This is a genomic window from Bradyrhizobium sp. WSM2254 (assembly GCF_000472645.1).
Classification (GTDB): domain Bacteria; phylum Pseudomonadota; class Alphaproteobacteria; order Rhizobiales; family Xanthobacteraceae; genus Bradyrhizobium; species Bradyrhizobium niftali.
Window position 1 is genome coordinate 1 of sequence record NZ_AXAB01000022.1, and the last position, 55,087, is coordinate 55,087.

General features: G+C 65.8%; 55 protein-coding genes (1 of these 55 cut by a window edge). 21 read left to right on the forward strand and 34 right to left on the reverse strand.

Annotated elements, in window-relative coordinates; genetic code table 11:
• The 4 genes from A3M7_RS50270 to A3M7_RS0116335 form a co-directional block, all read right to left on the reverse strand.
• The coding region (locus A3M7_RS50270; protein ID WP_210164297.1) for a hypothetical protein at positions 1–304 on the reverse strand (304 nt) is incomplete at its 3' end.
• Positions 292–1,161: an SUMF1/EgtB/PvdO family nonheme iron enzyme gene (locus A3M7_RS0116325; RefSeq protein WP_027544888.1), complete on the reverse strand. Its 870-nt coding sequence runs from the start codon at positions 1,159–1,161 to the stop codon at positions 292–294. The genes A3M7_RS0116325 and A3M7_RS50270, both read right to left, overlap by 13 nt.
• A 53-nt stretch (positions 1,162–1,214) precedes the next feature.
• The gene (gene nirK, locus A3M7_RS0116330; RefSeq protein WP_027544889.1) at positions 1,215–2,309 is read right to left on the reverse strand and encodes a copper-containing nitrite reductase; all 1,095 of its coding nucleotides are present in this window, start codon (positions 2,307–2,309) and stop codon (positions 1,215–1,217) included.
• Positions 2,310–2,552: 243 nt separating this feature from the next.
• Positions 2,553–2,759 carry a hypothetical protein gene (locus A3M7_RS0116335; RefSeq protein WP_027544890.1) on the reverse strand — a complete coding sequence of 69 codons (207 nt, stop codon included), beginning with the start codon at positions 2,757–2,759 and terminating at the stop codon, positions 2,553–2,555.
• 160 nt (positions 2,760–2,919) lie between these two features.
• Here A3M7_RS0116335 and hemN point away from each other — a divergent pair, with 160 nt between their 5' ends.
• Positions 2,920–4,272 (forward strand): oxygen-independent coproporphyrinogen III oxidase, encoded by a 1,353-nt coding sequence (gene hemN, locus A3M7_RS0116340; protein WP_027544891.1) that lies wholly within the window; start codon positions 2,920–2,922, stop codon positions 4,270–4,272.
• A gap of 256 nt (positions 4,273–4,528) precedes the next feature.
• Positions 4,529–4,726: a DUF1858 domain-containing protein gene (locus tag A3M7_RS0116345; protein WP_027544892.1), complete on the forward strand. Its 198-nt coding sequence runs from the start codon at positions 4,529–4,531 to the stop codon at positions 4,724–4,726.
• 336 nt (positions 4,727–5,062) lie between these two features.
• On the opposite strand, the gene A3M7_RS0116350 is transcribed toward A3M7_RS0116345, so the two are convergent.
• Positions 5,063–5,773: a Crp/Fnr family transcriptional regulator gene (locus tag A3M7_RS0116350; RefSeq protein WP_027544893.1), complete on the reverse strand. Its 711-nt coding sequence runs from the start codon at positions 5,771–5,773 to the stop codon at positions 5,063–5,065.
• Positions 5,774–5,902: 129 nt separating this feature from the next.
• Here A3M7_RS0116350 and A3M7_RS0116355 point away from each other — a divergent pair, with 129 nt between their 5' ends.
• A complete protein-coding gene (locus A3M7_RS0116355; RefSeq protein WP_027544894.1) occupies positions 5,903–7,114 on the forward strand; it encodes an NnrS family protein in 1,212 nt (403 codons plus the stop codon).
• Between the two features lie 2 nt (positions 7,115–7,116).
• Here A3M7_RS0116355 and A3M7_RS0116360 read toward each other — a convergent pair whose 3' ends face one another.
• Positions 7,117–8,154 (reverse strand): AraC family transcriptional regulator, encoded by a 1,038-nt coding sequence (locus tag A3M7_RS0116360; RefSeq protein WP_027544895.1) that lies wholly within the window; start codon positions 8,152–8,154, stop codon positions 7,117–7,119.
• Between the two features lie 198 nt (positions 8,155–8,352).
• Between A3M7_RS0116360 and A3M7_RS0116365 the strand changes: the two genes are divergently transcribed.
• Positions 8,353–8,973, forward strand: coding sequence for a response regulator transcription factor (locus tag A3M7_RS0116365; RefSeq protein WP_027544896.1), 621 nt, complete (start codon positions 8,353–8,355; stop codon positions 8,971–8,973).
• A gap of 195 nt (positions 8,974–9,168) precedes the next feature.
• On the forward strand, positions 9,169–10,845 hold the full coding sequence (locus A3M7_RS0116370) for a mucoidy inhibitor MuiA family protein (RefSeq protein ID WP_027544897.1): 1,677 nt from the start codon (positions 9,169–9,171) through the stop codon (positions 10,843–10,845).
• Between the two features lie 52 nt (positions 10,846–10,897).
• Here the strand turns inward: A3M7_RS0116370 and A3M7_RS0116375 are convergent, their stop codons facing one another.
• The 4 genes from A3M7_RS0116375 to A3M7_RS50500 are packed head-to-tail and all read right to left on the reverse strand — an operon-like array spanning position 10,898 to position 13,958.
• A complete protein-coding gene (locus A3M7_RS0116375) occupies positions 10,898–11,701 on the reverse strand; it encodes a heme ABC transporter ATP-binding protein (RefSeq protein ID WP_027544898.1) in 804 nt (267 codons plus the stop codon).
• Positions 11,698–12,795: an iron ABC transporter permease gene (locus A3M7_RS0116380; RefSeq protein ID WP_027544899.1), complete on the reverse strand. Its 1,098-nt coding sequence runs from the start codon at positions 12,793–12,795 to the stop codon at positions 11,698–11,700. The genes A3M7_RS0116375 and A3M7_RS0116380 overlap by 4 nt, the downstream gene beginning before the upstream one ends.
• Complete coding sequence (locus A3M7_RS0116385; protein WP_027544900.1) at positions 12,792–13,745, reverse strand: hemin ABC transporter substrate-binding protein; 954 nt, start codon at positions 13,743–13,745, stop codon at positions 12,792–12,794. Before A3M7_RS0116385 ends, A3M7_RS0116380 begins: the two co-directional genes overlap by 4 nt.
• 6 nt (positions 13,746–13,751) lie before the next feature.
• A complete protein-coding gene (locus A3M7_RS50500; RefSeq protein ID WP_027544901.1) occupies positions 13,752–13,958 on the reverse strand; it encodes a hemin uptake protein HemP in 207 nt (68 codons plus the stop codon).
• Positions 13,959–14,219: 261 nt separating this feature from the next.
• On the opposite strand from A3M7_RS50500, the gene A3M7_RS0116395 reads away from it, so the two are divergent.
• The 6 genes from A3M7_RS0116395 (at position 14,220) to A3M7_RS0116420 (ending at position 19,628) form a co-directional block, all read left to right on the forward strand.
• The gene (locus A3M7_RS0116395; protein ID WP_027544902.1) at positions 14,220–16,568 is read left to right on the forward strand and encodes a TonB-dependent hemoglobin/transferrin/lactoferrin family receptor; all 2,349 of its coding nucleotides are present in this window, start codon (positions 14,220–14,222) and stop codon (positions 16,566–16,568) included.
• A 99-nt stretch (positions 16,569–16,667) separates the two neighbouring features.
• Positions 16,668–17,000: an antibiotic biosynthesis monooxygenase gene (locus A3M7_RS0116400; RefSeq protein ID WP_027544903.1), complete on the forward strand. Its 333-nt coding sequence runs from the start codon at positions 16,668–16,670 to the stop codon at positions 16,998–17,000.
• Between the two features lie 28 nt (positions 17,001–17,028).
• The gene (gene hutX, locus A3M7_RS0116405) at positions 17,029–17,544 is read left to right on the forward strand and encodes a heme utilization cystosolic carrier protein HutX (RefSeq protein WP_027544904.1); all 516 of its coding nucleotides are present in this window, start codon (positions 17,029–17,031) and stop codon (positions 17,542–17,544) included.
• A gap of 27 nt (positions 17,545–17,571) precedes the next feature.
• Positions 17,572–18,348: a tonB-system energizer ExbB gene (exbB, locus tag A3M7_RS0116410; RefSeq protein WP_027544905.1), complete on the forward strand. Its 777-nt coding sequence runs from the start codon at positions 17,572–17,574 to the stop codon at positions 18,346–18,348.
• A 3-nt stretch (positions 18,349–18,351) separates the two neighbouring features.
• On the forward strand, positions 18,352–18,798 hold the full coding sequence (gene exbD / locus A3M7_RS0116415; RefSeq protein WP_027544906.1) for a TonB system transport protein ExbD: 447 nt from the start codon (positions 18,352–18,354) through the stop codon (positions 18,796–18,798).
• Positions 18,798–19,628, forward strand: coding sequence for an energy transducer TonB (locus A3M7_RS0116420; protein ID WP_027544907.1), 831 nt, complete (start codon positions 18,798–18,800; stop codon positions 19,626–19,628). The genes exbD and A3M7_RS0116420 overlap by 1 nt, the downstream gene beginning before the upstream one ends.
• Before the next feature lie 178 nt (positions 19,629–19,806).
• On the opposite strand, the gene A3M7_RS0116425 is transcribed toward A3M7_RS0116420, so the two are convergent.
• The 5 genes from A3M7_RS0116425 to A3M7_RS0116445 form a co-directional block, all read right to left on the reverse strand.
• Positions 19,807–21,162, reverse strand: coding sequence for an esterase-like activity of phytase family protein (locus A3M7_RS0116425; RefSeq protein WP_027544908.1), 1,356 nt, complete (start codon positions 21,160–21,162; stop codon positions 19,807–19,809).
• A 243-nt stretch (positions 21,163–21,405) separates the two neighbouring features.
• Positions 21,406–22,302 carry a carbohydrate ABC transporter permease gene (locus A3M7_RS0116430; protein WP_027544909.1) on the reverse strand — a complete coding sequence of 299 codons (897 nt, stop codon included), beginning with the start codon at positions 22,300–22,302 and terminating at the stop codon, positions 21,406–21,408.
• Positions 22,295–23,251, reverse strand: coding sequence for a carbohydrate ABC transporter permease (locus A3M7_RS0116435; protein WP_027544910.1), 957 nt, complete (start codon positions 23,249–23,251; stop codon positions 22,295–22,297). Before A3M7_RS0116435 ends, A3M7_RS0116430 begins: the two co-directional genes overlap by 8 nt.
• Before the next feature lie 166 nt (positions 23,252–23,417).
• Positions 23,418–24,761, reverse strand: a complete 1,344-nt coding sequence (locus A3M7_RS0116440) for an ABC transporter substrate-binding protein (RefSeq protein WP_027544911.1) — start codon at positions 24,759–24,761, stop codon at positions 23,418–23,420.
• 87 nt (positions 24,762–24,848) lie between these two features.
• On the reverse strand, positions 24,849–25,892 hold the full coding sequence (locus tag A3M7_RS0116445; RefSeq protein ID WP_027544912.1) for a C-terminal binding protein: 1,044 nt from the start codon (positions 25,890–25,892) through the stop codon (positions 24,849–24,851).
• A gap of 253 nt (positions 25,893–26,145) precedes the next feature.
• On the opposite strand from A3M7_RS0116445, the gene A3M7_RS0116450 reads away from it, so the two are divergent.
• Entirely contained in the window at positions 26,146–27,831 is a 1,686-nt protein-coding gene (locus tag A3M7_RS0116450) for a methyl-accepting chemotaxis protein (protein WP_027544913.1), read from the forward strand.
• Between the two features lie 148 nt (positions 27,832–27,979).
• On the opposite strand, the gene A3M7_RS0116455 is transcribed toward A3M7_RS0116450, so the two are convergent.
• The 3 genes from A3M7_RS0116455 to A3M7_RS0116465 form a co-directional block, all read right to left on the reverse strand.
• Positions 27,980–28,957, reverse strand: a complete 978-nt coding sequence (locus A3M7_RS0116455; protein WP_027544914.1) for a tripartite tricarboxylate transporter substrate binding protein — start codon at positions 28,955–28,957, stop codon at positions 27,980–27,982.
• 124 nt (positions 28,958–29,081) lie between these two features.
• Positions 29,082–30,017 (reverse strand): DMT family transporter, encoded by a 936-nt coding sequence (locus tag A3M7_RS0116460; protein WP_027544915.1) that lies wholly within the window; start codon positions 30,015–30,017, stop codon positions 29,082–29,084.
• A 173-nt stretch (positions 30,018–30,190) separates the two neighbouring features.
• On the reverse strand, positions 30,191–30,823 hold the full coding sequence (locus tag A3M7_RS0116465; protein WP_027544916.1) for a TetR/AcrR family transcriptional regulator: 633 nt from the start codon (positions 30,821–30,823) through the stop codon (positions 30,191–30,193).
• Positions 30,824–30,895: 72 nt separating this feature from the next.
• Here A3M7_RS0116465 and A3M7_RS0116470 point away from each other — a divergent pair, with 72 nt between their 5' ends.
• On the forward strand, positions 30,896–31,300 hold the full coding sequence (locus tag A3M7_RS0116470; protein WP_027544917.1) for a hypothetical protein: 405 nt from the start codon (positions 30,896–30,898) through the stop codon (positions 31,298–31,300).
• Positions 31,301–31,332: 32 nt separating this feature from the next.
• Positions 31,333–31,737, forward strand: coding sequence for a VOC family protein (locus A3M7_RS0116475; protein ID WP_027544918.1), 405 nt, complete (start codon positions 31,333–31,335; stop codon positions 31,735–31,737).
• A 35-nt stretch (positions 31,738–31,772) separates the two neighbouring features.
• Here the strand turns inward: A3M7_RS0116475 and A3M7_RS0116480 are convergent, their stop codons facing one another.
• The 3 genes from A3M7_RS0116480 to mgtA all read right to left on the reverse strand — a co-directional run bounded on the left by A3M7_RS0116480 (position 31,773) and on the right by mgtA (position 37,087).
• Positions 31,773–32,705 (reverse strand): DMT family transporter, encoded by a 933-nt coding sequence (locus tag A3M7_RS0116480; protein WP_027544919.1) that lies wholly within the window; start codon positions 32,703–32,705, stop codon positions 31,773–31,775.
• A gap of 153 nt (positions 32,706–32,858) precedes the next feature.
• Entirely contained in the window at positions 32,859–34,421 is a 1,563-nt protein-coding gene (locus tag A3M7_RS0116485; protein WP_027544920.1) for an NAD(P)/FAD-dependent oxidoreductase, read from the reverse strand.
• A 167-nt stretch (positions 34,422–34,588) separates the two neighbouring features.
• Complete coding sequence (gene mgtA / locus A3M7_RS0116490; protein ID WP_027544921.1) at positions 34,589–37,087, reverse strand: magnesium-translocating P-type ATPase; 2,499 nt, start codon at positions 37,085–37,087, stop codon at positions 34,589–34,591.
• A gap of 360 nt (positions 37,088–37,447) precedes the next feature.
• Here mgtA and A3M7_RS0116495 point away from each other — a divergent pair, with 360 nt between their 5' ends.
• Positions 37,448–38,740: an adenylosuccinate synthase gene (locus tag A3M7_RS0116495; RefSeq protein WP_027544922.1), complete on the forward strand. Its 1,293-nt coding sequence runs from the start codon at positions 37,448–37,450 to the stop codon at positions 38,738–38,740.
• A 37-nt stretch (positions 38,741–38,777) separates the two neighbouring features.
• Positions 38,778–40,394 (forward strand): hypothetical protein, encoded by a 1,617-nt coding sequence (locus A3M7_RS0116500; RefSeq protein WP_027544923.1) that lies wholly within the window; start codon positions 38,778–38,780, stop codon positions 40,392–40,394.
• A gap of 181 nt (positions 40,395–40,575) precedes the next feature.
• Here A3M7_RS0116500 and A3M7_RS0116505 read toward each other — a convergent pair whose 3' ends face one another.
• The 3 genes from A3M7_RS0116505 to A3M7_RS0116515 all read right to left on the reverse strand — a co-directional run bounded on the left by A3M7_RS0116505 (position 40,576) and on the right by A3M7_RS0116515 (position 41,610).
• Entirely contained in the window at positions 40,576–40,851 is a 276-nt protein-coding gene (locus A3M7_RS0116505) for a hypothetical protein (RefSeq protein ID WP_371090192.1), read from the reverse strand.
• 256 nt (positions 40,852–41,107) lie between these two features.
• Positions 41,108–41,332, reverse strand: coding sequence for a hypothetical protein (locus A3M7_RS0116510; protein WP_027544925.1), 225 nt, complete (start codon positions 41,330–41,332; stop codon positions 41,108–41,110).
• Positions 41,333–41,370: 38 nt separating this feature from the next.
• On the reverse strand, positions 41,371–41,610 hold the full coding sequence (locus A3M7_RS0116515) for a hypothetical protein (RefSeq protein ID WP_027544926.1): 240 nt from the start codon (positions 41,608–41,610) through the stop codon (positions 41,371–41,373).
• Between the two features lie 145 nt (positions 41,611–41,755).
• Between A3M7_RS0116515 and A3M7_RS0116520 the strand changes: the two genes are divergently transcribed.
• Together A3M7_RS0116520 and A3M7_RS0116525 are read left to right on the forward strand one after the other, a co-directional pair.
• On the forward strand, positions 41,756–42,181 hold the full coding sequence (locus tag A3M7_RS0116520) for a DUF5413 family protein (protein WP_027544927.1): 426 nt from the start codon (positions 41,756–41,758) through the stop codon (positions 42,179–42,181).
• Positions 42,182–42,242: 61 nt separating this feature from the next.
• Entirely contained in the window at positions 42,243–42,800 is a 558-nt protein-coding gene (locus A3M7_RS0116525; protein WP_027544928.1) for a DUF4112 domain-containing protein, read from the forward strand.
• 256 nt (positions 42,801–43,056) lie between these two features.
• On the opposite strand, the gene A3M7_RS0116530 is transcribed toward A3M7_RS0116525, so the two are convergent.
• The 4 genes from A3M7_RS0116530 to msrA all read right to left on the reverse strand — a co-directional run bounded on the left by A3M7_RS0116530 (position 43,057) and on the right by msrA (position 44,989).
• Positions 43,057–43,350 carry a hypothetical protein gene (locus A3M7_RS0116530; protein ID WP_027544929.1) on the reverse strand — a complete coding sequence of 98 codons (294 nt, stop codon included), beginning with the start codon at positions 43,348–43,350 and terminating at the stop codon, positions 43,057–43,059.
• A gap of 212 nt (positions 43,351–43,562) precedes the next feature.
• Positions 43,563–43,727 carry a DUF3309 family protein gene (locus A3M7_RS46615; protein ID WP_177234419.1) on the reverse strand — a complete coding sequence of 55 codons (165 nt, stop codon included), beginning with the start codon at positions 43,725–43,727 and terminating at the stop codon, positions 43,563–43,565.
• Positions 43,728–43,835: 108 nt separating this feature from the next.
• The gene (msrB, locus tag A3M7_RS0116540) at positions 43,836–44,255 is read right to left on the reverse strand and encodes a peptide-methionine (R)-S-oxide reductase MsrB (protein ID WP_027544930.1); all 420 of its coding nucleotides are present in this window, start codon (positions 44,253–44,255) and stop codon (positions 43,836–43,838) included.
• 29 nt (positions 44,256–44,284) lie between these two features.
• The gene (msrA, locus tag A3M7_RS0116545) at positions 44,285–44,989 is read right to left on the reverse strand and encodes a peptide-methionine (S)-S-oxide reductase MsrA (RefSeq protein ID WP_027544931.1); all 705 of its coding nucleotides are present in this window, start codon (positions 44,987–44,989) and stop codon (positions 44,285–44,287) included.
• Positions 44,990–45,236: 247 nt separating this feature from the next.
• On the opposite strand from msrA, the gene A3M7_RS0116550 reads away from it, so the two are divergent.
• Positions 45,237–46,922 carry a caspase family protein gene (locus A3M7_RS0116550; protein WP_027544932.1) on the forward strand — a complete coding sequence of 562 codons (1,686 nt, stop codon included), beginning with the start codon at positions 45,237–45,239 and terminating at the stop codon, positions 46,920–46,922.
• Positions 46,923–47,224: 302 nt separating this feature from the next.
• On the opposite strand, the gene A3M7_RS0116555 is transcribed toward A3M7_RS0116550, so the two are convergent.
• The 6 genes from A3M7_RS0116555 to napE all read right to left on the reverse strand — a co-directional run bounded on the left by A3M7_RS0116555 (position 47,225) and on the right by napE (position 52,725).
• Entirely contained in the window at positions 47,225–48,340 is a 1,116-nt protein-coding gene (locus A3M7_RS0116555) for an ATP-dependent RecD-like DNA helicase (protein WP_027544933.1), read from the reverse strand.
• A gap of 211 nt (positions 48,341–48,551) precedes the next feature.
• Complete coding sequence (locus A3M7_RS0116560) at positions 48,552–49,205, reverse strand: NapC/NirT family cytochrome c (RefSeq protein WP_027544934.1); 654 nt, start codon at positions 49,203–49,205, stop codon at positions 48,552–48,554.
• Complete coding sequence (locus A3M7_RS0116565; RefSeq protein WP_027544935.1) at positions 49,202–49,672, reverse strand: nitrate reductase cytochrome c-type subunit; 471 nt, start codon at positions 49,670–49,672, stop codon at positions 49,202–49,204. Before A3M7_RS0116565 ends, A3M7_RS0116560 begins: the two co-directional genes overlap by 4 nt.
• Positions 49,669–52,182, reverse strand: coding sequence for a nitrate reductase catalytic subunit NapA (napA, locus tag A3M7_RS0116570; RefSeq protein WP_027544936.1), 2,514 nt, complete (start codon positions 52,180–52,182; stop codon positions 49,669–49,671). Before napA ends, A3M7_RS0116565 begins: the two co-directional genes overlap by 4 nt.
• A gap of 17 nt (positions 52,183–52,199) precedes the next feature.
• Positions 52,200–52,514: a chaperone NapD gene (locus A3M7_RS0116575; RefSeq protein WP_027544937.1), complete on the reverse strand. Its 315-nt coding sequence runs from the start codon at positions 52,512–52,514 to the stop codon at positions 52,200–52,202.
• A gap of 25 nt (positions 52,515–52,539) precedes the next feature.
• Positions 52,540–52,725, reverse strand: a complete 186-nt coding sequence (gene napE / locus A3M7_RS0116580; protein ID WP_025575544.1) for a periplasmic nitrate reductase, NapE protein — start codon at positions 52,723–52,725, stop codon at positions 52,540–52,542.
• 220 nt (positions 52,726–52,945) lie between these two features.
• On the opposite strand from napE, the gene A3M7_RS0116585 reads away from it, so the two are divergent.
• The gene (locus A3M7_RS0116585; RefSeq protein WP_027544938.1) at positions 52,946–54,064 is read left to right on the forward strand and encodes a helix-turn-helix domain-containing protein; all 1,119 of its coding nucleotides are present in this window, start codon (positions 52,946–52,948) and stop codon (positions 54,062–54,064) included.
• An 89-nt stretch (positions 54,065–54,153) separates the two neighbouring features.
• A protein-coding gene (locus A3M7_RS0116590; RefSeq protein ID WP_027544939.1) for an acyltransferase family protein crosses the window boundary here: on the forward strand, positions 54,154–55,087 show its 5' portion. 305 nt of this gene lie beyond the right edge of the window; 934 of the gene's 1,239 nt are visible here — the first part of the coding sequence; it begins with the start codon at positions 54,154–54,156; its stop codon lies beyond the right edge, outside the window.

Here is a 55,087-nt window from a genome sequence, read left to right on the forward strand (position 1 = left end):
GAAGACCTTCTTCTGCGACCCCCACGCGCCGTGGCAAAAGGGCGGCATCGAGAACGCCATCGGCCGCTTGCGCCGCTTCATCCCCCGAAAGACCGACCTCGAAAAGCTCCCAACCAAGCGCTTCCGCCAGTCCGTTGCCACCTACAACAACACCCCGCGCAAATGCCTTGACTTCAGAACCCCGGCAGAGGCCTTCTCCTCTCAACTGTTGCACTTCGAGTGTGAATCCACCTCCTGGCCTTCGCCAGGACGACGTTGGGAGAGGTATGAGCGTGCTGCCACTACCATCGGTCAAGATCCCCATGTCTTGCTCCACCGCGCCGACACGCTCGCGACCCACGACGGCTCCTCGCGCACCAGGCGGAAGCCGAGATTGGCGGGCGGCACGCCTTGCGCGCAACCGCCGGCGCGGGCGTCGCGGATGAAATCGGTGACATAGGCGCGGTGGACGCCCTCGGCGATACGCACGCCGCAATTCACGGTCGGTTTGCCGGCACTGCCGGCCTCGTCGGTCCGCGAGCGCACGAAACAGGTCGAGGTCCACTCCCAGACGTTGCCGGCGAGATCTTCGATGCCGTGCTCGTTCGCGCCGAACTTGCCGAACGGATAGGCCGTCGTGTCGGAGAGGTCGCGTTCGGATTCCCGCTCATAGCGGCTGATCCAGCGCTTCGAGGGATCGTCCGCGTCCACCGGCGCGCCATCATCCTTGAATCGCGAGCCCGCCGCAAACGCCCATTCCGCGTCGCTCGGCAGGCGCCACGTCTTGCCGGTCTTGTGCGAGAGCCAGCCCGCATAGGCCTGCGCATCGTGCCAGCTCACCTGCACCGCGGGGCGATCGGCGGCGATCGCCACGTCGCGATCGAGCGCACGGCAGGCGCCGTCCTGCACACAAAGCTGGTAGTCGGATGACGAGACCTGATGCCGCATGACGTGCAGCGGCCTGGTGAACCGCATCGCGCGCAGCGGCGCTTCGGCCTGCTGCCCGCCACGCGTGAAATCGCCGGCCTCGCGGTAGGACAGGCTGCCCGGCGCGATCTTGACGATCGCAGGCTCCGCCGTGCCGCGGACCGCCATGTCCGAGACCAGCGGCGCCACCGCGATCGGCCCTGCCAGCCCGGCCGCACAAGCCAAGACCAGTTTCAGCTTGAATGCGATCAGCATGATCGTCCCCCGAAAGGAAGAAGGGGCCGGTGATCACCGGCCCCTTGTCGCGTCTAGTTGGTGTTGGCCGGTAACTCCGCAGGCGCCTTCACCTGGGTCATCAGATCGTCGTTCCACTTGCCTTCGACCTTGAAGTGCGCGGTGGCGCCGAGGTCGGCGGCCTCGATCAGATTGTGCGTGACATAGGCGTAGATGCCGGGCTGCATGAACTTGTACAGCGCCGCTCCCGCCGAGCCGCCGCGAATGAACCATGTCTCCAGGCCGACCTCGGGTGCATTGCCGAATTTGCCGGTCTCCCAGACATAGTCGCCATGCCCGCCGATCAGATGCGGACGGCTGTCGCGATTGGCCTGCGAGTGCACGATCAGCACGTTCTCGCCGACATTGGCGGTGAGCGCATTCTTGCCGGTGAGTGCGCCGACCTTGCCGTTGAACACGACATGGGAGGGGATCAGCTTCTTCATCACCTCTTCGGTGTCGGTGAAGGCTTCGCCCGGCGAGTCATAGGACTTGAAATTGCCCTTCTCGTCGCGCGGCACATACATGTCCTGCTCGCCGATATAGTAGACCTTGTCGTATTTCAGTGCGTGGCCCTTGCCGTCGTTCAGTCCATCGCGCGGCAGCACCATCACGGCACCGTTCATGCCTGAGACGACGTGCCAGGGGATCATCGGGCCGCCGGGCGCGCAGTGATAGACGAACACGCCGGTCTTGGTCGCCTTCCAGCGCAGCACGACCTGCTCGCCGGGATTGATCAGGGTGAGCGCGCCGCCGCCGAGCGCGCCGGTCGCGGAGTGGAAGTCGATGTTGTGCGGCATGGTGTTGGTCGCGGGATTGACCAGTGTCGTTTCGACGTAGTCGCCCTCATGCACGACCATCAGCGGGCCCGGCATCGAGCCGTTGAAGGTCATTGCCTGGAAGGTGGTGCCCTTCTCGTCGATGACGACCTTCTTCTCCTCGATCGTCAGCTTGAACTCCACGATCTTCGGGCCCTGCCTGGTCGCCTGCTCGTGCGCATGCACGAACGGCGGAGCGACCAGCTCGACCTTTTGACGCGGCAGTTTGAGATCCTCGGCAGCCAGGGCGGGGGTCGCCAGCATCAGGGCGGTCGCGGCGGCGCTGATCAATGCGGCTCTGCGGGTGAACATCGTAAAGCATCCTTCATCTGAAAGGGTTTTGATGACGGATGCAGTGTGCGCCTGTTACGGCAAGAGTGTTTGCGCTGCGACAAGCTTTTGCCGGATTCGCCTCCGTGAAATTCCCTAGGAGGTATGCTGAAGGCATCGACGATGTGAGCGGCACGACGGCACATGGCACGGCATCGGTTGCGCCAGCGGCAACTCGTTCGCATGTTCAGTTGCGGTTGATCGTAAACGTATGGATGCGCCGAACTAGAGCAACTGTATCGCGATCCAGACAGTGCCCCAGACCGCGAGCGACAGCGCAGCAAAGACGGTGGCCATGATCGTCAGCACGCGCACGAGATGGCCCGCGCCGACCGGGGGCGCGGAGGGGACGGGACGAAAATCGTCGAAGCGCGGAATATGGCCGCGAACGCCGGTGAACCAGAGAACGAGATCGAGCGCGAACGACGCCATGGCCTATCTCCAGGGAGCAATGATTAAGCGTCATCATCGTCCCAATCCGGCGCTCGGACTTTGAGCGAGCGCAAGGTCGCCGGCCCCGAAAACGGGTAATTCAATGCCATCCGGGACTTGCCGCGGCCATGCGCGGCTGAGATTTACGAATGGGTAAGATATGAGAGCTGATCTCGCAGCGAGCTACGGCGAAGAGAGATTGCCGCGCTACACGAGTTATCCGACCGCGCCGCACTTCTCGCCCGTCATCGGCGCCGACACCTACGCCCGGTGGCTGTCCGAGCTTCCTGCCGCGGCCAGCGCGTCGCTCTATCTGCATGTACCGTTCTGCCGCGAGATGTGCTGGTATTGCGGCTGCCATACCCAGATCGTCCGGCGTGACGAGCTGATCGCGGCCTATCAGCGGACGCTGCGCAGCGAGATCGCGCAGGTCGCCGAGACCATCGGCCGCCGCATCAAGGTCGAGCATATCCATTTCGGCGGCGGCACGCCGACGATCATGGCGCCGGAGGCTTTCGTCGAGTTGATGGCGGCGATGCGCCAGGCGTTCTTCGTGCTGCCTTCGGCCGAGATCGCGGTCGAGATCGATCCCCGCACGCTGACCGTCGACATGGTCGAGGCCATGCGGCTGTCCGGCGTCAATCGTGCCAGTCTCGGGGTGCAGAGTTTCGATCCCATCGTACAGCGTGCGATCAACCGCGTGCAGAGCTTCGAGCAGACGGCTGATGTCGTCGCCATGCTCCGGCGTGCCGGCATCGCGGGAATCAATTTCGACCTGATCTACGGGCTGCCGCATCAGACCGTCGCCTCGTGCCTGGACACGGTGCGGCGCAGCCTCTCGCTCGCGCCCGACCGCTTCTCGGTGTTCGGCTACGCTCACGTGCCTGATTTCAAGAAGCACCAGCGCATGATCAGCCAGGGCGCGCTGCCCGACGGCCTGGCGCGTCACGACCAGGCCTGTGCGATCGCGAATGCGCTGAAGGAGGCCGGTTACGTGCAGATCGGGCTCGATCATTTCGCCCGACCCGGCGATTCCATGGCCGTGGCCTTCGAGGAGCGGACGCTGCGGCGCAATTTCCAGGGCTATACCACCGACAAAGGCGAAGTCCTGCTCGGTTTCGGCGCGAGCGCCATCGGGCATCTGCCGCAGGGTTACGTCCAGAACGAGGTGCAGATCGGCGCCTATGCGCAGAGCGTCGGTGCCGGCCGCCTCGCCACCGCGAAGGGCTATGGACTCACCGGCGACGACCGGCTGCGCGCCGACATCATCGAGCGCATCATGTGCGAGTTCGGCGCCGATCTCGGCGACATCTGCGCGCGCCATGGAGCAGAGGCCGAGACGATGCTCAAATCGGCGTCGCGTCTGAAGCCGCTGATCTCGGACGGCGTCGTGAGGGTTGACGGCGACCGGCTCGCGGTCGCGACCGACTCGCGCTTTCTGGTCCGCAGCGTCGCCGCCGCGTTCGACGCGCATCTGGACCCGGGTAAGCAGCTGCACAGCCGGGCGGTGTAACTGCGTCATTCCGGGGCGCGCCACCCGAACTCGGGTTTACCCGAGTTCGGCATATTTCAAGATCCAAGTCGGCAATAGCCGACTTGGATGGCGCGAACCCGGAATCCATTTCACCGCACAGGTTGCTGCCCGATGGATTCCGGGTTCGCGCTGCGCGCGCCCCGGAATGACGATCTGAGAGACCTTGCGCCAGCTTGCGCTCCAACAAAGAAACCGCCGCCCGCTCCGCTATCGTCGTTTCGGAACGGAGTTGTCCATGCCCTTTCGATCCGACGATCTGGTCGATGACATCATGCGTATGGCGCCGCACACGATCCGCGTGTTTCTCGCCTTCAGGATGGCCTGTGTCGGCTGTCCGATCGCAACCTTCCACACGGTGGACGACGCCTGCCGCGAGCATGGCATCGATCGTGAAAAATTCCTCGCCGCGCTGTGCGACTGCGTGCCGGCGTGAGACGGTCTGGAATTCGCGCGGGCCGCGTGCGGATTCCCGGGTGAGGGAGCGCTTTCGCCGTAAGCGGGAGCGGCTCTCACCCCAATCTTCCGGGAGCAGGGTTGTCGCAAAGGCTTTGGGTAGGCCTGGGCGCGCGCCTCGTCCTTCGAGACGACCGCTTCGCGGTCTCCTCAGGATGAGGCTAATCGGCTTCGGTGCCTCTTGAAACTGCTGCCGCGCACTCCGTCCTCATCCTGAGGAGCCCGCCCAAAGCGGGCGTCGCGAAGGATGGGCTGCGAGCAAAATGCTTTCACATGTGATAGCCCGACGATCTCAGGAAACGTCCTGGCGCCGCTCTCACGCCGCGCCGCTGTCGGGGCTCCGTTCCGCCAGCACGACGATCCCATGCGGATCGCGCAGGATGATGCGCTGACGGCCGCTCTCGACGAGGCCTTGGCTCTCCCAGGCGCTCAGGATACGGCTCACGGTGTGCAGCGTGGTGCCGGTCATCTGCGCGATGTCCTGGCGGCTGATCGGGAAGTCGATCTCGATGCCGTGGTCGAGCTTCTTGCCGGATTGCTTGGCGAGGCGCAGCAGCGCATGTGCGATGCGCTGCTCGACCTGCTGGGTCGACATTTCCAGGATGCGGGTGTGGCTCTCCTGGAGCCGCGTGCCGACGGTCTGGAGCGTGTTGGCGGCCAGCGCCGGAAACCGCTCGACCAGCCGCGGCCAGGCCGAATTCGGCCAGATCAGCACCACGCTGTCGTCGACGGCCATCGCAGTCGCCGGGTAGCGCGCGGCTCCGATCGCCATCGCGAGCCCGAACGTCTCGCCGGGCGCGACGTAGCGCACCACGATCTGCTCGCCGGTCGGCGTGGTCTTGGCGGCGCGGATATGTCCGTGCAGCAGCAGGAAGAAGGACTGCGCGTCCGCGCCCTGCTCGAAGATGGCGCTGTTCTTGGGATAGCGCGCCGAGCGGGCCTCGCGCAGGATCTCATCCAGCGCTTCCGGCGTGACCCCGGCAAACAGCGGCAAATGCGCAACCAGCGATGTGTCGACCTTGGCCATTCTGCCTCCTTGGCGCTCGGAAGTGTGATGGCACCTGCAATCGTCCTGGTGTTTGCGATAGCGCAAAACCGGCCGGTCGGGACGGCAGTATTTTTCCAGGCAACGGTCTGAATTTACAGGAGTTGCCCCATGGCTGGCGCCCGATCCCGCAATTTTGCGGGCTGGCCGCTGTTCGCGAACAGCTTTCGGCCCTTTTTCCTGCTCGCGGCCGTCCAGGCAGGGCTGTCGATTCTGGCCTGGCTGCCGATGTTCTACGGCGAATTGTCGGTGACCTCAGCCTTCGCGCCGCGCGATTGGCACGTCCACGAGATGCTCTATGGCTTCCTGCCGGCCGTGATCACCGGCTTCCTGTTCACGGCGATCCCGAACTGGACCGGGCGGCTGCCGATTCAGGGCACCTCCCTGGGCGCGTTGCTGGTGGTGTGGCTGGCCGGCCGCGTGGCGGTGACGCTGTCCGTCGAGGTCGGCTGGGCGTTCGCACTTGTCGTCGATGCTGCGTTCCTGGCGCTGGTCGTCGCCGCCGCGACGCGCGAGATCATCGCGGGCGGCAATTGGCGCAACTTGCCCGTCGTGATCCTGGTGCTCGTGCTGCTCGCAGGCAATGTCGGCTTTCATCTCGAGGCGCATCACGCGGGCGCGGCCGATGTCAGCATCCGCGTCGGCATCGGCGTGGTCGTGCTGCTGATCGCGCTGATCGGCGGCCGCATCATTCCGAGCTTCACCCGCAACTGGTTGGTCAAGTTCAATCCCGGCCGCCTGCCGGTGCCGTTCGGCCGCTTCGACGGAGCGGTGATCGGATTGAGCGCGTTGGCGCTGATCTCGTGGATCGTGGCGCCGTTGAACGTGATCACTGGTGCCGTGATGGCGCTCGTTGGCGTGCTGCATCTGGTGCGGCTTGCGCGCTGGGCCGGCGACCGCACCTCGCGCGAACGGCTGCTCCTGATCCTGCATGTCGGTTATGTCTTCGTGCCGCTCGGCTTCCTCCTGCATGCCCTGGCCGTGTTCGGCGCGTTGCCGCCGAGTGCGGGGATTCATGCCTGGATGGCGGGCGCGGCCGGAACCATGACGCTCGCGGTGATGACCCGCGCGAGCCTCGGCCACACCGGGCAGGCGCTGACGGCTTCGCCGGCGACGCAAGGTATCTATGTCGCGATCGTCGCCGCGGCGCTGGCGCGGGTTGCTGCCGTGGTGTGGCCTGCGCATGGCGATGCGCTGCTGCACATTGCCGCCTGCGGCTGGGTCGTCGCCTTCCTCGGCTTTGCGATTGCGTTCGGCCCGCTGCTCGCCGGCAGTAATCGGCGCGCGCTTGCCATCATGGGCGTGCCCGCTCCGGCACGATAGAGTCAGGCCGCAGATGCCGAAGGCACGTTGGCGGGCTTGGCTAACGGCCGCACGCCCTTGCGCCATGCGGTGATGGTGCAGCCGAAGCGGCCGCGGAACCAGCGAGCCATGGCGCTTTGCGCGGAGAAGCCGAGCTGTGCCGCGATATCGGCCAGCGGCCGGCCGGGGTCGTCGATCAATTCGACGACGAGATCGGCGCGCTGCGCATCGAGGATGGCCGAGAAGCTGGTGCCTGACGCGGCGAGGTGACGGTGGACGGTGCGGCGGGTGCAGGCGAGATGCTCGGCCACGCGCTCGACCGTGCAGTCGCCGCTGGCGAGCAGGAGGCGCACGACCTCGTCGACCTTCTCCTCCCAGCTCGCCGGCCGGGTCTCGATCGCCTCGATCCGCTTGCGCAGATAGCTCGCGATCAGCGGATGCGCGCTCGGGATCCGGCGCTCCATGTCGTGCACCGACAGCAGGATCGCGTCGTCCTCGGCGTTGAACGTCACGTGGCAGCCGAAGAAGTCGCGGTAGCGCTTGCGGTCGCGCGGCGGCGGATAATGCAGATGCACTTCCTGCGGCCGCCAATCGCTGCCGAACAGCGACTGGATGATGCGGTGGACGCTGCCGAGCGCCATGTCGATCGACTGCCGCGGCGCGCTCGGCTGCCGGCCGCGCAGATGCAGCGCGACGGTTACGGTCTGCTTGTTGCGCGCAACGTCGAGCCGCATGCCGTCATGATGGACATGGATGAAACGCGAAAACGCTTCGATCGCTTCGCCGACGGTCGCCTGTTCGCGCACGATCAGGCCGACCGCGCCGAAATTGGTCAGGCCGCCGCGTTCGGCGAGGCGCAAGCCGAAATCTTCGGCGCCGGACATCTTCGCCGATAGTTCGAGCAGGCGGCGCAGGCCTGTCACGGCAATGGGGGTATCCGGCTTGTCGAGGCAGGCCAGCGGCAGCCTGACCTTGCGCATCATCTGTTTGGGGTCGAGCCCGACCGACCGGGCGACCTCCGGATAGTAGCTCAAGCCTGCGCTGCGAATGAGGTCGGTCATGCAAACCGTTCGTGCCAGCCATTCCCGCAGATGTCCCGAAATGTAAAGTTTCTGTCCCGATCCGTCAAATCCGGGAACGGGATGGAACATACATAAGGAAAACCGAAGCACGGGCGTGAATGCCGTGCTCATGACGCCGGGCGCGACGAGGCCCCGCCGTTTCGGATCATTTGACCAAGACATTGCTGGATCGGGATTATGCCGGGGAACATGCTTTCCAAGCGTGAGGTATTCGTCATCGACACCGATGCCGCCTCCCGCGAACAATTGTCCACCGCGCTCCAACAGAGCGCCTATGACGTGATCTGCTTCGCCGACGGTGCGTCCCTGCTCTCGGAAGCGAGGGCGCGGATGCCGGCCTGTGTGCTGCTGGAGATGCCGCCGGATCGCTCCGCCCTCGACGTGCTCAAGCGGCTGCGCGAGGAGAATTGCATGGCGCCGGTTCTTGTGACTTCGGCGAATGGCAGCATCGCCATGGCGGTTGACGCGATCAAGAGCGGCGCGGCCGACTTCATCGAAAAGCCGTTCCGGACCCATGACATCGTGGACCGGATCGATGCCGCCATCGACGAGTTCGGGCAACCCAACTCGAACCGCCAGCGCTGGTTGCCCGGCTGCGAGCCCCTGACGGCGCGCGAGGGCGACGTGCTCGAGCATCTCGCCGCCGGCCTGACCAACAAGGAGATCGCCCGGCGCATGCATCTGAGCGCTCGGACGGTCGAGGGCTACCGTGCCGGCATTCTGAAGAAGGCCGGCGCCAAGAACGTGACCGATCTGCTCCGCCGCATCTTTGGTCAGGGCTCGCCCACCCAAGTCTGAGGACTTGTCTAAGGACTTTGGGTTAACGGCTCCGCCGCGGCGTGCGACGCGTTCCGCGGCCTTGGTGCCGCCGCAGCGGCGCCCAACGGAAACCCCAATCGAACCAGTTCCTTCCCTGCCGCGTCCAACCATGTTGGCGAGGCATTTGATCGCGCGTCCGGCTGGCGGCGCGGCGATATCGGCAGGAGGGACTTCATGCGCATCACCGCAAAATGTTTGGCGACGACGTGCCTGGTTCTGGTGACCACGGCATTCGCGCTGCCGTCATGGGCCGCCGATGTGGACGCCACATCGGCCATCGATACCGTCACCGTCTATCCCGACGGCGCCACCGTCACCCGCGTCATTGCGCTGGATCTCGCCTCCGGCGACAGCACGCTGGTCGCCAGGGACTTTCCGCTCTCGCTCGATCCGTCCTCCCTCCGCGTCGAGGGCGAGGCGGGCGCCAAGCTCACCATCGGCACGATTGACGCGCGGCCGCCGCGCGCGGCGCCGCCGGTCAACCTGCCGGAACTCGACAAGCGCATCGAGGCACTGAAGGATCAGCGCGCCGATCTGCAAGGTGCAATCGATTCAGCCGCTGCGCGGCGCAAATTCGCGCAGCACTTTGCGGAGGCCTCACCCGCCGGGCTTGGCGAGAAGGGCGAGGCGCGGCCGATCACCGAATGGCGCGCGGCCTTTGCTGCGGTTGCCGAGGAGATCGCGACCGCCGACACTGCGATCCGCGATGCCACGCGAAAGCAGCGCGAGATCGATCGCCAGATCGGGCAGCTCGAAGCCGAGCGCTCCGCCAAGCCCCCGAGCAAGTTCGAGGTGCGGATCGACGTCGCCTCCGCGGCGGCGACGAAGGCGACGCTGCGGGTGACCTATGCGGTGCGCAATGCGCGATGGATGCCGCTCTATGACGCCCGGCTCGACACCGGCGCGAAGGACCGCAAGCCGCAGCTCGAACTCGTCCGCCGCGCCGAGGTCACGCAATCGACCGGCGAGGACTGGTCGAACGTCACGCTCGGCGTCTCCACGGTCCGCATCGGCCGCGGCGGCAGCGCGCCGGAGCTGAATTCGCTGGTTGTGAGGTATCCGCAACTGCCGAAGCCGCTGGCATTGGGCACGGCGTCGGACATGGCGATGCCCGCGCCGCCGATGACGCGGCAGGCGCAATCTCCGGCGATGGCGAAAGCGGCCGAGCCCGAACCGCGTGAGCGCGCGGACGAGCAGCAGGCCAACGCCGAGATCGGCGATTTCCAGGCCGTGTATCAGATCAGCGGCCGCGTCAGTCTCGGCGCCAATGAGGGCGCCAAGAGCCTGCTCATCTCCTCCATGACGGTGACGCCTGACCTCGCCATCCGCGCCGCCCCGGTCGTGGATCCCACCGCTTACCTCGAGGCGTCATTCAGGCTTGCCGAGGATACCACTCTGCTGCCCGGCAAGGTCGCGATCTTCCGCGACGGCACGTTCGTCGGCCGCAGCAAATTCTCGACCGCCGCGCGGAACGACGCGATCCGGCTCGGCTTCGGCGCCGACGACAGGATCAAGATCGAGCGCACCGTCATCAGGCAGAACGAAGGCACGGCTGGCGTGATCACGTCCTCCAAGACCGACGTGCGTTCGTTCCGCACCGTTGTTCGCAACGGTCACGACTTCCCGATCCGCATCGCGATCGAGGATCAGCTTCCGGTCAGCGAGAACGAGGATATCGGCGTCGAGATGCTGTCCTCGACCACGCCGCCCACGACCACCAATCTGCGCGACAAGCGCGGCGTGCTGGAATGGGCGTTCGACGCAAAACCCGGCGAGATCAAGGAGATCAAGTTCGCCTGGCGCATCCGCTGGCCCAAGGACAAGGCCATCGTCATGACGCCGGCGGGCTAGGCACGCCGCGTCTATCTAACCTCTCCCCGCAAGCGGGGCGAGGGGTATACCTTCACCGTGGCAGCGCCGCCGCCGCCCGCATCGATTGCGGCAGCACGTAAGGCACGCCGTCGGCCTGGTGGACGACGGCGTCGATCTCGAAGATGTCGCGGATGGTCTCGTGCGTGACGACATCGGCGCGCGGGCCGTCGGCGGCGAGCTTGCCGCCGTTCAGCACGACCAGCCGGTCGGCGAAGCGGATCGCAAGGTTGAGGTCGTGCAGGATCGCGATCACGGCGGTGCCACCAGCCGCGCGGCGGCGGGCAGCCTCGACGAGGTCGATCTGGTGGCGCAGGTCCAGGCTCGAGGTCGGCTCGTCCAGCAGCAGAAGTCCAGGTCCATGCTCGGCCTCGCCGCAGGCGAGCTGCACCAGCACGCGGGCGAAATGCGCGCGCTGCTGCTCGCCGCCGGATAATGTAGGCAGTTGCCGCTCGCGAAAATGCGCAAGGCCGACCTCGTCGAGCGCAGCATCGACGAGCGCGCCTGCCTCGCGCGGACTGCGATCGCCCGCGCCCATCAGCACGATCTCCTCGACGGTGAAGGGGAAGGTGACGTTGATGTGCTGGGACAGCATCGCGCGTCGCGCGGCGAGCTCGCGCGGCGTGAAGCTGTGGATGTCGCGCTGCTTGAGGCGTACCTCGCCCTCGCTCGGACGGAGATCGCCGGACAGCAGCCGCAGCAGCGTCGACTTGCCGGCACCGTTCGGACCGATGATGGCGACCATCTCGCCAGCCGTAACCGTCAGGCCGACGCCATCGAGCAGCCTCGCGCGGCCGGCGCGCTTGCTTAAGTGTCGCGCCTCGATCACCGCGCTCATAGCGAGGCGAGCCCGCGCTGTCGCAGCAGGATTCCCAGGAAGACCGGCGCGCCGACGGCCGCGGTCAAGATGCCGATCGGCATCTCCGCCGGCGCCACGATGGTGCGCGCCAGCGTGTCGGCGCCGACCATCAGGATGGCGCCGAGCAGCACCGAAGCCGGCAGCAGCAGGCGATGCGCCGGTCCAATGACGAGGCGGAGGAGATGCGGCACGACGATGCCGACGAAGCCGATGACGCCGCTGATCGACACCGCAACCCCGGTCATGGCGGAAACCATGACGATCGAGATCCGCTTGAGGCGCTCGACGTCGACACCGCCGTGAAAGGCGTCGGCCTCGCCAAGTACCAGCAGATCGAGGCCGCGTGCGATGAAGGCGCAGGCGGCAAGCCCGATGACGAGGATCGGCGCGAGCACCGCGGCCTTGGTCCAGGTCGCGCCGCTCATCGAGCCGAGTAGCCAAAATGTAATGTCGCGAAGCTGGCGGTCGTCGGCGATGAACACCAGAAGCCCGATACCGGCATTGGTGATGGCGGTGATGGCGACGCCGGCGAGCAGGAAGATCGCGATCGAGGTCCGCCCCGAGCGGCTGGAGATGCCGTAGAGGATCGCGGTCGTTGCCAGCGAGCCTGCGAAGGCGGCGAGCGGCAACAGCTCGGTCTGGAGGAAGCGCAACGTCTCGCCGAAACGCGAGTCCGTGAAGACGATCGCGCTCGCAGCGGCCAGCGCACCGCCGCTGGAGACGCCGACCAGGGCGGGATCGGCGAGAGGATTGCGGAACAGTCCCTGCATGATCGCGCCGGCCGCGGCGAGCAGGCCGCCGACCATCGCGGTTGCCGCAATCCGGGGAATGCGGATCGACCACAGCACGAGCTGGTCGCGCGCCGTCATCGCATCGGCTGTCGTGGTGCCGGCAAAGCCGAGCGCGGCAGGCAGCCGGGAGAGCGGAATGCCGGCTGCGCCCACGGTCAGTGCGACGACCGCGGTGGCCGCGAGCACCGCGAGCAGAAGAGGAATCGCGAACGATGCGGATCGCCGTCTCGCACCAGCGTGTCGCTGCGGGCGTCGCGCCTCGGTCTCGATCGCCACGCTCATTGCCGGCAATTCGCCGCCGACAGAGCCGACGGGAATGCGCCACCCTGGTCGGCCAATGCCGGATAGAGTTTTACGGAGAGATCGCGCGCCGCCGCCGCCGTGCGCGGCCCGAAGCCGAGCAGATAGAGTCCGTCCATGGTGATGAAGCTCTTGTTGGCCGCGACCGGCGTCAGCGCAAAGCCGGGATGGGCATAGACCGCGTCGGCCTGGAGCGACTCCTTGCCGCGCTCGATCGACAGCACGAATTCGGGCCTGGCCGCCACGATCGCCTCGTCGCCGATGATCTTGTAGCCGTCATAATCGTCGACCGCATTGGCGGCGCCGGCGAGCTGGATGATCTCGTCGGCTGCGGTCTTGTGGCCGGCGACCATGGCACGCCCGTTCTGCAGCGACATCACGAACATCACGCGCACCGGCTTTTTCACCTTGGCGCGCAGCGCGCGGAGCTGGGCGAGATCGGCGCCGACCGCGGCGCTGAGGCATTCGGCGCGTGCATCGACGCCCATGGCGTGGCCGACCAGCCTGATCTTCTCGATCAGCCCGTCCTCGGAAAAGGTCTCGGGCACCAGCACCAGCGGCACCTTCGCCGTCTCGAGGAGGTCCATGGTCTCGCGCGGGCCCGACCCCTGGATCGCGAGGATCAGCGTGGGATTAAGACCAAGCACGCCCTCGGCCGAGATCTGGCGCATGTAGCCGACGTTGGGTTTGTCGTGCAGCGCCGCCGCCGGATAAAGGCTCGTGGTATCCACGCCGACCAGCCGGCCCTCGAGCCCGAGCGCGTAGAGGATTTCGGTGATGGCGCCGCCGATCGAGACCGTGCGTGCGACGTCGGCAACGGTGACATCGCGATTGCGGGCGTCATGCACGGTGATGCCGGCGGCGCGCGCGGTGGACGCGAGTGCGATCGTGCCGGTGAACAGGAGCGTTGTGAGGGTGCGGCAAAATGTCATTGCAGGCTACTTCGTCAGGATCAGCTTGTTCTGCGAGGTCAAACGCAGGCGATAGGCGTCCTCGCCATGCGCGATGATGATCTCGCGCTCGTGCGCAAAGAGCTCACGGCTGTCGATCCGGCTCCCTCGCATGGTGAGGGTTCTCGTTGTTGCGGAAGGGGTTTCCGCCGGCCCTGCCGCGCCGCTGCCGCTGTCTCCGGACATTGCTGACATTTTTGGTGTGATGCGCCTTCGAAATTTCAGATGCTGCCTGTTTGTATAGGCGGCATCTGGCGCATTCCAACGGCGGCATTTTTACAATCGATATAAACTGCAACCTGATGTCATTGACCGTCAGAGTGTTGCCACGTTACCAATCATGACAGCAGGCAACATGCCTGCGTCTTGAAAAATCAGCCAGCCAGTCGCCGCGTCGTGCGGCGCACGCCAGCCAAACGACTCCAAAACTAAAGTGAAGTGCAGGCTGGGGCTGATATGGCTGACGGGGCTAGGTATTCGCGCGCCCTGATTTTGGGCGCGTCGGTGGTTTCAATCGCGGCATTGGTGACGGAGAGCAGTCTCGCGCAGACCGCATCGCCGCAGGCCGAACATGCGTCGTCGCCGGAACGGCCGAAGCAGGCCAAGCGCAAGCAGGTCAGGCCGACGGCTGCGCAGCAGGCTGCGCCCGACGTCTTGAACGCCCGTGCGCAGGCGGGCAGCGCCGCGCCGGTGCAGGTGCTCGACACCATCACGGTCGCGGCGACGAAGACCAAGGAGCGCGCGATCGATGCGCTCGCGCCCGTCAGCTCGATTTCGTTCGACCAGATCCAGGGTCTTCAGCCGAACCGGCTGTCGGATGTCTTCTATGCCGTGCCCGGCGTGTCGTTCCAGGAGCGCGGCGACGATCCCGCGACCGTCATCAACATCCGCGGCATGCAGGACTTCGGCCGCGTCGCGGTCGTCGTCGACGGCGCGCGGCAGAACTATCAGCGCACCGGCCACAATGCCAACGGCTCCTTCTTCCTCGATCCCGAATTGATCGGCGGGATCGACGTCGTGCGGGGACCGACCGCCAACATCTACGGCTCCGGCGCGATCGGCGGCCTGGTCTCGTTCCGCACCAAGGACATCAACGACGTGCTGCGTCCCGGCGAGCGCTGGGGTGTCGATCTCTCCGGATCGTATGGCTCCAACAACAATCGCGGCCTCGGCTCGGTATTCGGCGGCGTGCGCGCCACGCCCGACGTCGATATCTTCGGCGGCGCGGTCTACCGTACGCAGGGCAATTACAAGGACGGCAACGGCACCGAGATCGGCAACACCGGCAACCAGGTCGAGGCCGGGCTGATGAAGCTCACGGTGCGGCCGGCCCTTGGTCACGAGGTCAAGTTCGGCGCCGTGTTCCAGGATTATCAATACGACATTGGCCAGTTCAATCGCGGTCCGACGACCAACCAGGCATTGATTGCGCTCAATCGCGGATCCTCGGTCTACGCATCCGATGCCAAGAACTATACCGGGACCATCACCTGGAACTATGCGTTGCCGAGCGACAATCTGTTCGACTGGCACATGTCGGTCTACGGCAATCGCACCGACAACGACCAGACCAAGACCTACCACTACGGCACGACACCGTCGGCCTTTTGCAACGGCGGCCTCGGCAACAACGTCTCGGGCTGCGTCGGCGACAAGCGCGGCTACGTCCTCAACACGTATGGCATCGACGCCAACAACACCACGCGCTTCAACGTCGGCGACTGGCGCAATGCGCTCACCTGGGGCGTCGACGCGTTCCAGGATGACGTGATCACGACCGACAGCCGCGGCAATTCCAACATCACCACGCCGAGCGGCATCCGCACCGTGTCGGGTGGCTTCCTTCAGTTGAAGCAGAACTACAGCACGTGGTTCGAGGCGGTGAGCGCGATCCGCTATGACCGTTACGACCTGGACTCGGGCAACACGCATGCCGGTGGTGACCGCTTCTCGCCGAAGATCACCCTTGGCGTCACGCCGGTCGCGGGCTTCCAGCCTTATGTGAGCTATGCTGAAGGCTACCGTGCGCCCTCGATCACGGAGACCGTCATTTCCGGCGCGCATGCAACTGGCGGCGGACCGGTTTTCTTCCCTTGCCCTGATGGAACCAGCGGCCTGTTCTGCTTCCTGCCCAACCCGAACCTTCGCCCCGAGGTCGGCAAGAACAAGGAGGTCGGCTTCAACCTGAAATATGACAACATCTTCAGCGCGTCCGACTCGTTCCGCGGCAAGATCAACCTGTTCCGCAACGACGTCTCCGACTACATCGACCTCGTTGCCTCGACGCCGGTGGCGACGCCGTTCGGCATGGCGAGCCAGTACTACCAGTATCAAAACATCGCGCAGGCCCGCATCCAGGGCTTCGAGGCGGAGACGATGTACGATGCGGGCGACTGGTTCATCGGTGTCGCCGGCCACTACATCCAGGGCAAGAACGTCGCGACCAATATCGGGCTCGCGACCATCACCCCGCGCAAGGTGGTCACGACCGGCGGTGTCCGCCTGCTCGATCGCACGCTGATCCTGACGGCGCAGTGGGCCTCGTACGGTCCCAACAACGACGTGCCCGCCGGCTATCTGCCGGCGACCGGGTACGAGCTGGTCAACCTGTACCTGACCTACAACGCGACCAGGGACATCGTGTTCTCGGCCTCGATCGACAACCTCTTGAACCAGTACTACCGGCCTTACGCCATTCCCGGCAGCTCGACCGACGGCACCACGCAGAACGACGTGCTGTGGTCGAGCCCGGGACCGGGCCGGGTCTACAAGGCCGGCATGAAGATCCACTTTGGAGGTGCGTAAGCCGACAGGCGTCGCAACGTCAGCAATCTCCGCCGGGCCGCGCTGATGCTCCAGCGCGGTTTCGGCGCGTTTTCATCTTGATCAGAAGGAGAGACTCTCATGTTTATCGCAATGAATCGTTTCCAGGTGAAGAAGGGCGCGGAAACGGCGTTCGAAACGGTCTGGGCTACGCGCGAATCCTATCTCGGCAGCATGCTGGGCTTCGTCGAGTTTCATCTCTTGAAGGGCCCCGAGGCCGAGGACCACACGCTCTATTCGTCGCACACCACCTGGGTCGACAAGGCGGCGTTCGAGGCCTGGACGCGCTCCGAGGAATTCCGCCGCGCCCATGCCCGCGCCGACAACCGGACCGGCGAGAGCCTCTATCTCGGCCATCCCAAGTTCGAGGGCTTCGAGGTGATCCAGAGCGAGCGCAAGGCCGCGGCCGCCTGAGGTGGCGACGCAGGAGAAGGAGCTGGACATGCTGAGCACCGATCTCGCCGATCTCAGGGCGCATATGGCCGACAATCCCGGCGCGGTGATCGAGGACGTCGCGCGGGAGCGCAAGGTCACCCCGCGTGCGGTGATCGAGGCGCTGCCCTCGTCGATGGTGCGCATGGGAGGCGGCGAGCATTTTGCCGCCGCCATGCAGGACGTCGCACAATGGGGCGAGGTCACGCTGATTGTGCACACGGATGACGCGATCTTCGAATTCACTGGCTCAATTCCCGCGGGCGAGATCGGCCGCGGTTATTTCAACCTGATGCAGCCGAAGGGCCTGCATGGCCATCTCCGCCACGAGCGCTGCGCAGGCGTCGCCTTCGTCGAGCGCCCCTTCATGGGCAAGAATTCGGCCTTCGTTGCCTTCGTCAATGCCGACGGCGGCATCATGTTCAAGGTCTTCGTCGGCCGCGACGAGACCCGGGCGCTGCGTGGAGACCAGCTGGCGCGGTTCCGCCAGCTTGCGGACCGGATCGCGGCGCCGCCCGCGGCATAGCTTCCCTCTGTCTGTCGGGAGATCAGGATGCAAGGCAATTCCAGGCTTCGGCACGTGATCGTAGCAATCGCGCTGGCGCTCGCGCCGGCTCCGGCCTTCGCGATCGACGAAGCGCTGTTGCCGCGCAATTTGTCGCCCTGGGGCATGTTCGTCAGCGCCGATATCGTGGTGAAGGCGGTGATGATCGGGCTGGCCGTCGCCTCGCTGGTGACGTGGACGGTGTGGCTCGCCAAGACCGTCGAGCTGCGCCGCAAGAGCGCGCTCGCCGTGCAGCGGACGCGCGCGCTCGAGGGCAAGATGAAGCTGGCGGAGGCGGCGGAGCGGACCTCCGACGCGCATGATGCGGTCGCCCAGCTCATGCAGTCCTGCGCGAAGGAGGCGGAGCTCTCCGGCGGCATTGTCGATGACGGTCTGCAGGAGCGCGTGGCGTTGCGGCTGGAGCGTGTCGAGGCGGCGATGTCCAGGCAGATCGCGCGCGGCACCGGCGTGCTCGCGACCATCGGCGCCACCGCGCCGTTCGTCGGCCTGTTCGGCACGGTCTGGGGCATCATGAACGCCTTCATCGGCATCTCCGAGAGCCACACCACCAGCCTTGCGGTGGTCGCGCCCGGCATTGCCGAAGCGCTGCTTGCCACCGCGCTCGGCCTCGTTGCCGCGATTCCGGCGGTCGTGATCTACAATCATCTCGTCCGCGGCATCGCCAATTACCGCGCGCTGCTTGGGGACGCCTCGGCACAGCTCATGCTGCTGGTGAGCCGGCAGCGCGACCACAGAGAGTTCCGCCTGTCGCGGGCGGCGGAGTAGGCCATGGCCGCAAAGCTCGGCGCAGGTTCGGGATCGCCGCTCAAGCGCGGTGACCCCAGTGATCTCGACCTCACCCATGAGATCAATGTCACGCCGTTCATCGACGTGATGCTGGTGCTGCTGATCATCTTCATGGTGGCCGCCCCGCTCGCCACCGTCGACATCGGCGTCGAGCTGCCGGCGACCGCGGCCGAGCCGGCGCCGCGGCCGGACAAGCCGGTCTTCGTCACCGTGAAGCCGGACCTGTCGATTGCCGTCGGCGAAGACGTCGTGGCTCGGGAGGCGCTCACCTCGTCGCTCGACACCGCCACCAGGGGGCGCAAGGACGAGCGTATTTACCTGCGCGCCGACAAGGCGGTTTCCTACGGCGATCTGATGGACGTGATGAACACCCTGCGCAACGCCGGGTATCTCAAGGTCGCCCTCGTCGGCCTCGACGGACGCAGTTGATGGCCGCGAACGCCTTTGCCCTGCACGAGCCGCTCGGCGAGCGCGAGGGTGCACGCTGGGGCGTCTCGGCCGCGGTGATCGTGGCGTTGCATCTTGCCGCTGCGCTGCTTGCGATGAGCTGGCTCAGGTCGCAGCCGGAGCAGGGCGTCACGCTTCCGGCGATCATGATCGACATGGCGCCGGTGACCTCGGCACCGCAATCAATGCCGGACGACGTCGCGCCCGGGCCGGTGATGCAGGAGGCCGACGCTTCGCCGCCGGAGCCCGCGCAGCGGCAGATGATCGAGGAAACCATCGCGCCGACGCCCCCGCAGGACAAGCCGGACGTCGTGGCACCGCCTGAGCGGAAGCTGGAGCCGACACCAGCCAGGCCCGAACCCGCGAAGATCGTGCCGGTCGAAAAGCCTGCGCCTGACAAGCCGAAGATCGTTCGCCGCGAGGCAAAGAAGCCGTCGGACGCGACGCCCGCGCCGCGCACAAGCGCGCCGCCGCGCGCCGAGCGCGAGGCGCCGATGGCGTCTGCGATGAGCGCGGGCGCGGTGGCCTCGGCGATCGCGTCCTACAATCAACGCGTCCGCGCCCATCTGATGCGCTTCCACCAATATCCGTCCGCAGGCGGGGGGCAGCGCGGCGTTGCCAGGCTGAACTTCACCCTCAGCCGCAGCGGGCAGGTCACGTCCAGCCGTCTCGGCGGCTCCTCCGGCGTCGCCGCCTTCGACGCCCAGGCCATGTCGATGATCCGCCAGGCCTCGCCGTTTCCGCCGATTCCCGACGAGATCAAGAACGGCGCGATGAGCTTTTCGATCCCGGTGGAGTTTACGGTGAGGTAGTCGGGCTCTTCGCCTCTCCCCGCGCGCGGGGAGAGGCCGACGCGCGCCGAGCGATGCGAAGCATCGTCCGACGCGCGGCGGGTGAGGGGGGCTCTCCGCGAGTCCGTCTGTCACCGTCCCTGCGGAGACTCCCCCTCACCCCGACCCTCTCCCCGCAAGCGGGGAGAGGGAGAGAACCCTACTTCGCCTTCAGGAAATCCGCGACTTCGAGCAGCATGAACTCGTCGTCGTCGGCCTTGTTGGGATCGCGGCTGGACGAGAACGGCAGGTTGTTGTCGTTGCCGACGATGATGTGGGTGTCGTCGACGCGATCGACGTTCTCGATGGTGAAGAACGGGAAAGTGTAGACGCCGTCATTGAGCGGCTTCTTCGCCTTCTTGTCGGGATCCCGGATCTTCATCAGGTCGATATAGCCGATCTTGCGCACGGGCTTGCCGACATTGGCGTCCGAGAGCTCGATCTTGTAGACGCGCTTGAACTTGGCGAGATCGGGGAAGCAGTTGTCGCCGCGCTGGCCTTGCGGGCAGGCCTTGTCGGCCGTGCCTTCGCCGTTGTCGCGCTCGATGACGAGGCCGGCCGTGGGATCGATCATGTTGAAATCGCCGATGGCATTGCCGTTCTGCTCGAACACGTATTGCCAGTAGCGGCCGGTGAACTTTTCAGCGGCGACGTCGAACTCGAGGATGCGGGAGGCTTCCTTGCCGTCGACCTTCTCCCAGTCCTTCTTCTCGGAGTCCCACAGCGGGCCCTCGAGCAGGCCGTAGAGGAACTTGCCGTCCTTGGACGAGGCAAAGCCCTCAAAGCCCTTGGAGCGGCGGAGGTTGACGTTGGTGTAGGTCGCGCCCGGCGCGCCCGGTGTCGCCACCGCCCAATGATCGGGCGAGCGCACCGGCTTGCCGTCGGCAACCGTCTCGAACACGCCCAGGATCTTGCCTGATTTGTCGGCCTTCAGGATGTAAGGGCCGAACTCGTCGCCGATCCAGAACGTGTCGCCGATGATCTGGAACCCTTCGGTGTCGAAGTCGGAGCCGGTGAGGTAGCGCTTCTGGGTATCCTCGTGCACGATGCGGAACGGCACCTTCTTGTCGGGATCGTGCAGGAAGACCGTCTCCTGCCGCTCGATCTTGCCGCTCGCCCAATCCATCTTGTAGCGATTGAGATACAGCATCGAGTCCGGCGAGTTGGCGCGCGCGCCCATGCCGTTGTCGGTGATGACCCAGAAGGTGCCGTCGGGCATGGTCTTGATGCCGGAATGGCCCTGGAGCGGCTGGCCCTTGAACGGCAGCGACACGCCGGTCGCCCGCTCAGCGGACTTGCCCATCACGGTGCCGAGCGCGTCGACGCGCTTGCCGGTGGTGTACTTTCCGGACGTCTTGAGATCGGCGGGCGCATCCGCCGGCGCGTCGATGAACGACTCGGCCGGCATCACCACGTGGCCGGCGAGCTTCGCCGGGAATTCGCCTTCGCTCTGCGCGAGCGCCGTGCTGGCGGTGAGAATGATCGTTGCGACGGTGCTGAGAAAAATCGCGCGCATGTGCGTCTCCTGTTGGCGGACGCACGCGTTATGCGGATCGCTTGTTGCAGTTTTGTGAAACCGGGCCAAACGCCGCAGGCATCGTCGCCTCTCCCCGCTTGCGGGGAGAGGCCGGAATTTGCGCTAGCAAATTCCGGGTGAGGGGGCCTCTCCGCGTGTCGGTCTCTCACTGTCTGCGCGGACAGAGCCCCTCACCCCGCCCTCTCCCCGTAAGAACGGGGAGAGGGGGACGAGAGAGCGGGATTACTCCTTTACCGCGCCGGTCAGCGAGGACACGTAATAATCCACGAACAGCGAGTAGAAGACCGCAACCGGGAGCGAGCCGAGCAGCGAGCCCGCCATCAGCGCGCCCCACTGGTAGACGTCGCCGGTGACGAGCTCGGTCAGGATCGCGACCGGCACGGTCTTGTTGGCGCCGCTCTGGATGAAGGCGAGCGCGTAGATGAACTCGTTCCAGGACAGCGTGAACGAGAAGATGCCGGCCGAGATCAGGCCGGGCACCGCGAGCGGCAGCGTGATCCGGCGCAGGATCTGGAGCCGCGTCGCGCCGTCGACCAGCGCGCATTCCTCGAGCTCGTAGGGGATCGACTTGAAATAGCCGATCAGGAGCCAGGTGCAGAACGGCACCAGGAAGGTCGGGTAGACCAGGATCAGCGCTATCGGTGAGTCGAACAGGCCGAACTGCACCACCACGGTGGCGAGCGGGATGAACAGGATCGAGGGCGGCACGAGGTAGGCGAGATAGATGCCGAGGCCCACATAGGGACTGCCGCGGAAGCGCAGCCGCTCGATCGCATAGGCGGCAAGCGTGCTCGCGACCAGCGACAGCGTGGTCGAGCCGATCGCGACCAGCATCGTCGTCCACAGCCAGCGCGGATAGGCGGTGTCGAACAGCAGATGCTTGATGTGCGCCAGCGTCGGCGAGGAGATCCAGAACGGATTGTGCGCCTTGTAGTTCATCAGCTCGGCGTTCGGCTTGAACGAGGTGATCGCCATCCAGTAGAACGGAAACAGCAGGATCAGCACGAAGCAGCCGAGCGGCAGGTAGATCATCATCAGCCGCCGCAGCCCGGAATCCCAGGCCATGGTGTCGGGCGCCGCCTTCGCGTCGGCAGTGGCTTGCGCGACGGTATCAGTCATTGCTCTCTCCCTGCTGCCATTTGCGGCGCGCCAGGCCGAAATAGGAGAACAGTGTCGCGAACACCAGGAACGGGATCATCGACACCGCGATCGCGGCGCCTTCGCCGAGCTCGCCGCCGGCAATGCCGCGCTGGAAGGCCAGCGTTGCCAGCAAATGGGTCGAGTTGCCGGGGCCGCCCCGGGTGATGGCGTAGACCAGCTGGAAGTCGGTGAAGGTGAAGATGATCGAGAACGTCATCACGATGGCGAGGATCGGCATCATCATCGGGAAGGTGATGTAGCGGAAGCGCTGCCAGGCGCTGGCGCCGTCGAGCATCGCGGCCTCGTACAGCGAGGGCGAGATGGTCTGCAGGCCCGCCAGCAGCGAGATCGCGACGAAGGGAATGCCGCGCCAGATATTGGCGGCGATCAGCGAGAAACGCGCCGGCCAGGGCGAGCCGAGGAAGTCGACATTGCTCGACCGCCAGTGCAGCACATCGACCAGCAGATAGGAGATGATCGAGAATTGCGGATCGTAGATCCACCAGAACGCGAGCGCCGAGAGCACCGTCGGCACGATCCAGGGCAGGAGGATGATCGCACGCAGCAGGCTCTTGAACGGAAAATGGTTGTTGAGCAGCAGCGCCAGCCAGAAGCCGAGCGCGAACTTCCCGAACGTCGCTATGCCCGTGTAGACCACGCTGTAGAACACCGCGTTCCACCACAGCGGGTCGGTGAGCAGATACTGGAAGTTCTCAAGGCCGACGAAGACGCCTTTGCGGCCGATCGTGGTGTCGGTGAAGGCGAGCCAGATGCCGAGGCCGAGTGGATAGGTCAGGAACACCGCGAGCAGCCCGATTGCGGGCGCAAGGCACATCACGATCAGGAACGGCTTGTAGTCGAACAGGCGGACCAGCCAGCTTGGCTGCCGGTGGGCGAGGGCGAGAGGGGGAAGTGTGGTCACGGACATCGTGTCGTCGTCCTGTCGTTGAAGGTCACCCCGCCGTCATTGCGAGGAGCTCGCGACAAAATTGCGTAGCAATTTTGCGCTGTAGCGACGAGCAATCCAGACTGCCTCCGCGGACACGCTCTGGATTGCTTCGCTTCGCTCGCAATGACGGCCGCACCGCCGGCCGTTATTTCTGCCGCCGGAAGTACCGCTTGCAGCGCTGTTCGGCTTCCGCGGCCGCGGCCTCCGGCGTGGCAGCGCCGGTCGCGACGGACGCGCACATCTGAATCAGCACGTAGTCGGCGCTGACGGCGCCGGTCGCTGTCGAGATCGGGCCCCTGTAGCCGTCATAATAGGTGCTGTTCATGGTGTCCTTGAACAGCTTCACCTTGGGGTCCTGCGACCACACGGCGGCATCGGCATAGGCGGCCAGCGGCTGGGACCAATAGCCGGAATTGGCGTTGAGCCACGGCTCGTACTGGTCCTTTTCCAGCATGTATTGCAGGAAGGCCTTTGCGGCGTTGGGATACTGGCTGTGCTTGAACACCATGGCGTTCAGGGTCAGGCCCGCCATCGGCGAGATCTTGGCCACGCCCTTCGGCAGCAACTGATGCTCGCTGTCGTCGGCGATCGCCTTGGTCGCGGGATCGTTCTTCAGCGAGAAGTATAGCGAGACGCCGTTTGCGGTCAGCGCGATCTCCTGCGAGGAGTAGGCGCGGTTGTTGCTGACGTCGTTCCACGAAGTCGTGCCGGCAATGAAGGTCGGGTAGAGCTGCTTGACCCAGTTCAGTGCGGCGATCGTCTCCTTGCTGTTGATGATGACGTTGCCCTCTTCGTCGAGCAGGGCGGCGTTGTGTGACCACAGTGCCCAGTTCGCAAAACCGTTGCCGTCGCCCTTGGCGTTGCCGAGCGCGAAACCGGCCGGCTTGCCGGCCTTCTGCAGCTTCTGGCAGAGGTCGACGATTCCGGCGTGGTCTTCCGGCACCTTGTCGAAGCCGACCGATTGCAGGATCGACTTGCGGTAGATCAGGGGACCTGCGGTGGCGCCGAACGGCAGTCCGATCCAGGCGTCGCTCTTGTTCCTCTTGCCGTAGCGCTGCGCCAGCGGCAGCCAGCCGCCGTAACGCTTGCCGACATAGTCGGCGACGTCGGTCAGCTCGATCAGCTTGTCGATATAGATGTGCGGTGCATCGGAGAAGCCGATGATGATGTCGGGACCGGCGCCGGAATTGGCTGTTACCGCGGTCTGCTGGTTGATGTCCTCCCAGCCGACGAAGTCGACCTTGACCTCGACCCCGGTCTCCTTGGTGAATTTGGCCGCGTTGGCGCGGAACACGTCCTCGTCGGCTTGTACGAACCGCACCGGCCGCAGCATGCGCAGGGTTGCGCCCTTTTCGATCGGCAGTTTCGGTGCGGGGACGTCTGCGGCCTTGATTGCGGATTGAGCGTGCGCTGCAACACCGGTTGCCGCGAGCGTCGCAGCGGACAGGCCCAGCACCAAGGCATCACGACGCGTGATGTCGTTCCTCATCAGTTCCTCCCTATGATGTCTCCCTTCCCGGCGTTGATCGCCGGTGAAGGGCCGTTCCGGTTTCCGGCGCGTTTTGCGGCCGGCCGCCTAGCTGTTCGGCCCGCGATCCATGCTGACGGGCTGCCAGCGGCGGAGCGCGGTGTTCTGCAGCACCGACGGATTGACGCAGCTTACCGGCCACATGCCCTGAAGCACCAGTGACAATTCGTAGCCCACGCGGCGCTTGCGTGCCTCGTCGAACCGTGCCGAGGCCGAGGCGACATGCGCGGTCAGGGTCACGTTCTCCATGCTGAGGATGGGATTGTTGTGCGAGGGCGGCTCCTTCTCCAGCACGTCGAGGGCGGCGTGCGCGATCCAGCCCTCTTGCAGCGCCTTGATCAGGCTCTCCTCGTCCACCGTGGCGCCGCGGCCGGTGTTGATGAAGATCGAGCCCTTCTTCATCTGCCGGAAGTGCTTCTCGGTCAGCATGTGATGCACCTCAGGCCGCGCGGGCGCGTGCATCGATACGAAGTCGGATTGCGACAGCACCTCGCTCAGCGTCGCGGGGATGACGCCGTGGTCGTACATCAGCGTTTCCTGGATGAAGGGATCGTAGGCCATCATGCGCAGGCCGAACGGCGCGGCCCGCTTCGCAACTGCACGCGCGACGCGTCCGAACGAGATGAAGCCGAGCGTCTGGCCCATCAGCCGCGGGATCTTCAGCAGCGCCGGCCGGCCCTCGGCCCAGCGTCCGTCGCGCACCATCCGGTCCTGCTCGACCAGGCGGCGGAAGCCCGCAAGCAGCAGCATCATGGCGTGGTCGGCGACCTCCTCGATGAAGGTGTCGGGGATGTTGGTGACCGGAATGCCGCGTGCGGTGGCGGCCTTCACGTCGACACTGTCCACGCCGACCGAGCCGAGCGTGATGACCTTGCAGCTCTCCAGCGCGTCGATGATCGACTTGGTGATCGGGATGCCCTTGGCGTAGATGGCGTCGGCGTTTTTCGCGGCGGCGATGAACTCAGCCTCGTTGGCCGGGGCTTCGACGATCTCGGCGTCGATCGGATCGAGCGCCTCGCGCTCGTAGGAATAATCGCTGCCCGCGACCGTGAAGCTCGCGCCCTTCGGCGTCACCACCCTGTATTTCGGCATTTCCTGCTCCCGATTTGTTCTGTCGGTTCTTGTTGTGGCCCGGCCTTCGCGGCGGGCCTTTGCGTCTTTTACGCGAAATCGGGGTGCATGCGTACAATCGCCGGTTGCTCGCTTGACCATTATTCGCAGCTTTTCGCGGCGTCGTCAGGGCTTCTACGGAGGCACGTAAGTAACTTGCTAAGGGGTCACACACTAAAAGTTGATTCAAATAAAAAGGTCTGTGCGCGAGTCCGCGCCACCCGAGGAGCCCATCGTGAAGTTGAGCAATCTGAAGATCGCCCCCAAGCTTGGCATCCTTGTCGGTGTGACCCTGTTCGGCCTGTGCATCTCCGGAGTTCTCGCCGGATATCTGATGAAGCGCGAGATGGTGAATGCACGCATCGACCAGACCAAGGCGATCGTGGAGATGGCCCGCAACTATGCGGCTGCCTTGATGAAGCGCGTCAGCGCCGGCGAGATGACCAAGGATGCCGCGCTCGCGGATCTGCGCCGCTACGGCAACTCCATGACGTATGACAAGAACTCCGGCTATCTATTCGGCACCACCTATGACGGCATCACGCAGCTTGCGCCGGATCCGAAGGTGATCGGCCAGAACCGCATGGACGTGGAGACGAACGGGCGCAAGCTGTCCCGCGAGATCATGGACGGGGTCAAGGCCAGCGGCGAAATCCTGCTGTTCTATGAATACATGAAGCCCGGCCAGGAGAAGCCGATCCGCAAGCTCGGCTACGCGGTCGCCGTCCCCGGCTTCGACATGTATCTCGGCACCGGCGCCTATCTCGAGGATATCGACGCCAAGATGGGGCCGATCTACTGGCTGCTCGGCCTCGCCATGCTCGGCATCGTCATCGTCGCCGGCAGCGTCGCCTGGCTGATCGGCCGCAGCATCAGCCGTCCGCTGGCGCTGCTCGGCGCCCGCATGAAGGATCTCGCCGACGGCAAGCTCGAGGGCGACATTCCCGGCTTCGGCCGCGGCGACGAGGTCGGCGCGATGGCCGCGACCGTTCAGATCTTCAAGGACAATGCGGTCCGTATTCGCGACCTCGAAAAGACCGAGGCGGACGCCAAGGAACGCGCCGCGGCGGATCGTCGCAGTGCGATGGAAGAGATCGCCAAGGACTTCGAGCGCAGCGTCAACGGCATCGTCCGCTCGGTCTCCTCGGCCGCGGCCGGCATGCAGAGCACGGCGCAGTCGATGACGGCGACCGCGAGCGACGCCTCCTCGCGCGCAGCGACCGTCGGCGCGGCCTCGCAGAAGGCCTCGGGCAATGTCGGCACGGTTGCCGCCGCCGCCGAAGAGCTGTCGAGCTCGGTTGCGGAAATCTCCCGCCAGGTGACGCGTTCGACCGAAGTGGCGAGCCGCGCGGTCAACGACGCCGAGCGCACCAACGCCACGGTGCAGGGGCTCTCCACCGGCGCGGAGAAGATCGGCGAGGTGGTCAAGCTCATTCATTCGATCGCGGCGCAGACCAATTTGCTCGCGCTCAACGCCACCATCGAGGCGGCGCGCGCCGGCGAGTCCGGCCGCGGCTTCGCCGTCGTCGCCTCCGAGGTCAAGGCGCTCGCCAACCAGACCGCGAAGGCCACCGAGGAAATCTCCGCCCAGGTCGCGGCGATGCAGACCTCGACCAGCGATGCGGTCGCGGCGATCGGCGGCATCACCCAGACCATCGCCGAGATGAGCGAGATCACGGCGGGCATTTCCGCCTCGATCGAGCAGCAGGGCGAGGCGACCCGCGAGATCGCCCGCAACATCCAGTCGGTTGCGGCCGGCTCGAGCGAGATCAACGCCAATATCGGCAGCGTCACCTCGGCCGCGGAAGCGACCGGCACCGCGGCCACCGACGTGCTCACCAACGCCCGCGAGCTGGACAGCCAGTCCGGCGCGCTGCGCAGCGCGGTGGACGGCTTCCTCGCCAAGGTGCGCGCGGCGTAAGTTTTGCTGTCATGCCCCGCGAAGGCGGGGCATCCAGTACGCCGCGGCCTCTCGGTTCGAGCCTCGCTGTCTCTGGAATACTGGATCGTCCGCCCCAGTGCGCAATTGCGCACAAGGCGGACGATGACAGCATCGCCGGGGTGTCCCCCTACTGCTTCTCGATCTTCGCGTTCGTGATCAGCTTCTCCCACAGCACCAGCTGCTCGTTCACGAAGGTGCCGAGCTGTTCCGGCGTGCCTGAGAAGGCATCCATGCCGAGGGTGGCGAGTTGCGCCTTGATCTCCGGCTTCTCGACGATCTTCCTGATCTCGGCGTTGAGCCGCGTCACGATCTCCTTCGGCATGCCGGCTGGACCGAAATAGCCCTGCCAGGAGGAGATGTCGAAGTCCGGCACGCCGGCCTCCTGCATCGAGGGCAGGTTCGGCACCAGCGGAGAGCGGTCCTTGGTGGTGACGGCGAGCGCGCGCAGCGCGTTGCCGTTGACGTGCGGCAGGCCGGTCAGGATGTCCACGAACATCATCGAGACGCGGCCGCCCATGACGTCGTTGAGCGCCGGCGGCGAGCTCTTGTAAGGCACGTGCAGCAGGTCGAGCCCGGCATTGTGCGCGAACGTCGCACCCGACACGATCGCCGAGGACGAGCCCGAGGCGTAGCTCAGCTTGCCGGGATTGGCCTTGCCATAGGCGACCAGCTCGCCGACGGTCTTGGCCGGCACCTCGGGGTGAACGACCAGCATGAAGGGCAAATCGCCGGTGCGCGCGATCGGGGTGAAATCCTTGACCGGATCGTAAGTCAGGCTCTTGAGCAGGTAGGGATTGGCCGAATGCGTGGTGTTGGTCGTCACCAGCAGCGTGTAGCCGTCGGGTGCGGCGCGCGCGACAAAGGTCGCGGCGATCATGCCGTTGGCGCCCGCCTTGTTCTCGATCACGATGCCGACGCCGAGTGCCTGCGACAAATGCTGCGAGATCAGCCGCGTCGTGGTGTCGGTGCCGCTGCCGGCCGCAAACGGCAGCACCAGCGTGATGTTGCGGCTGGGGTAGTTGTCGGCCTGTGCGGCGGTCGAGGCGGCAAGGCAGAGCGCGGCCGTGCCGATGGTGCGCAGGTTTCGCATCAGCGCTGAAAGCATGTCTGGTCGTTCCCTCTTTTTCGTTGGCGGGGAACCTAGCTTCTCTTTGCTGGAATCGGAAGGCGGGAGTTTGCCGCCAGGTCTCGCGTCCGGGACACGAGAGGGGAGCGACCGCGGCGCGGAATTACTTCACCGCCGGGCCCTTGCGCGAGGCGATGACGACGCCGGCGAGCACCAGCGCGTAGCCGATCAGGTGAAACGGCTGGAGCTTTTCGCCGAGCAGCAGGATCGCCATCGCCGAGCCGAACACCGGCACCAGATGGAAGAACGGCGCGGCCCGGTTCGGCCCGATCAGCGCCACGCCGCGGTTGAAGAAGAGATAGGCGAGCGTCGAGGGGAAGATCAGGATGTAGCCGAGCGTCGCCAGCGTCACCCCGTCGAATTGCATGACGTTGCCGCGCCAGGCCTCCCAGACGGCGGTGGGCAGCAGCATGACCGCGCCACAGCAGGTGGTGAAGGACAGGAAGGAGAGCTGATGAACCTTCGGCCGGCGCGGGATGAAGGCGGAGTAGAGTCCGAATGCCACCAGCGAGGACGCGAACATGATGTCGCCCCTGTTGAAGCTGATGCTTGCCAGCGCCGCGAGATCGCCGCGCAGGATGATGGTCAGTACGCCGAGAAGCGAGATCGCGATGCCGGCGAGCTGGGCACCGGTCAGCCGCACGCCGAACAGCGCCAGCGACCACAGCGCCACGAACAGCGGCCCGGCCGACTGGATCAGCAGCGCGTTCAGCGCCTCCGTGTATTGCATCGCCCAGTACGAGATCGCGTTGTTGAAGGCGAAGCCGACCAGCGACAGGAACAGCATCAGGGGCAGGCTCTTGCGCAGAGCCGGCCAGTCGCGCTTCAGATGTGGCCAGGCGAACGGCAGCAGGATGAGGAACACGCCGAACCAGCGGATCGTGGTCATCGTCAGCGGCGGCACGTGCGCGCCGACATGGCGCGCGAGCACGATGTTGGCCGCCCAGAACAGCGAGCTCAGGCTGAGCAGCAGATAGGGCTGGTTGTTGAGCCAACTGGCCGGATTCGAGGCTGGTGGCGCTGGCGAAGCGATAGTCATTGGGGTCGGATGCAACTTGCGCCGGATTGCCGTCGTGACACAAGTCACGCGACCGCAATGCTACAATGCAGGCATGACCTGAGGAGGTGCCTCTGGCGGTCAATATGTTGAACATCGCTGCGCCCGGCGCGTGATCGCCGCGGCGAGGCGGAAGGACGAGGAGCCGCCGCGGCCTACGTCTTCCGCCCGGCGCGCGCAACCGGCATCGACGCGTCGACAGCGGCGTGGCAGGCCGTCTGCAACAGGCGGCAGACCTCCTCCGTCGACCGCTGCGGGCTCAGCGTTGCGAAGGTCGGATAGCTCGTCAGGACGAAGATCAGGTCGACGGCATCCTGCACGGCCCGCTTTGCGGCACGGCTCTCCGTGATGCGTGTCACCAGTCCCGTCACAAGCTCACGCCGCCGCTCGTTGCGCGCGACCAGCGCATTGCCGAATTCGGGATCGGTTGCGATCGCCTGGTTGAGGCCGCCGATCGCGGGGTCGTGCGCCCAGAAGGTGCAGAAGATCGCGACGACGCGATCGAGCGCGGCGCGGGGGTCCGGCAGCGCCATCGCGTCGGCCAGCTCGAACAGGCCGCCCTGCCGCGCGATGTCGTCGAACACGGCCTCCAGCAGTCCGCGTCGCGATCCGAACTGGTTGTAGACGGTCAGCCGCGTGACGCCGGCCGCCTTCGCCACCACGTCAAGCGAGAAGTTCGCGATGCTCGCATCCTTGCGCAGCAGGCGCGCGCCGGCCGCGATGATGCGTTCGCGCGTCTCCGCGGCCGCGGAGGCGCGGACCGAGCTCACATAGCTGCGTTTCGGCATCGCTCTGCCATCGTCTTGACGCATTGATTATACATGATGTATATCCAATTTAGAAGCCGGCTGGAGCTTGCCATGCAGACTGCCCTCGTGATCGCACTGTCGCTTCATGTGTTGTCGTCCGTGTTCTGGGCCGGATCAAGCTTTGCGCTGGCGCGAACCGGAGCAGCCGGAGGTGAGCAGCTCGTCGGTCCGCAGCTCGGCGCGGCGACGATTGCGATCCTCACCGGCGGCTATCTCGGGCATCTCGCTCATTCCGGCAGTTTTGGCGCCGCCGAGCAAGTGCTCGCGCTTGGTGCGGTTTGCGCGCTGATCGCAGTCGGCGTTCAGGCCGCGACCGGCCCCCGTGCGCTGCTGAGCTTGCGCCGTGGCACGAGCGAGGCCGGGGATGTGCGCTCACGCATCGCGGCCGCCCAGCGCGTGGCCGCCGCTCTGCTCGCCATCACCGCCCTGTGCATGGGCGCGGCGCGCTACATCTAGCGCGGCATCCCGCCGCTGAAGAAGGAAAAGCAATGTCCAGGATGATTCTTTTGAACCTGCCCGTGCGCGATCTCGCCGCATCGACGGCGTTCTATGTCGCGCTCGGCGGTACGGTGAACCCTCAGTTTTCGGGCGAGAATTCGACCTCGCTCATGGTCACGGACGCGATCGGCGTGATGCTGCTGACCCACGACCATTATCGCCAATTCACCAAACGCCCGATTGGTGACCCGCGCCGCGACAGTCAGGTCTTGATCGCCCTCACGGTCGATGACCGCGACGCCGTCGATGCAACGCTGACTCGCGCGGTGGCGGCGGGTGGTCGCGCCGATCCCAACCCGGCACAGGATCTCGGCTTCATGTACAACCGCCACATTGAAGATCCGGACGGCTATGTCTGGGAAATCGTATGGATGAACCCATCAGCGAGCACCTGACCGCAGAAGGCTGCGCGGCGAGCTGACAAGGGGGGCTAGCTCGCCTGCTTCCTTGACGCCGCGAATACGCCCGACAGCACCAGGGCAAAACCGATGAAGTGGAACGCCTGCGGGCGTTCGCCGAGGAAGACCATCGCCATGATCGAGCCGAACACCGGCACGACGTGGAAGAACGGCGCGGCGCGATTGGCGCCGATCAGGCGCACGCCGCGATTGAAGCAGAGATAGGCGAGCGTCGAGGGGAATACCGCGACATAGAACAGCGTCAGCAGGTTCGGCCCGTCGAGCTTCATCACCGGCCGCGCGGACAATTCCCAGATCTCCAGCGGAATGAGGCAGGCGGCGCCGGCACCGAAGGTGAAGGCGAGGAACGACAGGCCGTGCATCGCCGGCCGCTTCAGGCTCAGCACCGAATAGAGCGCGAAGATCAGCAGCGCGAGCAGGAAGATGAGGTCGCCCTTGTTGAACTCGATGTTCGACAGCGTGGTGAAATCGCCATGCAGCAGGATCGTCAGCACGCCGCACATCGACAGCAGTACGCCGAAGGCCTGTGCCGCGGTGAGTCGGATGCCGAGGATCGCCAGCGACCACAGCGCCACGAGCAGCGGCGCGGACGACTGGAGCAGCAGCGTGTTGAGCGCCTGGGTATGCTCCAGCGCCCAGTATTGCAGCGTGTTGAAGGCGCCGATGCCGGTGATCGAGAGCGTGACCATCAGGCCGAGCTTGCTGCGGATCGCGGGCCAGTCCTGCGCGAGATGTTTCCAGGCGAATGGCAGCACGAGGAGGAACGCGAAGAGCCAGCGCAGGAACGACAGCGTGACCGGCGGGATGTGGCCGGCGGCAAGCCGCCCGACAATGGCGTTGCCGGCCCAGCACAGCGCAGTGATGCTGAGCAGCAGGTAGGGCTGGTTGGCGATCCAGTTTTGGCCGGGCGTCGCGGCGCTCGTGGTCTGGTCGGTGGCGGACATTGTGATTGTTATGGCCCCGCGTCATGCGCCGAGGCCCCGGCCCGGCGGCACCCGGGCCGGTTCGGAACCCGGCCCGTTCAGAGACACGGAAACCGGTCCGACATCAATGGCGCAGATGCATCGCCATCATGCGCCACGCGGAACGGCGGAACTTCAGGAGGCCGCCTTTGCGCCGCTTGGCCCCGCATTGGCGAGCATCGCTGCCCGTGCGGCCCAACCTCCGCCGAGAATCGCGCCGGTAAAGCCGCCGCCGCCCGTGAACGCCGAGGCGAGATAGAGGCCGTCGATGGCGGTCGTCGGCACTGGCTTGAATCCGCGCGTCTGCGGTGCGAAGCCGTAGATCGCGCCGCCGGGCGTGTTGAGGTAGTGCGCGAAGGTTTCGGACGTCGACATCTCGCGCTGCACGACCGCGTCGGCGATTCCGGGATAATTCCGGTCGAGATCGGCAATGACGAGGTCCATCCAGCGCTCCTTGCGGCAGCGCTTTGCTTCGGCGGACAGACCGGTCCAGTTCGCGAGCCGGTCGACGCCGACGAGCGCGGCGAGATAGGGCGGTCTCTCGTTCAGGCCCGTATCGATCCGATCGTAGGCGACGAAGCCGTAGGGGGGAAGACGTGCCGGCGAATCCTCGCCCGGCAGTGCGCCGGCCTCGCGGAAACCGGAGAGTTTCGTCAACCACCCCGGCAGCACGCTGGTCGAATAGTGCCTGACGCCGAAATCGCCGGACGGCCGGCTGAGACCGATCGCGATGCTCCAAAGTGAGATCGATGGTTGCCGGTCCTCGTAGCGCGACAGGAACGCGGTGCGCTTGTCCTGCGGCAGCATCGAGCCCAGCACGGAGGGCGCCGCGTTGCCGAGCAGAATCGGCGCCAGCTCCACGCGCACGTCGTCGGCTCCCGTCGCGCGATGACGCACGCCGCGGGCGCGGGTGCCGTCGACCAGAATGGCCTCGACCTCGCGCCCCGCCTCCACCGCACCGCCGGCGTCGCGAATGATCGCGATCAGGCGATTGCTGAGCGCCTGCGATCCGCCGCGGACATAGTGTCCGCCGCCGACGAGATAGGAGGCCTGCGGAATCGCAAACTGGATGAAAGGCATCGTGTCGGGATCGTCGGTGTAGTAGCCGAGGTTGGATGCAAGCGCGAGCTTGATCGGCTCGCTGTCACCGAACAGGCGGGTGAGCACTTCGCTCAAGGTCGCGTGCCGGTCGCGGATCAGCGGCCACAGGCGCCACGGCAATGTCGGCGCGTTCCAGAGCCACCAGTCGCGGTCGTCCTGATGCTCGCTCATCAGCGCGACCGCCTGCCGGACTGCCTTGATGCGCTCGAAATATTGGGCGATGCCCTTGGCATGCGCCGGAAACTGCGCCTTCGCCGCGGTCGAGGCAGCTTCGAGGCCGTGCGGCATCATGAAGGGGTGCTCGAATAGTGGGCTTCGCACCTCGTGCAGCACGCCGACATCCACGAAGGGCAGATCGCGATCGATGCCGAGCGCGCGCAGGATCGGAAGCTTGGGATCGGAGGCGTCCAGGCCGTCGATCTCGTGCAGCGAGGCCTCGATCGCGAGCTGGCCGTGACGATAGACCGTGGCCGCTCCCCCGAAATTCTGGTTGCGCTCGAGCACCAGAACCTTGTGGCCTGCGCGGGCGAGCAGGGCCGCCGCGGTCAGGCCGCCGAGCCCCGATCCGATGGTGATGGCGTCAAAGCTGCGTGACATCTCGGGTGACCTCGCCGCAACATGGCGGCAGACACCTGGTCCGCCTCCGTGGCTCCCGGTTCCATACTAGGAGCGCGTAGCGGGGGGCGCGATTGACCTGCGTCAATTGCTGTCGGTGGAAATTTGTGCGGGTCCGAACCGATCTGAAATATCGCGGTCACAAATCTCTATCGCTTGCGTTTGCTGCGGATCGCGTAGGGCTTCAGCAACTCGGCGCAGGCGAGATAGACGACGACGAGCAGTGCAATGCCGGCCATCATTAACGGCGGCGGCGCGACAAAGCCGAACCAGGTGCCGACCGGCGTGAACGGCACGACCATCGCGACCAGCAAGGCGATCAGCGACGAGGCTGACAACACTGGATCGGGCCAGTTGCGCCACGGTCGGCCGTTGGTGCGGATGACGAAGATCACCAGGATCTGCGTCGCCATGGATTCGATGAACCAGGCGGTGCGGAATTCGCCGGGCGATGCGTGAAACAGCATGATGAGGGCGCCGAAGGTCAGGAAGTCGAACACCGAGGACAGCGGTCCCATGATCGCGGCGAAGCGCGCGAGCCTCGTCATGCTCCAGACCTGCGGCTGCGCGGTGGCCGCGCGCGAGACCCGGTCGAAGGGAATGCCCAGCTCGGAGAGATCGTAGAGCAGGTTGTTGAGCAGGATCTGCGTCGGCAGCATCGGCAGGAACGGCAGCACCATCGAGGCGATCGCCATGGACAGCATGTTGCCGAAATTCGAGCTCGCGCCCATGCGGACATATTTCATGATGTTGGCGAAGGTGCGCCGTCCTTCCTCGACGCCGTCGGCGACGACCTCGAGATCCGAAGCGAGCAGGATCATGTCGGCGGCGGCCTGCGCCACGCCGGTCGCGCCGTCGACCGACAATCCGACGTCGGCAACCTTCAGGGCCGGTGCGTCGTTGATGCCGTCGCCGAGGAATCCGACCACTTCGCCGCCCGCCTGAAGCGCCTTCACGATGCGCGACTTCTGGTCCGGCGCGAGGCGGCCGAACGCGTCGGTGGAACGCACCTGCACGGCGAGCGCTTCGTCGCTGAGCTGTGCAATGTCGGCCCCCGACAGCACGCGCGCGGGATTGAGCCCGACCAGGCTCGCGAGCCGCTTCACCACCACGGGGTCGTCGCCCGAGAGGATCTTCAGGCCCACGCCGCTCGCCGCGAGCCGCGCGATTGCGGCTGTGGCCGTCGGCTTCGGCGGATCGGCGAAAGCGCAGAAGCCCTCGAAGGCGAGATCGGTCTCGTCCTCCGTCTCGACCTCGCGCACCACGCCGCTCCACGCCCGCGAGGCGATCGCCACGGTGCGCAGGCCCTCGCTCGCGAGCTCGCGCACGCGCGCCGTCGCAGCAGTGCGCGCGCTCTCGTCCATCGTGCACAATGCGAGCACGGCTTCCGGCGCGCCCTTGACGATCAGCAGCGTGCCTTCGGGGCCGGTCGCAAGCACCGATCCCAGCCGGCGCGAGAAGTCGAAGGCCTGCCGCCCGGCCAGGGTCCAGCCCTGCGCGGCGTCCGGTCGGCCGGCGACGAGGGCGGCATCGAGGGTGCCGCGGTCGCCGCCGAGCGATGCCGCGATGGCGCCGAGCTGCGCGGCGCGGGCATTGTCCTTGCCCTCGGCGTCGAGGCTTCTGGCGAGCGTGATCTCGGCCGAGGTCAGCGTGCCCGTCTTGTCCGTGCAGAGGACCGTCATGGCACCGAGATCGTGGATCGCTGCCAGCCGCTTCACGATCACCTTGCGGCCGGCCATCCGCAGCGCGCCGCGCGACAGCGTCACAGTGGTGATCATCGGCAGCAGCTCCGGCGTCAGCCCGACTGCGAGCGCGACCGCGAACAGCAGCGAATCGAGCACCTCGCGGCCGAATACGACGCGGACGGTGAGCACGACCAGCACCAGCGCGAGCGTGGCCCGCGCGATCACGAGGCCGAACTCGCGCAAATCGCGCTCGAAGGGGGAGGGCGCCTGCGTCTCGGCGAGCGCGGAGGCCGCCGCGCCGAACACGGTGTCGCGGCCGGTCCTGACGACGAGCGCGATCGCCTCGCCCGTCTGCGCCACGGCGCCGCGGAACAGGGCATTCGATGTGTCGTCGGGGTCGGTCGCGGCGCCGGCGCGCTTCTGCACCGGATAGGGCTCGCCGGTGAGCGCGGCTTCTCCGGCCGTGAAGGCGGTGCTCTCCAGGATCAACGCATCCGCCGGGATGATGTCGCCGGCGCGGACGCGCAGGAGGTCGCCCGGAACGACGTGGTCGACGTCGATCTCGCGGAAGGCGCCGTCACGCCTGACCTCGGCCTTGAGCGCCACCGAACGGCGGAGGATCTCGGCGGCGCGGACCGCGTGGCCCTCCTGGATGGTGTCGAGCCCGATCGAGAGCGCGAGAATCAAGACAATGATGAGCCCGCCGATGTCGTCGCCGGTCAGCATCGAGACGATGCCGGCGACCAGCAGGATCAGCGACAGCGGCTCCAGCAGCCGGCGCAGGATCGCACGCGCGGCCCCCTCGATGCGCGGCGGCGCGTCGCTGTTCGGCCCGAAACGGCCGAGCCGTGCGGCGGCCTCGGTCGCGGTCAGGCCCTGCAAGGAGCAGCCGAGCTCGGTGCTGAGCGCATCCGTCGGCAGGCGCCAGAACTGGTTCGCCTGGCTGTTCGGTGGCTTGGTCACGGCGTATCCGACATGAAGGCTTCCAGGCCCGGGAAGGGTAAGCTGGGGAGGTGACAGCCATCCCTTGGCGCAATCGCGGGCCGGAACGGTTGATGCGTGTCAATTCCGCTGCCGCCGGGCCGCCAACCTTTCAGGATTTTAAGGGGATATCAAAGGCTTGGGGTGCCTTCCCGACCCCGAAAAAGCCCGGTTCTTGCTTGCCTAGAGAGGCTGCTTCCTTTATCCGGTTGGCTGCCTTGCGTGCGAGCGGCCTTGGGCCGCAGAGAGGGCTTGGCGCAGGCATGATCCCGGAAAAGTGGGCACCGGTTTTCCGCGAGGATCATGCCTCCTAGAGACAGATTGAATAGGGATTACCCGCGAATGGCCAATGTTGTCGTCGTCGGCGCCCAGTGGGGCGACGAAGGGAAGGGCAAGATCGTCGACTGGTTGTCGGAGCAGGCGGACATCGTCGTCCGTTTCCAGGGCGGCCATAACGCCGGCCACACGCTGGTGATCAACGGCAAGACCTACAAGCTCGCGCTGCTGCCCTCGGGCGTGCTGCGTGAGCACAAGCTGTCGGTGATCGGCAACGGCGTGGTGTTCGATCCCGCCGCCTTCCTCGACGAGGTCACCAAGCTGCGCGCGCAGGGCGTTGCCGTCTCCCCGGAAAATCTGCGCGTCGCCGAGAACGTCACCCTGATCCTGCCGCTGCACCGTGAGCTCGATGCCTTGCGCGAGTCCTCCAACGCGGCGACCGCGATCGGCACCACCCGCCGCGGCATTGGACCTGCCTACGAGGACAAGGTCGGCCGCCGCGCCATCCGCCTGATGGACCTCGCCGACCTCGACACGCTGCCGCACAAGATCGACCGGCTGCTGGCTCACCACAACGCCTTGCGCCGCGGCCTCAATCTGCCGGAGTTCGACGGCAAGGATATCCTGAAGGAATTGACCGCGCTGGCGCCGCAGCTGCTGCCCTATGCCGAGACGGTGTGGCGGCTGCTCGACATCAAGCGGCGCGAAGGCAAGCGCATGCTGTTCGAGGGCGCACAAGGCGCGCTGCTCGACGTCGACCACGGCACCTATCCCTACGTCACCTCGTCCAACACGGTGGCGGCGCAGGCCGCGACCGGCTCGGGCCTCGGCCCCGGCGCGGTCGGCTACGTGCTCGGCCTGTGCAAGGCCTATACGACCCGCGTCGGCCAGGGCCCGTTCCCGACCGAGCAGGACAACGCGATCGGCCGCAAGATCGGCGAGCGCGGCCGCGAGTTCGGCACCAATACCGGGCGGCCCCGCCGCTGCGGCTGGTTCGACGCCGTGCTGGTCCGCCAGGCGGTCCGCACCTGCGGCATCAACGGTCTCGCGCTGACCAAGCTCGACATCCTCGACGGCTTCGATTCGATCGAGGTCTGCACCGGCTACAAGCTCGACGGCAAGGAGATCGACCACTTCCCGGCCGGCGAAGGCGCCCAGGCCCGGGTCGAGCCGATCTACGAGACCATCGAGGGCTGGAAGGAGCCGACCGCCAGTGCGCGGTCCTGGGCCGACCTGCCGGCCCAGGCCATCAAATATGTCCGCCGGATCGAGGAATTGGTGGGGTGCCCCGTCGCGCTGCTTTCCACCAGCCCCGAACGCGAAGATACTATCCTGGTACAAAATCCGTTTGAGGCTTAACGATCTCTTACCGGGAGGCGCGTATAGTTGAGTAGAAATGGCTGATTACTATCCGCTGATCGCCCGCGCTATTGCCGCCCTGGACCCCAACGCTCCCGGCGAAAGCCGTCGCGCGCTCTATGAGCGGGCGCGCACGGCGCTGATCGCACAGCTCCGCAGCGTGCAGCCGCCGCTCTCCGAATCCGAGATCACCCGCGAACGGCTGTCGCTGGAAGAAGCCGTCCGCAAGGTCGAATCGGAGGCCGCCCAGCGTGCCCGCGAGGCCTCGCGCCCCGGTGGCGGCACCCGCAGCAGCGGCAGCGGCGATGCCTTCCGCCGGGCCAGCACCCGTGCCACCGAGGGCAACCCGGCCGCAGCCCCGCCGGCTGCTCCGCCGCGCACCCGTCCGGCGCCGACGCCGCCGCGCGCCGACCGCCCATCCTTCAACGTCGATGACCAGGGTGACGCCCAGCGTCCGCCGCGCGCGCCCCGTTTCGACGCGCCGCGCCAGCCGGGTCCGCCGGCGATGCCGGAGCCGCCGGCCCCTCCACCTGCCGGACGCGATCGCCCGGGTGGGCGCCGCCCGCCGGACATCGGACCTCCGCCGCCGCTGCCGCCCGCACCGGGCGTACGCGGCTTCCGCGACATCACCGCCGACGTCAACGATCTCGGCGGCGCCGCCGCGCAGGCCAATCGCGCCGCGCGCCGCACCTACGCCAACGTGCCCTCGCCCTCGCCGGAATTCGACCGGCTGGAGCCGAGCCTGGAGAACCGCGCCGGCGAGGGCGATGCGCCCTATTCCTATGACGAGTCGATCGAGGAGGCCGAGCGCTATGCGCCGCGGGCCGCGTCGACGCGCCCGCACATCCCCGTCCTCGACCGCGACACCAAGAAGCCCAAGCGCGCCCGCTCCGTCTTCCCGTTCAAGAGTGCGATCGCCGTCGGCATCGTGCTGATCCTGGTTGGCGCCGGCATTCTCTGGGGCAAACAGCTGGTCCAGATCGCGAACGGCCTGCTCAAGTCCTCGCCGACCCAGGTGGTTGAGGCGCCGAAGGATCCGTCCCAGCCGCAGAGCAAGCCGAAGATCCCCGATCGGGTCGGCCAGCCCTCGGCCAGTGACCAGCCGGTCGCGCCGGTGGCGCAGAAGGTCGTGCTCTATGACGAGGATCCGTCCGATCCGAAGGGCAAGCAATATGTCGGCTCGGTGGTGTGGCGGCTCGAGCCGATCAAGGCGTCGGGCAACCAGAAGGCCGACGTCGCCGTGCGCGCCGACATCGAGATTCCCGACCGCAAGTTCAAGATGACGATGTCGTTCCGCCGCAACACCGACTCCTCGCTGCCGGCGAGCCACACCGCGGAGCTGACCTTCATCCTGCCGCAGGATTTCCCGGGCGGCAGCGTCTCCAACGTGCCGGGCATCCTGATGAAGTCGAACGAGCAGGCGCGCGGCACGCCGCTCGCAGGGCTAGCGGTCAAGGTCACCGACGGCTTCTTCCTGGTCGGCCTTTCCAATGTCGACGCCGACCGCGCCCGCAACGTCCAGCTCCTGAAGGAGCGTTCCTGGTTCGACGTGCCCCTGGTCTATGCCAACCAGCGCCGCGCCATCATCGCGATCGAGAAGGGCGCCCCCGGCGAGCGCGCCTTCAACGACGCGTTCGCGCAGTGGGGCGATTAAGCCACTTCGGTCATTCCGGGGCGCGCGACTTGTCCGCCGAAGCTCAAAGAGCGAAGGCGGAAGCGCGAACCCGGAATCCATCGCGCGGCACGTGACGTAGAGAAATGGATTCTCAGATCCGCAATTGCGCATCGTAGTTCGGCGCTGCGCACCGCCCCGGAATGACATCCCGGATGGATGGCTACTGCGCGGCCGCTTCCTTCTTGCGCGATGCTGCTGCGGCTGCGTGCTCGCGGTCCATCACGGCGCGGCAGCCGGGGCTGACCTGCGCCTTGTTCCGCACCATGCAGGCGGTGATCCGCGGGATATCGGGGATTTCACTGGAGCACAGCCGCATCGCATCGCCCGAGCACATCTGCTGCGCTTCGGGCGAGAAGGCGAAGCCGGGCGATGTCTGGAATGCGATGGCGGTGGTGGCGAGGGCGAAGAGCGTTGCGATGGTCCGGTTGCGTGTCATGTCGAATGTGTCCCCGAGTTCCGTGGGCTTGAGCCGCTTGGTTTTGGGGCGCCGCACGCGGCTTGACCTGCCGCATGTCTCAACGATCACGCCGGGAACCTCATCCCGCATGTGGTTGCTCGATCTCGTGATGTTCGAATCGAAAAGTGCTGCGCCGCCCGAGCCGAGTATGCGCCATTGTCGTATGGCTGCAATGGGCCGCACGAACGAATTCGCAATTGTTGCGCGCACGTCACGCAGAAAGCGACGCGCTCCGTCAGATGAGGCGATAGGATGGCGTGCTTGTGGCGTCGCTCTCGCCAAGTGCGGCGGCGTGTTCCTCGACCGCGGTGATGCCCTTCGCGGTGAGCTCGAACAGATCGCCGTCCTTCATCACGTAGCCGTCGGCGATCAATTGTCCCATCTTGCCTTGCCGGTCGTCGGCGAAGGCGATGGATTGACAGATGTCCCTGAGGATCGAGAGCTGTTCGTCGCGCAACATGGCTTCACCTCTCCGTTCACAGGGACTGTGTCCGATCCTCACATGCCGTGACTGGCGAACACCTTGCTGCATGATTTCGACAGCTTGGCCCGGTTGGCCTGCAGGCAGCTCTGCACCGCGCCGTCATTGCCGAGGTCCTTGCGGCACAACCGCGAGGCATCGCGCGAGCAGGCATTCTGCTCCTGCGGCGTGCCCATGTGGCCTTGCGCGAGAGCGGGCGCGCTCGACAGGCCACCGAGGGTTGCAAGCGTGATCGCCAGAAGAAATTTGCGGGACATCGGCGGCTCCAGTCCAAGAGGGGTGATTCAGGTCCTGTCTGAACTCGTCGCCTTGCCACTTGTTCCCCTTGGGGGAGGCGCCGGCGCCCGCTATTCAAGGTTCCCGGGGCGCTGCTATAACAGGGGCGAAGTGTGAGGGTCTTTGATGAAACGCTATCTGGTGTTTGCGCTGGTCGGGCCGTTCGTCGGCGGGTTCCTGCTGCTGCTGACGACGACCTACCAGTCCGGGTACTGGACCCAGACCAACCTCGGCGAGGTCGGCAAGCTGTTCGCAGTGTTCTTCAAGTCCCTGCAATACAGCTATTTGTTCGGCTTCCTGCCGTCGCTGATGATCGGCGCGGTCGATGACATCCTGGTCCACATCCGCCGGGTCGGCCCGGTGCTGCGGATGCTGCTGGTCGGCCTGTTCGCCTTCGTCCTGGCCTCGCTGACCTACAGCTCGCGCGGGCCGGATTCGGGCGCGGTTCAGTTCATCCTGTACGGCATGGTCGGCTTCGTGCCGTCGGTGATTTCCTCCTGGCTCGTGCATAGATATCTCGAGGAGCCGCAAGCGGCGGCGGCACCGACCTGACCGCGCGACGTTCGGACGCGGTGCAGCAACCTCCGCCGCGTCGGCGAGTTTTCCCTGGGCCATGACCATGTCCGACGACGATATTCTTGCTCCGCGCAAATCCCGTTCCGGGCGCCGTTCGCGCGCCAGCTTCTCAGGCACCGAAGCACGCGGGCCGATCATCGACCAGGACGGCCGCGAGATCCGGCCCGAGACGCTGGAGCAGGGCTTTCGCGAGTTTCGTTTCGAGTTCGGTCAGGGCAATCCGCTTGGAGGCAATCCGCTCGGTAACCTGACGCGCGAGCAACGCATCGCGCGTCTCGAGGCGATCGCAAAGCTGCTCGACGTCGCCTTCATCCTGCCCGGCACCAACATCCGCTACGGCATCGACGGCCTGATCGGACTGATCCCCGTCGTCGGCGACATCATCACCACCGCGATCTCGCTGTGGCTGGTGCGCGAGGCCCGCGCGCTGGGCGCGCCCTGGTACCTCACCGCGCGCATGCTCGGCAACGTCGCGGTCGACGGCGTGGTCGGCATGGTGCCGCTTGCGGGCGACGCCTTCGACGTCATGTTCCGCGCCAACATGCGCAACATGCGCCTGCTCCGCCGCTGGCTCGACAAGCAGCCGCGCTTGTAGGGCGCTGCTCTCCGCAATTGAATATGCCCGAACGGTCGTCATGCCCGGGCTTGTCCCGGGCATCCACGTTCTTCGTGCCGCAGTCTAAGGCGTGGATGGCCGGGACATAGGCGAGCGGAAGCGACGCCGTCCTTCGGACGGCTACGCCCGGCCATGACGCTGTGGAAGCATGGCACTCCAAAGCCCTCAAACGCAAAAAGCGCGATAGCCTTTCGGCCATCGCGCCTTCCGCGCACATCGGGCTTAGCGAAAAAACTTATGCCGCGTCGGCGTCGGTCTCGGCGGCCGGCTCGGGCTTGCGGCGACGGGGCAGCGGGAAGGCTTCGCTCTCATAGAGCGAGCGGATGCCGTTCTGGTCGAAGCGCGCTTCCTCGACCTGGAGATAGGCGCCGTTCAGCGAATCCGTCGGCAACTGCTCCATCGCGAACTGCACGGCCTCGGCGGCGGTGCCGAACCGGCGATAGGTGAAGCCGGCACGCTTCTTCTTGCGGATCGCGGCGGGGAAGAGCTCGGCGGAAGTGTTGAAGTTGAACGGACGCAGTGGACGCATGGTCAAAGACCTCGTGATCTTCTCTGGGGCTTTAAGCGCGTGGGGTTTGGGAGGGCGGAGGCCAATCGCGTGGGCCCGCCGCACACGTCATTTTCGCCCTCTAATATAGGCCGTTTTGACAAAATTGCGACCCCTGCGATGGGAGATGATGAATCCGCGCATGGCAGCCCCGCAAGGGCTATAAACCAAGTAATTTCAACAATTTAGATGGTTTATAGTTTGCCAAGAAGCAGCAGCACGATCAGCACCACGAGGACGACGCCGCCGATTCCCATGCCGGAATGGCCCATGCCATAGCCGTAACCGCCGACGCGGCCGGACAGGCCGCCGAGCAGGTAGATGATCACCAGGATGATCAGGATGGTCCCGAGTGTCATGGCATCCTCCCTGGCGGCCGCCAAAACGCGATGACTGGCCACACCGCCAGAGAAGAAAAGCACATCGCGCCGCCGGGTTCCATGGCGGAACCCGGCGGCGCGCAACGTTTATTTCGGCTCGAGCTTCAGCGCCGCCGAGTTGATGCAGTAGCGCAGGCCCGTCGGCCCGGGGCCGTCGGGGAAGACATGGCCGAGATGGCCGCTGCACTTGGCACAGAGCACCTCGGTGCGGACCATGCCGTGGCTCACGTCCCTTTCCTCGTCGACATGGCTCTCGACGGCGGGCTGGGTGAAGCTCGGCCAGCCGCAGCCGGAATCGAACTTGGCGTCGGACTCGAACAGCACGTTGCCGCAGCCGGCGCAGACATAGGTGCCGGCACGGTGGTCGTGCTCATATTCGCCGGAGAAGGGACGCTCGGTCGCCTTCTCGCGCAGCACCGCGTACTGCATCGGCGACAGCTCGCGCCGCCACTGCTCTTCGCTCTTGATGACTTTGTCGTCCGTGGTTTTCGTCTTGGCGTCGGGCATGGGTCTCCCGTTTTTTGGTGATCACGCGATCAGTTGGTGGCCTTGCTGGCATTCACCAGCGTCGGCTTCTCGATGTAGTTATCCGCGAACAGCTTTTTCAGGTTCTCGATCTTGGGGAGGTCGTTATAGGCGATGTAGGGCTGGTTCGGATGCAGCGTCAGATAGTCCTGATGATAGGCCTCCGCCGGATAGAACGCCTCCAGCGCGCCGACCTTGGTCGCGATCGGTTTGCCGAACACCTTGGCGCCGTTGAGCTGGGCGATATAGGCCTCCGCCACCTTCTTCTGCTCGTCAGAGGTGGTGAAGATCGCCGAGCGATATTGCGTGCCGGTGTCGGGACCCTGGCGGTTGAGCTGGGTCGGGTCGTGCGCCACCGAGAAGTAGATCTGGAGGATCTTTCCGTAACTGATCTTCTTCGGGTCGTACTTGATCTCGACCGATTCCGCATGGCCGGTCCGGCCGCTCGAGACGGTCTGGTAGTCGGCGGTCGCCTTGGTACCGCCGGCATAGCCGGAGACCGCGTTGACGACGCCCGCAGTGTGCTGGAATACGCCCTGCACGCCCCAGAAGCAGCCGCCGGCGACCACGGCGGTCTGGATGCCGCTCACCGGTGCCGCGTCCATGGTCGGGGCGGGGATCACGACCGCATCCTCGGCGGCCCGGGACGGCACGGCAAAGGCCAGCGTCAGGGCGGTCGTGGCAGCCAGCAGGGACAGGAGGGCGGGACGGCGCATGGCAGATCCTCTTTCCGGAAGGTGGATATTCTAGGTCGGTTGGCGCCGCGCGAACAGCCTGCCCGGCGGCATTCGGTCACCTGAGATACGGGGACAGGTGCCGATTGTTACGCCGCAGCGGACACGACTCTGTGAAAAACGCGATCCGAGACAGCCCGTCTTGGCGCGGTGAGGAACTCTGCGCTAGATGAACCCGCGCGACCGACGATCGACCTAAAAAAGTGGTGGCTGGAGCTGGCCTGACAACATGCTGCGCGTCGTTTCCCTGACACTTGTCATCCTGGCCGCCTGCGCGTCGAACGCCGCGGCCGATCCGCAAACCGGCGACGACCTCGCCATTTGCCGCGACCGCCAGGCGGAGGCGCAGGCCCGCGCGGTGGCCTGCGACAATCTGCTCAACGCCGACCGGCTCACCGGCAAGGACAAGGCGGTCGCGTTGTCCGTGCGCGGCAACACCCTGATCAACAAGCGCGACCACGTCCACGCGATCGAGACCTTGTCCATGGCCGTCGATCTCGATCCGGACAACGTCATTGCGCTCAACCTGCGCGGTCTCGCCTATGAGCGCAGCGGGCAGGACGACCTCGCGATGGCCGACTACAACCTCGCGCTCCAGAAGCGCCCGGCCTACGGTGTCCCCTACAACAACCGCGGCATCATCCAGGCGCGCCGGGGCGCGCTGCAAAGCGCGCTCGACGATTTCAACATGTCGATCAAATACACGCCCAAATTCCTGCTCGGCTGGACCAATCGCGCCCGCGTGCGCACGCTGATGAAGGATTTCGACGGCGCGATCGCCGATTTCGCGGAGGCTGAGAAGATCGATCCGACCGCGACGCAGATCGCCGGCAACCGCTGCATCACCTGGGGCATGATGGGCAAGTTCGACCGGGCCCTTGCCGACTGCAACGGCCTGATCGAGAAACAGCCGAAGAACGTGTTCGCGATCAACAATCGCGCCGACGTCAACATGATGAAGGGCGACGTCGACGCCGCGCTGAAGGACTACAACACGGCCATCCAGATCAACCCGAACAATGTCCGGGCACATTCAGGCCGCGGCCAGATCTACGAGCGGAAGAATGATCTCGCCCAGGCCCGCGCCGACTATCGCGCCGCGGCCTATTCGCTGACCAAGTTCGACGAGACCGAGGTCGCGCGCGCCCGCGCCATCGCGCAGGAGCGGCTCGCTGCGCTGACGCCGCAGGCGCCGGCCGGGGTGACCGGGCGCCGCGTTGCGCTCGTGATCGGAAACGGCGCTTACAAGAACGTCCACGCCTTGCCCAATCCGCCACGCGACTCGAAGCTGATCGCCGACGTGCTGCGCGAGGTCGGCTTCCAGACCGTGATCTCCGTCAGCGACCTGACCCGCGACAAGTTCTTCGAAGCGTTGCAAACGTTCGCTGCCGAAGCGGAGAAGGCCGACTGGGCGGTGGTCTATTACGCCGGCCACGGATTCGAGATCGGCGGGGTGAACTATCTCGTTCCTGTCGACGCCAAGCTGGCCGCCGACAGGGATGCCGAGGCTCAGGCCGTCGCCCTGGAGCAGGTGATCGCAGCGGTGGGCGCTGCGAGAAAAGTGCGTCTGGTGATGCTGGATGCGTGCCGCGACAATCCGTTCGCGCCGACCATGCAGCGGACGCTGTCACTCAAGCTGGTCGACAAGGGCTTTTCCAACATCGAGCCCGGCGCCGGCTTCATGGTGGTCTACGCCGCCAAGCACGGCGAGACCGCGATGGACGGCGACGGCGGCGCCGACAGCCCGTTCGCCACCGCGCTCGCCCGCGAGATCAAGCAGCCGCGCGTCGAGATCAGGAAACTGTTCGACATCGTCCGCGACGACGTCTGGTCCGCGACCAGGCACGGGCAGCAGCCGTTCACCTACGGCTCGCCGCCGGGGCGCGAGGATTTCTATTTTGTGGCGGGGAAGTGAGGGGTGTGGATGTGATGCGACTCCGGCGCCTCATTCCCGGTGTCGTCCCGGCGAAGGCCGGGACCCATAAACACAGGGAGGAGTCGTAGCGCGAGCTGGTCACCGCGAGTCTTCGCCAAACCTAACTCTGTGGTTATGGGTCCCGGATCAGCGCTCGCTACGCTCGCTTGTCCGGGACGACGAGCGGAGGTTGAGGGCGCCGGCGTTGCCACATCCTCAGAAATCGTAGCCCGTATGAGCGAAGCGACATGCGGGTTCTTTCCGTCCCGGATTGCGCTGCGCTCCATCCGGGCTACGGAGCCTCACACGACAATACTCAACCGCTTCGCCGCGCGCGTAATCCCCGTGTACAGCCACCGCGCTCTCGAGTCCTGAAACGCAAAGCTCTCGTCGAACAGCACGACGTCGTCCCATTGCGAGCCCTGCGACTTGTGCACGGTCAGCACGTAGCCGTAGTCGAACTCGTCATAGGGCTTGCGCTGCTCCCAGGCGATCTGCTCGACGCCGCCCTCGAAGCAGTCGGCGCGCACCGAGACCTTCGTCACCTTGTGGCCAAGATCCTCGTCCGGCGACAGCCGCATGCTGAGGATGCGCGATTTCGAGCGTGAGGTGTTGCGCGACTTCACGCGCCACAGGCCGCCGTTGAACAGGCCCTTCTTGCGGTTGTTGCGCAGGCACACCAGCTTGTCGCCGGCGACCGGAAAGGCGTCCTCGATGTTCTGGCGCTGGCGCACCCGCATATTGTACGCGCGTCGCGTGTTGTTGCGGCCGACCAGCACCTGGTCGGCGCCCATGACGCGATCAGGGTCGAGCTCCTTGCGCGACACCACCTCGCTCTCGCCATAGCGGCCGATGTCGAGCTCGCGCCCTTCGCGGACGTCCATCGACATCCGCACGATCGGATCGTCCTGGGCCTGGCGGTGCACCTCGGTCAGCATCGCGTCGGGCTCGGTGTTGGTGAAGAAGCCGCCGCCCTGGATCGGCGGCAGCTGCGCGGGATCGCCCAGCACCAGCAGCGGACAGTCGAACGACATCAGGTCGCGCCCGAGTTCAGCATCGACCATCGAGCATTCGTCGATCACGATCAGCTTGGCCTTGGACGCCGGCGCGTCGTCCCACAATTCGAAGCTCGGCTGCTCCTCGCCGGATTCGCGGGCGCGGTAGATCAGCGAGTGGATGGTGGAGGCCTCGTCGCACCCCTTGTTGCGCATGACCAGCGCCGCCTTGCCGGTGAAGGCGGCGAACTTCACCTCGCCGTCGACGCCCTCGGCGATGTGGCGTGCCAGCGTGGTCTTGCCGGTGCCGGCAAAGCCGAACAGGCGGAACACGGGCGGCGTGCCATTGCGGCCGGGCTTGGCCTTGAGCCAGTCACCGACGGCCTTGAGGGCGGCATCCTGATGCGGGGTGAATGTGGGCATATCTGTCTTGAGGAGGGGCGAGCCGAAGCGATTCGCCATCCCTCAAAACTAACCATTCGGCCCGCCGGTTCAAGCGCAGGTCAGGTCGTCATGCCCGGGCTTGTCCCGGGCATCCACGTTCTTCGTGCCGCGTGGCCAGGCGTGGATGGCCGGGTCAAGCCCGGCCATGACGCCGTGGAGGCGTTGGCGCCCAAATAGCGTACAACTGCCCCTACTGCCAGCCGGGAACGCCGCGCATGTCGGGCAGATGGTGGGCGATGCCCTTGTGGCAGTCGATGCAGGTCTTCTCCCCCGTGAACAGGAAGCGCTGGTGCGCCACCGAAGCCCGCGGCGACTGCTTCGTGATGTCCATGGAATCGGCGCTGTGGCAGTTGCGGCATTCCAGGGAATCATTGGCCTTGAAACGCGCCCATTCATGTGCGGCGAGTTCGAGCCGGTGATCGAGGAATTTCTCGCGGGTGTCGATGGTGCCAAAAATCTTGCCCCAGACTTCCTTGGAGGCCTGCATCTTGCGCGCGATCTTGTCGGTCCAGTTGTGCGGCACGTGGCAGTCCGGGCAGGTCGCGCGCACGCCGGAGCGGTTGCTGAAGTGGATGGTCGACTTCAGCTCGGCATAGACGTTGTCCTTCATCTCGTGGCAGCTGGTGCAGAACTTCTCGGTGTTGGTCAGTTCCAGCGCGGTGTTGAAGCCGCCCCAGAAGATCACGCCGGCCGCAAAGCCCGCGAGCACCAGCACGCCGAGCCCGAACACCGAGCTCGGCCGGATCAGCACCTGCCAGAGCTCGCCCGCGAAGTCCCAGCAGCGCAGGATAAAGCTACGCTTGGCTTCCACCTTTCCCTTGGGCTCGTCAGCGGCCGTCGTCATCGGCGGCCACCGGGGCTTGCGCGCGACAGCAGCGTGTCGATGTCGGTGAAGTCGTTGCTGACGGGCGGCGTGGCGGTGTTCTGCGGCACGTGGCATTCCGTGCAGAAGAAGCGCCGCGGCGAGATCGAGGCCAGGAACTGGCCGTCGCGGTCCATGAAATGCGTGATCGAGACCATCGGCGCCTGCGATTCCGCGGTGCGCGCCCGCGCGTGGCAGGACAGGCATTTGTTGCCGTTGAGGTCGATCTGATAGCCGTCGATCGTGTGCGGGATCACCGGCGGCTGCTCCGGATAATTGCGCACCTCCCGCTCGGACGTGTTGCGGTTCGGCAGCATCGGCGGCGCCGGGCCCTCGTCATTGAGCGGGGCCGGGCCGCGCAGGCCCGACGTCACCGTCTGCGCGGTCAGAGAGCTCGCGCCCGCGGCGATCGCGACCGCGAGCAGGGCTATGCCAAATCGTTTCATCATGACAGGTTCACCCGCTCGATGCGCACGGCGCATTTCTTGTAGTCGGTCTGCAGCGAGATCGGATCGGTGGCGTCCAGCGTCACCTTGTTGATCATCTTGGATTCGTCGAACCACGGCACGAACACGAGGCCACGCGGCGGCCGGTCGCGGCCGCGCGTCTCGACGCGGGCGCGGATGAAACCGCGACGGGATTCCACCTTCACCTCGTCGCCGCGCCGGAGCTTGGCTTCCGACGCATCGTCGGGATGCATGAAGCACACCGCCTCGGGGAACGCCTTGTAGAGCTCGGGCACGCGGCGCGTCATGGTGCCGGAGTGCCAGTGCTCCAGCACGCGGCCGGTCGAGAGCCAGAACGGATATTCGCTGTCGGGCGATTCCGCCGGCGGCTCGTAAGGCAGGGCGAAGATCCGCGCCTTGCCGTCGGGATAGCCGTAGAACTGCACGTCGGTGCCCTGCTTGACGTAGGGATCGCTGCCCTCGCGGAAACGCCATTTGGTTTCCTGGCCGTTGACGACGGGCCAGCGCAGCCCACGCTCGCGGTGATAGGCCTCGAACGGCGCGAGGTCGTGGCCATGGCCGCGGCCGAACGAGGCGTACTCTTCAAAGAGACCCTTCTGCACGTAGAAGCCGAATGCCTTGGATTCCGCGTTGGCGTAGCCTTCCTCGATCTCCGAGGTCGGAAACTTGTCGACCTGGCCGTTCTTGTAGAGCACGTCGAACAACGTCTTGCCGCGAACCTCAGGCTTCTTGGCGATCAGCTCCTCCGGCCAGACCTCCTCGATCTTGAAGCGCTTTGAGAACTCCATGAGCTGCCAGAGATCGGACCTGGCCTCGCCGGGCGCGTTGACGAGCTGGTGCCAGAACTGCGTGCGCCGCTCGGCATTGCCGTAGGCGCCTTCCTTCTCCACCCACATCGCGGTCGGCAGGATCAAATCGGCGGCCAGCGCCGTCACCGACGGATAGGCGTCCGAGACCACGATGAAATTGTCGGGGTTGCGGAAGCCCGGATAGGTCTCCTCGTTGGCGTTGGGACCGGCCTGGAGGTTGTTGTTGACCTGCACCCAATAGGCGTTGATCAGGCCGTCCTTCAGCATCCGGCTTTGCAGCACGGCGTGGGCGCCGTTCTTGTCGGGAATGGTGCCTTCGGGCAGCAGCCAGAGATGCTCGGTCTTGGTGCGGTGTTCCTTGTTGGTGACGACCATGTCGGCAGGCAGGCGGTGCGAGAAGGTGCCGACCTCGCGCGCGGTGCCGCAGGCCGAGGGCTGGCCGGTCAGCGAGAACGGGCTGTTGCCGGGCGAGGAGATCTTTCCGGTCAACAGATGGATGTTGTAGACGAGGTTGTTGCACCAGACGCCGCGGGTGTGCTGGTTGAAGCCCATGGTCCAGAACGAGACCACTTTTGTCTTCGGATCCGCGTAGAGCTCGGCGAGCGCCTCCAGCCGGTTCATCGGTACGCCGGACATCTCGGCTGCCTTCTCCAGCGTGTAGTCCGAGACGAACTTGACGTACTCGTCGTAGCTCATGTCGGTGGAGTCGTTGGCCTTCGCCGCGCCCGTCGCCTTCTTCTGCAGCGGATGCTCGGGCCGCAGCCCATAGCCGATGTCGGTCTGGCCGCGCCGGAAGATCGTATGCGCGGCAACAAAATCCTTGTTGACCCGACCGGTCTTGATGATGTGGTTGGCGATGGCGTTGAGGATGTAGAGGTCGGTCTGCGGCTTGAACACCATGCCGATGTCGGCGAGGTCGAACGAGCGGTGCTCGAAGGTCGAGAGCACGGCGACGCGGACATGCGGCGCGGACAGCCGGCGGTCGGCGAGGCGCGTCCACAGGATGGGGTGCATCTCCGCCATGTTGGAGCCCCACAGCACGAAGGCGTCGGTGGCCTCGATGTCGTCATAGCAGCCGGCCGGCTCGTCGATGCCGAAGGTGCGCATCATGCCGGCGACGGCGGAGGCCATGCAGTGCCGCGCATTGGGGTCGATGTTGTTGGTACGGAAGCCGGCCTTGAACAGCTTTGATGCGGCGTAGCCTTCCCAGATCGTCCACTGGCCGGAGCCGAACATGGCGACGCCGTTGGGCCCACGCTTCTTGAAGGCTTCCTTCCACTTCACCTCCATGATGTCGAAGGCTTCGGTCCAGCTGATTGGCGTGAACTCGCCGTTCTTGTCGTACTTGCCGCCTGTCTTACGCAGCATCGGCTGCGTCAGGCGGTCGTGGCCGTACATGATCTTGGAGAGGAAGTAGCCCTTGACGCAGTTGAGGCCGCGGTTGACTTCGGCCTTGATGTCGCCGTGGGTGGCGACGACGCGGTTGTCCTTGGTCGCGACCATCACGGAGCAGCCGGTGCCGCAGAAGCGGCAGGCGGCCTTGTCCCATTTCAGTTCGCTGTTGTCGCGCTCGGCGACGAGATTGGCGGCGAGCGCCGGTGCCGGGAGCCCAGCGGCAGCGGCCGCGATCGCGGCGGCCTCGAGCTTCAGCATCTGGCGGCGGTCGAGCTTCGGCGATGTCATGATGGCTCTCCCGGCCCTTAGGCGGTTTCGATGGCGTGGAAGACCAGCGCCGCGGAATAGACGTTCGGCAGCGACTGGATGGTGTTGAGCAGGGTGCCGAGGCTGCCGGCATCCGGCGCTTCGGTCACGACGACGAGCTTGCCGCGCGGATCGCGGCCGTGAATCTCGCAGCCGGGCAGCGCGGTGATCTCGGCTTCCAGCTCATCCAGGCGCTCGGGACGCGCCTGCACGATGATGCTGGCGATCTCGCAGCCTGGCGGCGCGACGACGCGGTCGGCGGTGAGCACCCGGCCGGTGATCAATGCGCGGCGGTTGAGTGGGGCGTGGGCCATGATGCCTGTCTTTCGCTTGAGGGGATCAATGCGGGGAGGGCGGTGGGCCCGGAGGGCCGGCGAACATCTGGTAGATCCAGACGCCGAGCCCGTAAGAGCCGACGGTCCCAACCGCGAGGACGGGCATCACGATCGCGGTCAGGAACAGGAAGGCGAAAATTTCCATGCGCTTACGGCGCACGCGCCCAGTCGTGTCGTCAGGGGCCGACATATTCGGTCTCTTCGAAATGGTATGGGAATCGGGACGGCATCCGGGCCGTTGCCTTGCCGCACCTTAGATACGTTCGAGCCGTTAACGCGTTGATCTGGATCAATTCATCGACTTGCAGCGGGGACCGCAGCAGTGGCCAAAGCCGCAAGTTTGGGTTGTGCACGCGCGAAGGCGATGCGAGAGTTGAACTCTCGAATGGGGTTCCCAGGGTGTGAACGGGATGGGGCTCACGGCCATCGATCTTGGGCTGCGCGGTGCGACGAGCGGCGTGTTCCTGCTGATCATTCTCATCGCATTGCTGCGTCGTGCGACCGGCCAACAGGTTTTGCTGGGCATCGCGATGTGCGCAGGCGGCGTATTCTATGCGATTGTGACCGCGCCCAACTTCCCCAAAATGGCTTGGTGGTGGACGTTGCCGATCCTGTCCGCCCAGCCCGCCGTATTTTGGCTGTGGGCGCGCGCGGCGTTAGACGACGATTTCGTGCTGAAGCGGTGGCACGGCGCCCTTTGGCTGAGCATCGTGGCCTATGGGTTTGCGATCACGCTGAGCTGGGCGCACTGGCCCGCTTTGGCTGGCGCAGGCGGGCGAGTCCTGGCGCTGGCCACCCTGGTGCTGGCCCTCGCTGCCGCGGTTCAGACGGTCAAGACCTGGCGGGCCGATCTGGTCGCGCGGCGCCGCCGACTGCGGCTGGCGATGCTTGCGATCAACGTCGTGCTCATCGCGGCCGTCGCCGTCGCCGGCTTCGCCGCAATTCCTGTCGCAGTTCCCGGCGCGCCCGGCAGTCTCCCGACCGCGTTCGGCCTGTTTGCGGTGGCGATGCTCGCCGGATTGGGTGCTTTCGCCACCCAGCCGGCCGCCGCCGTCAACGACGCCACGGCGGCAATCGCATCCGGCGATGCGCGCGGGGCCGATCGTGCTCCCACGAGCCGGGTCGTCGTCGATCCGATCCTGCTCCGGCGTCTCGACCATCTGATGACCGTGGATCGAACCTACCGGCAGGAAGGTCTTGCGATCGGGGCGCTCGCGGCTCGGCTCGACGTTCCCGAGCACCGGCTCCGCCAGGCCATCAACGAAGGGTTGGGTTATCGAAACTTCAACGCGTTCCTCAATCGCTATCGCATCGAGGATGCCAAGCTGGCGCTGTCCGATGTGACGCAACGGGAGGTCCCGGTGCTGACCATCGCCATGGATGCAGGCTTCCAGTCGATCGGACCGTTCAACCGCGCCTTCAAGGCCGAGACCGGCGTGACCCCGACCGAATTTCGGCGCGAGGCGCTGACCCGGCCGGAAACCGACTGCGATCCCGGGATCAGCCAGCCGCGCCGAGAAATCGGCTAGCCGATTTTTGGATCGGGCGAGAGGGCCGCGCCCCGATTGGGCAGACTGTCCGGCGAGAAACCCCTCACCAGCCAGCACGAGCCCCGTCTATGTCCCATTCGACCGCCGCCGCCCCCGCATCGGAACGATTGCACGCCCTTGATGCGCTCAGGGGCGGCGCCTTGCTGCTCGGCATCGTCCTGCACGCGGCAATGTCGTTCGTGCCCGCCACGCCCCGGTTCTGGTTCATCCAGGACACCCATCCAAGCCTCCTCCTGGGCCTGCTGACCTTCACCATCCACGTCTTCCGGATGACGACCTTCTTCCTGATGGCCGGTTTCTTTGCCCGCATGAGTTTCCATCGCCGGGGGAGCTGGGGCTTTGTCAGGGACAGGTTGCAGCGGATCGGGCTCCCGTTCGTGATCGGCTGGCCGATCGTGTTTACGCCGATGGCTCTGGTGGTCATCTGGGCTTCCGGCTTTCCCAACGGCGGTCCGACTCCCGGCATGCGCAATTGGCCGCCGGTGCTGCCGAATTTCCCCCTGACGCATCTCTGGTTCCTCTATGTGCTGCTGGAGCTCTACGTCGCGACGCTGCTGCTGCGCGGCGCCGTCGTCTGGCTCGATGCAACAGGTACTTGGCGAGCGGTCGTTGACCGTGTCTTCGCTGGCATCGTGCGAAGCCCGCTGGCCCCCCTGCTTCTGGCGCTCCCGATCGGCATCGCTTTCTGTCTCGACCAGCGCTGGATCAACGTGATGGGGGTGAGGACCCCGGATCAGTCGCTCATCACCAACGCGCAGGCCTGGATCGGCTTCGGCACCGCCTTCGGGGTCGGCTGGCTGTTGCATCGGCAGGTCGATCTGCTCCGGCTGCTCGAGCGACGCTGGCTCCCGCATCTCCTGCTTGCGGTCGTGCTGATCCTGGTCAGCTTCGTGCTCTCGGGTGTGATCCTGTCCGTGCCGGGTGCGCCGAAACTGCCCTTCAGCGCTGCCACGCTCAGGCTTGTCTCCGCGATCCTCTATGCACCGGCGATCTGGATCTCGA

Excerpts from the sequence above, each read along its gene's own strand:
- A3M7_RS0116325 (WP_027544888.1), bottom strand. The coding sequence starts at position 1,161 with ATGCTGATCGCATTCAAGCTGAAACTGGTCTTGGCTTGTGCGGCCGGG.
- nirK (WP_027544889.1), bottom strand. The coding sequence starts at position 2,309 with ATGTTCACCCGCAGAGCCGCATTGATCAGCGCCGCCGCGACCGCCCTG.
- A3M7_RS0116335 (WP_027544890.1), bottom strand. The coding sequence starts at position 2,759 with ATGGCGTCGTTCGCGCTCGATCTCGTTCTCTGGTTCACCGGCGTTCGC.
- hemN (WP_027544891.1), top strand. The coding sequence starts at position 2,920 with ATGAGAGCTGATCTCGCAGCGAGCTACGGCGAAGAGAGATTGCCGCGC.
- A3M7_RS0116345 (WP_027544892.1), top strand. The coding sequence starts at position 4,529 with ATGCCCTTTCGATCCGACGATCTGGTCGATGACATCATGCGTATGGCG.
- A3M7_RS0116350 (WP_027544893.1), bottom strand. The coding sequence starts at position 5,773 with ATGGCCAAGGTCGACACATCGCTGGTTGCGCATTTGCCGCTGTTTGCC.
- A3M7_RS0116355 (WP_027544894.1), top strand. The coding sequence starts at position 5,903 with ATGGCTGGCGCCCGATCCCGCAATTTTGCGGGCTGGCCGCTGTTCGCG.
- A3M7_RS0116360 (WP_027544895.1), bottom strand. The coding sequence starts at position 8,154 with ATGACCGACCTCATTCGCAGCGCAGGCTTGAGCTACTATCCGGAGGTC.
- A3M7_RS0116365 (WP_027544896.1), top strand. The coding sequence starts at position 8,353 with ATGCCGGGGAACATGCTTTCCAAGCGTGAGGTATTCGTCATCGACACC.
- A3M7_RS0116370 (WP_027544897.1), top strand. The coding sequence starts at position 9,169 with ATGCGCATCACCGCAAAATGTTTGGCGACGACGTGCCTGGTTCTGGTG.
- A3M7_RS0116375 (WP_027544898.1), bottom strand. The coding sequence starts at position 11,701 with ATGAGCGCGGTGATCGAGGCGCGACACTTAAGCAAGCGCGCCGGCCGC.
- A3M7_RS0116380 (WP_027544899.1), bottom strand. The coding sequence starts at position 12,795 with ATGAGCGTGGCGATCGAGACCGAGGCGCGACGCCCGCAGCGACACGCT.
- A3M7_RS0116385 (WP_027544900.1), bottom strand. The coding sequence starts at position 13,745 with ATGACATTTTGCCGCACCCTCACAACGCTCCTGTTCACCGGCACGATC.
- A3M7_RS50500 (WP_027544901.1), bottom strand. The coding sequence starts at position 13,958 with ATGTCAGCAATGTCCGGAGACAGCGGCAGCGGCGCGGCAGGGCCGGCG.
- A3M7_RS0116395 (WP_027544902.1), top strand. The coding sequence starts at position 14,220 with ATGGCTGACGGGGCTAGGTATTCGCGCGCCCTGATTTTGGGCGCGTCG.
- A3M7_RS0116400 (WP_027544903.1), top strand. The coding sequence starts at position 16,668 with ATGTTTATCGCAATGAATCGTTTCCAGGTGAAGAAGGGCGCGGAAACG.
- hutX (WP_027544904.1), top strand. The coding sequence starts at position 17,029 with ATGCTGAGCACCGATCTCGCCGATCTCAGGGCGCATATGGCCGACAAT.
- exbB (WP_027544905.1), top strand. The coding sequence starts at position 17,572 with ATGCAAGGCAATTCCAGGCTTCGGCACGTGATCGTAGCAATCGCGCTG.
- exbD (WP_027544906.1), top strand. The coding sequence starts at position 18,352 with ATGGCCGCAAAGCTCGGCGCAGGTTCGGGATCGCCGCTCAAGCGCGGT.
- A3M7_RS0116420 (WP_027544907.1), top strand. The coding sequence starts at position 18,798 with ATGGCCGCGAACGCCTTTGCCCTGCACGAGCCGCTCGGCGAGCGCGAG.
- A3M7_RS0116425 (WP_027544908.1), bottom strand. The coding sequence starts at position 21,162 with ATGCGCGCGATTTTTCTCAGCACCGTCGCAACGATCATTCTCACCGCC.
- A3M7_RS0116430 (WP_027544909.1), bottom strand. The coding sequence starts at position 22,302 with ATGACTGATACCGTCGCGCAAGCCACTGCCGACGCGAAGGCGGCGCCC.
- A3M7_RS0116435 (WP_027544910.1), bottom strand. The coding sequence starts at position 23,251 with ATGTCCGTGACCACACTTCCCCCTCTCGCCCTCGCCCACCGGCAGCCA.
- A3M7_RS0116440 (WP_027544911.1), bottom strand. The coding sequence starts at position 24,761 with ATGAGGAACGACATCACGCGTCGTGATGCCTTGGTGCTGGGCCTGTCC.
- A3M7_RS0116445 (WP_027544912.1), bottom strand. The coding sequence starts at position 25,892 with ATGCCGAAATACAGGGTGGTGACGCCGAAGGGCGCGAGCTTCACGGTC.
- A3M7_RS0116455 (WP_027544914.1), bottom strand. The coding sequence starts at position 28,957 with ATGCTTTCAGCGCTGATGCGAAACCTGCGCACCATCGGCACGGCCGCG.
- A3M7_RS0116460 (WP_027544915.1), bottom strand. The coding sequence starts at position 30,017 with ATGACTATCGCTTCGCCAGCGCCACCAGCCTCGAATCCGGCCAGTTGG.
- A3M7_RS0116465 (WP_027544916.1), bottom strand. The coding sequence starts at position 30,823 with ATGCCGAAACGCAGCTATGTGAGCTCGGTCCGCGCCTCCGCGGCCGCG.
- A3M7_RS0116470 (WP_027544917.1), top strand. The coding sequence starts at position 30,896 with ATGCAGACTGCCCTCGTGATCGCACTGTCGCTTCATGTGTTGTCGTCC.
- A3M7_RS0116475 (WP_027544918.1), top strand. The coding sequence starts at position 31,333 with ATGTCCAGGATGATTCTTTTGAACCTGCCCGTGCGCGATCTCGCCGCA.
- A3M7_RS0116480 (WP_027544919.1), bottom strand. The coding sequence starts at position 32,705 with ATGTCCGCCACCGACCAGACCACGAGCGCCGCGACGCCCGGCCAAAAC.
- A3M7_RS0116485 (WP_027544920.1), bottom strand. The coding sequence starts at position 34,421 with ATGTCACGCAGCTTTGACGCCATCACCATCGGATCGGGGCTCGGCGGC.
- A3M7_RS0116495 (WP_027544922.1), top strand. The coding sequence starts at position 37,448 with ATGGCCAATGTTGTCGTCGTCGGCGCCCAGTGGGGCGACGAAGGGAAG.
- A3M7_RS0116500 (WP_027544923.1), top strand. The coding sequence starts at position 38,778 with ATGGCTGATTACTATCCGCTGATCGCCCGCGCTATTGCCGCCCTGGAC.
- A3M7_RS0116505 (WP_371090192.1), bottom strand. The coding sequence starts at position 40,851 with ATGACACGCAACCGGACCATCGCAACGCTCTTCGCCCTCGCCACCACC.
- A3M7_RS0116510 (WP_027544925.1), bottom strand. The coding sequence starts at position 41,332 with ATGTTGCGCGACGAACAGCTCTCGATCCTCAGGGACATCTGTCAATCC.
- A3M7_RS0116515 (WP_027544926.1), bottom strand. The coding sequence starts at position 41,610 with ATGTCCCGCAAATTTCTTCTGGCGATCACGCTTGCAACCCTCGGTGGC.
- A3M7_RS0116520 (WP_027544927.1), top strand. The coding sequence starts at position 41,756 with ATGAAACGCTATCTGGTGTTTGCGCTGGTCGGGCCGTTCGTCGGCGGG.
- A3M7_RS0116525 (WP_027544928.1), top strand. The coding sequence starts at position 42,243 with ATGACCATGTCCGACGACGATATTCTTGCTCCGCGCAAATCCCGTTCC.
- A3M7_RS0116530 (WP_027544929.1), bottom strand. The coding sequence starts at position 43,350 with ATGCGTCCACTGCGTCCGTTCAACTTCAACACTTCCGCCGAGCTCTTC.
- A3M7_RS46615 (WP_177234419.1), bottom strand. The coding sequence starts at position 43,727 with ATGACACTCGGGACCATCCTGATCATCCTGGTGATCATCTACCTGCTC.
- msrB (WP_027544930.1), bottom strand. The coding sequence starts at position 44,255 with ATGCCCGACGCCAAGACGAAAACCACGGACGACAAAGTCATCAAGAGC.
- msrA (WP_027544931.1), bottom strand. The coding sequence starts at position 44,989 with ATGCGCCGTCCCGCCCTCCTGTCCCTGCTGGCTGCCACGACCGCCCTG.
- A3M7_RS0116550 (WP_027544932.1), top strand. The coding sequence starts at position 45,237 with ATGCTGCGCGTCGTTTCCCTGACACTTGTCATCCTGGCCGCCTGCGCG.
- A3M7_RS0116555 (WP_027544933.1), bottom strand. The coding sequence starts at position 48,340 with ATGCCCACATTCACCCCGCATCAGGATGCCGCCCTCAAGGCCGTCGGT.
- A3M7_RS0116560 (WP_027544934.1), bottom strand. The coding sequence starts at position 49,205 with ATGACGACGGCCGCTGACGAGCCCAAGGGAAAGGTGGAAGCCAAGCGT.
- A3M7_RS0116565 (WP_027544935.1), bottom strand. The coding sequence starts at position 49,672 with ATGATGAAACGATTTGGCATAGCCCTGCTCGCGGTCGCGATCGCCGCG.
- napA (WP_027544936.1), bottom strand. The coding sequence starts at position 52,182 with ATGACATCGCCGAAGCTCGACCGCCGCCAGATGCTGAAGCTCGAGGCC.
- A3M7_RS0116575 (WP_027544937.1), bottom strand. The coding sequence starts at position 52,514 with ATGGCCCACGCCCCACTCAACCGCCGCGCATTGATCACCGGCCGGGTG.
- napE (WP_025575544.1), bottom strand. The coding sequence starts at position 52,725 with ATGTCGGCCCCTGACGACACGACTGGGCGCGTGCGCCGTAAGCGCATG.
- A3M7_RS0116585 (WP_027544938.1), top strand. The coding sequence starts at position 52,946 with ATGGGGCTCACGGCCATCGATCTTGGGCTGCGCGGTGCGACGAGCGGC.